The organism is Vibrio sp. Evd11 (assembly GCF_900382755.1).
Taxonomy (GTDB): domain Bacteria; phylum Pseudomonadota; class Gammaproteobacteria; order Enterobacterales; family Vibrionaceae; genus Vibrio; species Vibrio lentus.
Window position 1 is genome coordinate 1 of sequence record NZ_OSDX01000009.1, and the last position, 57671, is coordinate 57671.

The window sequence follows — 57671 nt, forward strand, 5'->3', positions numbered from 1 at the left end:
ACCACCCGCACCGACGGGGAAGTGCAGACGTACCAAGTGCGGGTGCTCGATTACGTGGGCAACGACACCGAGCTCAGTGACAGCCAAGATGTGACCTTTGACATTGACGGCAGTGGCGGCGGCACCGGTACGGGTACCGGCGGCACCAACTCGGGCGTGACGGCGGTGGCTATAGACAGCATCACCGACGACTCGGGTCTGGCGACGGACTTCATCACCAACGACGTGGATGGCATTACCGTGAGCGGTAGCCTGACCGGAACGGTCAACAACGACATTGTTCAGGTTAGTCTGGATAACGGCGCGACGTGGAACGACGCCACGGTCAGCGGCCTCTCTTGGAGTTACGCGGACGCCACCACCCGCACCGACGGGGAAGTGCAGACTTACCAAGTGCGCGTGCTTGATTACGTGGGCAACGACACCGAGCTCAGTGACAGCCAGGCCGTCACCTTTGATATTGACGGCAGCGGCGGCGGTACGGGCACGGGCACTGGGGGTANAGTGGCCTCTCTTGGAGTTACGCGGATACCACCACCCGCACCGACGGGGAAGTGCAGACTTACCAAGTGCGCGTGCTTGATTACGTGGGCAACGATACCGAGCTCAGTGACAGCCAGGCCGTCACCTTTGATATTGACGGCAGCGGCGGCGGCACGGGTACGGGTACTGGGGGTACCGACTCTGGCGTGACGGCGGTGGCGATAGACAGCATCACCGACGACTCGGGTCTGGCGACGGACTTCATCACCAACGACGTGGATGGCATTACCGTGAGCGGTAGCCTGACCGGAACAGTCAACAACGACATCGTCCAAGTGAGCCTGGATAGCGGCGCGACGTGGAACGACCGACGACTCGGCAGCATCACCGACGACTCGGGTCTGGCGACGGACTTCATCACCAACGACGTGGATGGCATTACCGTGAGCGGTAGCCTGACTGGAACAGTCAACAACGACATCGTCCAAGTGAGCCTCGATGGTGGCACAACGTGGAACGACGCCACGGTCAGTGGCCTATCTTGGAGTTACGCGGATGCCACCACCCGCACCGACGGGGAAGTGCAGACTTACCAAGTGCGCGTACTCGATTACGTCGGCAACGACACCGAGCTCAGTGACAGCCAAGATGTGAACTTTGACATTGACGGCAGTGGCGGCGGCACGGGTACGGGTACCGGTGGCACCAACTCAGGCGTGACAGCGGTCTCTATCGATACTATTACTGATGACTCAGGTGCGGCAGACTTTATCACCAACGACGTGGATGGCATTACCGTGAGCGGTAGCCTGACCGGGACGGTCAACAACGACATCGTCCAAGTGAGCCTGGATGGCGGCGCGACGTGGAACGACGCCACGGTCAGTGGCAGCAGCTGGAGTTACGTCGACGCCACCACCCGCAGCGACGGGGAAGTGCAGACTTACCAAGTACGGGTGCTTGATTACGTCGGCAACGACACCGAGCTCAGTGACAGCCAAGACGTGACCTTTGACATTGACGGCAGTGGCGGCGGCACCGGTACGGGTACCGGTGGCACCAGCTCGGGTATCACTGGTGTTGCGATAGACAGCATCACCGACGACTCAGGTCTAGCGACGGACTTCATTACCAATGATGTCGATGGCATCACCGTGAGCGGTAGCCTGACCGGAACAGTCAACAACGACATCGTCCAAGTGAGCCTGGATAGCGGCGCGACGTGGAATGACGCGACGGTCAGTGGCAGCAGTTGGAGTTACGTGGATGCGAATGCTCGCGCGGATGGCGATAATGTAACGTACCAAGTGCGCGTGCTCGATAATGTCGGCAATGACACCGAGCTCAGTGACAGTCAAGTTGTGCTGTTTGATACTGACGGCAGTGGCGGCGGCACGGGTACAGGAACCGGTGGCACCAACTCGGGTATCACTGGTGTTGCGATAGACAGCATCACCGACGACTCGGGTGTGGCAGACTTTATCACCAACGATGTGGATGGCATCACCGTGAGCGGTAGCCTGACCGGGACGGTCAACAACGACATTGTCCAAGTGAGCCTTGACGGCGGCGCGACGTGGAACGACGCGACAGTCAGCGGCCTATCTTGGAGTTACGTGGACGCGACCACCCGCACCGACGGGGAAGTGCAGACGTACCAAGTGCGGGTGCTCGATTACGTGGGCAACGACACCGAGCTCAGTGACAGCCAAGCCGTGACCTTTGATGTTGACGGCAGTGGTGGCGGCACCGGTACGGGTACCGGTGGCACCAACTCAGGCGTGACGGCAGTCTCTATCGATACTATTACTGATGACTCAGGTGCGGCAGACTTTATCACCAACGACGTGGATGGCATCACCGTGAGCGGTAGCCTGACCGGAACAGTCAATAACGACATCGTCCAAGTGAGCCTTGATGGCGGCACGACGTGGAATGACGCCACGGTCAGTGGCAGCAGCTGGAGTTACGTGGACGCGACCACCCGCACCGATGGGGAAGTGCAGACGTACCAAGTGCGGGTGCTCGATTATGTGGGCAACGACACCGAGTTAACCGCAAGCCAAGATGTCACATTTGATAGCTCTGTTCCGACAATTGATATTGTTGCTATTGATGACTTCGACGTTACGTGGACAGAAGCGAACAACGTTGTGATGTCTGGTACTACTACGGATGTCGAAGATGGGCAAGTGGTAACTCTCACTGTAACGGACAGTGTGGGCGCCTCAACTACCTTTAGTGCGACGGTGACAAGTAATGCATGGAGTGTGCCAACGGATCTCACTGGTAAAGGGTTAACTCAGGGTACAATGACCGTTGTTGCATCGGTGACCGATTTAGCAGGCAATTTGGCATCCAATTCCGAAACTGCTACGGTTGACTTGCCCGAAGCGCCTACCGATCTGGTGTGGGGCACCGCTGGTGAAGATTCGGTTGTGGTCAATACCACAACATCAGGTAATCAGAGTGCTTCGGTAACTACGTCTCTAGCCGATGGTCGTTACGTGGTGGCGTGGAACAACGCAGTGGGTGGGTGGTCATCCCGCTTACAAATGTACAACGCTGATGGCACCAAATCTGGTGGTGAGACGCTGTATTATGTGGCCGGGAATAACCCAGGGAATCCGATGGATATTCTCACTCTCTCCAATGGTGGGTTTGTGATCTCGACGATGATGGCACACCTTGGAACTTACTATGCCGGGATTTCTGTATTTGATTCTTTAGGGAACCCAGTGTCGAGTTACTATGTACAAGGGCTTGCATATAACTACAACATAGCGGAAACGCCAAGTGGCGACATTGCGATCGTTTATGAAGATCGCGGTGGCTCTCCGGATAAGCTTGTATTAGAAGTTCATACCACAGCAGGCGCGCAAGTTCTTGGGCCTATTACGGTCGATGCCAGCTTTGCTGGTTCTAGAACCGGGTTAACAGTGCTCGACAATGGTAACTTCGTGGTGGCGTTTCGGGATGGGAATACCAATCCACACACCTTAGCCATTTATAATTCCGAAGGTACGCTCATCAGTTCTTCTTTATTTGGTAGCGGGGGGAATTCAGGCGATAATGTTCAGTTGACAAACACGGTGGATGGGGGGGTTGCGGCCGCTTATGAAAATGCAGGTGACATTTACCTGCAAACATGGGATAGCAGTGGTGCAGTGACGTTGGCCGCCGTTCAAGTGACGACATCTGGTACCACTTCCCAGCCAGAGATCATAGCGTTGGCTTCGGGACGTTATTATCTTGTATGGAATGATTCCACCTCAGTGATGGGACAGTATCTTGAAGCGGATGGTACTGCGATAACACCAGCAGTAGTCATCGGAACAGCAGGTAGCCTTAACCCATCTCCTTCTATCGCAGAGTTGACGACCGGTGAGGTGATTGTGTCTTGGCAAACTAATGATGCTGTGATTGGTGACGGTAATGGCTCTAGTGTTGTAAAAAGACAAATTGGTTTCGGTCAGATCAATGAAACGGCGGTAACTGGCGATATTGTACTGGGTTCTTTGTCTTTTGTGGATCCAGACGTCGGCGATACCGTGACCTACTCGTTAGCTGATGACGCCAATGGGGCGTTTGCCATTGATGGTGCGACAGGTTTGGTGACGGTTAATGACGCCAGCCAAATTGATTACGAAGTCGCGGAAACGTTAAACATGACTGTTCGACTTACCGATAGTACTGGTTTGACCTACGATGAGGTGATTACGATTACCGTATCCGATGGCGCAGATGCTGCTATCTCGCCAACCGCTGGTGACGACGTATTGTCAGGTACTTCAGCTGCAGACACTATTAATGCATTAGCAGGAAATGATACTGTCTATGGTGGTCGAGGAGGTGATTCCCTTTCTGGGTCTGCAGGCAGTGATACTTTGGTGGGGTCTTTTGGTTCCGATATCTTAACCGGTGGTTCAGACGACGATATATTCGTCTTTGATACTAATTTCGTAGACGGCGAGTCGGATACGATTACGGACTTTGAAACAGATATAGATAAATTAGATTTTACTGATGTTCTCAACGACCCTGACCCATTAACCGTCGATGATTTACTCGGGTTGCTAACTGTTACGGAAAGCGGAGGAAGTATGGAGCTCACATATACCCATAATGGCAACACTCAGACTGTGGTTCTTCAAGGATATTCACAAGCTGATTTAGGGTTAAGTGGCGCTGATAGTGATGCAATTATTACAGAACTATTTAATCGAAATATGTTTGTTAACGATTAAATTATGGTGAAGCCAGCCCTTGTTGTGACGGCTTTAAAATGAAATAATGAAATAAGGTGTCCCCGTGCCCTTCGGTAACGGGGACCACTTAAATTTATCTCAACAAAGAGCTAAACGTTTGTAGATGAATATTTCGGAGAGTTGGCCATTGCGACTACGTTCTCGGCTCTGCATGATGGCTAGCTATACATTAATACCTCTGTCTTGTATAAATACATGGCAACGCGTCGCAAAAATCAGCTCAAAAGATAAACTGGCCCTAGTTTGTTTAGTCGTCCTTACATTTAGCTAGTTCGCTTTGTGATTGTCGTATCACGTTGAAACCTTTCTCTTCTAATAACTGTAAAAGGTTACTTGGTCCAATTAGGTGCAAGGCACCAACCACAATCAAATAGTTCCCTTTTGACTCTATCTTCCAGTCATTGGCAGCTAGTTTGTTTGCCCAGTCTACGTTGCGATCCGTTAGGAATACTTTCTCAAGCTCTGTTGGCATTTTAGACAGCTTCGCAAACTCTTCAAGCTTCGCTACATCACCCGCTTTCCAGCTCTCAATTAGGCAATGAACCACACGATCAGTTTGGTCAAATTCTTCAAGGCTACTGACTAGCCACTCTTTACCGGAATCTTTTTGTCCTGCGATGAGGTCTATTTGAAATTGTAGAGCCTCTAAACTGATGACGGGAACATCCGCAATTGTTGCTTTATAAGCGAGTGTGGCATCAACACCGCCAGCCGAACCGTAGCCAAGTTTCTTCAACTGCTGCATCTGTATCGATAGAGAGGTTGCCCAAGGCGGTGAGCTAAGTAGCTGCGGAGTTGGCATATCTAGAGACTTTGAGATGCTCGTTAATAATTGTTTTTGTTGTTTGTTTAATACATCACCCGTGGTCACTGTGGTCGTGGGATACACCACGCCTTCTGTCTTTCTTATATCCGTCTCGACAATTAATCCGTCGCTCTGTTTTAACGTGTCAGTGATCTGTGCGGGAAGTGGGTACATACTCTCATCCCCAACGTGCACAGAACCTAAGATAGTAAGCGTCAGATCATCCTTTTTGGCTTGCCAATAAAGAGGTTCGGCCGCAGCTTGTTTGGCTGAAAATGCGAGAACGAATAAAGTTACGTACCAAAATGTGCGCAAGGAAAGCTCCTATTAAAAGATATGAACTCGTTAAAATTGATTTTGACGGCGTTTTTTAACGGTTTTTTTTGAGAACGATGTCACGTTGTTTGTACGAAAAGTATAACAACACGAACAAACTCTTAAACCTTTCTCTCTATCAACAACACGATTTTATGAAATCCGTTAAAAAGATTGTGATTCATTTCTCAATTTTTACGTCAAAATAAAACTGACGGAAGTGCCGTTGATTCTAACTTAATGATTTTTATGTAATTAATTTTATCGCGAATTTTGAGATTTGAAGCTGATCACTTTATTAACTTGATTTAATTCACGGTAAAAAATAAGCCCATATAGTTTATCTAACTTTCGAAGCGCTCCACTTTGCTTCTGACTCAATTTTTTAATTTATGGGTGAATACGATGTTGAAGAGAAACTTACTATCTGTAGCGGTACTGGCTGGTTTGACGGGGTGTGCTGTAACGCAAGCACCTGAGCAACAGGTTGTTAATACACTGGCTGATAACCTTGATGTGCAATATGAAATTCTAACCAATCACGGTGCGAATGAAGGCATGGCTTGTCAGGAACTAGGTGCTGAGTGGGCGTCATGTAATAAAGTGAACATGACCCTGACCAATGACGGTGAAGCGATTGATTCGAAAGATTGGACTATCTACTTCCACAGTATTCGCCTTATTTTAGATGTTGATAACGAACAGTTTAAAATTACTCGTGTAACGGGGGACCTACACAAACTAGAACCTACAGATAAGTTCGATGGTTTTGCCGCTGGTGAAGAAGTGATTCTTCCACTAACAAGTGAGTACTGGCAACTGTTTGAAACTGACTTTATGCCGGGTGCATTTGTCACGGCGCCAAACGCTGAACCTAAGATGATTGCTTCATTGAATACGGAAGATGTCGCGTCGTTCGTAATCGGTTTGGAAGGAAACAACCTTAAGCGTACACCTGATGACAACAATGTCATGGCAACCGCGGTTACTCGCTTTGAAAAGAATGCTGACCTGGCAACGCAAGATGTATCAACCACTTTACTACCAACGCCAATGTTGGTACAAGCGGGCGTTGGTTCAGTGAGCATTGCTGGTGGTATTGCATTACCGAAAGAGGCATTTGATGCTGAGCAGTTCGTTGCAATTGAAGAACGTGCAGATGTGGTAAACGTAGATGTGAGTGGCGACCTACCTGTTAGTGTTGCCGTTGTTCCTACTCAGTTTACGGGTGATTTAGCAAAATCTGGCGCTTATGAACTAAGCATCTCGGAAGAGGGGATTGCGATTAAAGCGTTTGATAAAACAGGTGCTTTCTACGCAGTTCAGTCTATTTTTGGCCTAATAGACAGTCAGAACGTTGAATCATTACCACAGCTGTCGATCAAAGATGCGCCACGTTTCGATTACCGTGGTGTGATGGTGGATGTTGCTCGAAACTTCCACTCAAAAGATGCCATCCTAGCAACGCTGGATCAAATGGCGGCATACAAGATGAATAAATTGCACCTTCACTTAACAGATGATGAAGGCTGGCGTTTAGAAATCCCAGGTTTACCAGAGCTAACGGATGTAGGGTCTAATCGTTGTTTTGATTTGGAAGAGCAAAGCTGTTTACTGCCTCAGCTAGGTTCAGGTCCAACAACAGACAACTTTGGCTCTGGTTTCTTTAGTAAAGCGGATTACGTCGAGATCTTAAGCTACGCAAAAGCGCGCAGCATCGAAGTAATTCCAGAAATTGATATGCCAGCACACGCTCGTTCTGCTGTGGTATCAATGGAAGCGCGTTACACTCGCCTAATGGCGGAAGGCAAAGAAGCTGAAGCAAGTGAATATCGCTTGATGGATCCACAAGATACTTCAAACGTGACGACTATTCAGTTCTACGATAAGCACAGCTTCGTCAACCCATGTATGGAATCATCGACTCGCTTTGTTGATAAAGTGATTACTGAAATTGCAGCAATGCACAATGAGGCGGGTATGCCGCTAACGACTTGGCATTTTGGTGGTGATGAAGCGAAAAACATCAAGCTAGGCGCAGGCTTTCAAGATGTTGATGCTCAAGATAAAGTGGCATGGAAAGGTAACATTGAGCTAGACAAGCAAGACAAACCATTCCAACAGTCTCCACAATGTCAGTCTTTGATTGCTGATGGTTCGGTGAGTGATTTTGGTCACCTGCCTGGCTACTTTGCAAAAGAAGTATCAAAAATTGTTGCAGACAAAGGCATTCCACACTTCCAAGCTTGGCAAGATGGCTTGAAGTATGTGGAAGAGGGTGAATCTGGCTTCGCTACTGAAACGACTCGCGTTAACTTCTGGGACGTTCTTTACTGGGGCGGCACTTCATCAGTGTACGATTGGTCAGCGAAAGGTTATGACGTGATTGTCTCTAACCCAGATTACGTATACATGGATATGCCATACGAAGTAGACGCAGCAGAGCGCGGTTACTACTGGGCAACGCGTGCAACGGATACTCGTAAGATGTTCGGTTTCGCACCAGAAAACATGCCACAAAATGCGGAAACCTCATTAGACCGTGACGGCAATGGCTTCACTGGTAAAGGCGAGATTGAAGCAAAACCTTTCTACGGTTTGTCTGCACAGCTTTGGTCTGAAACAGTACGTACCGACGAGCAGTATGAATACATGGTGTTCCCTCGCGTACTTGCAGCAGCAGAGCGCGCATGGCACAGAGCGGATTGGGAAAATGACTACAAAGTGGGCGTTGAGTACTCTCAAGATACCGACCTAGTAAATAAGCAGTCTTTAAACAACGACTTTAATCGCTTCGCGAATATTGTTGGTCAACGTGAACTGGCTAAGCTTGAGAAAGCGGGTATTGATTACCGACTACCAGTTCCGGGGGCAAAAGTTGTTGATGGCAAGCTAGCGATGAACGTTCAATTCCCAGGCGTAGAGCTGCAATACTCAGCGGATGGTGAAAACTGGCTAACGTATGATGAGCAGCAACGTCCTTCGGTTTCTGGCGAAACTTACATCCGCTCTATCTCTGAAAGTGGCGAGAAAGTAAGTCGAGTGACTTCGGTGAAATAATCGATAAGCAACATTAATAGATGAGCTCCCTAACTATTATCTTACTCAGATAAAAGTGGGAGCTTTTTTTTCGTCCAAACTAAGTTCGGTACATTCCTTAAACTGAAACATATAGAAATAGCCTTTGTTTATAACGTCAACAATGCACATAAGGTGAGCTTCATCGCAAAAGTGACGCACTTCTCATTCTTCTCTTCAAAAAATAAGTCCCCCATAAAAAACTATAAATCAGGTGTGATTGAAACAACTGAATCTAATTTTATGCCGTGAAATAACGTGATCTTGATCCGTTTTGATTATTGGGTTTCTTTTTTTATCTATTTTTATATTTTTAACTTATTGATTTATTTGATTTAAATAACTTTCCTTTTTTTGATGGTGAGAGAGATCACTCTGTTTGCCCTTTTATTTTGAAACGTAAATTAATTCGAGCAAGATAGATTTCATGCCAGGGAGGCTACCAATTACTCAAGCGGCGAAGGTGAATGATATACCGAAGATATGTCGCTGAAAAATTTAAACTAAGGCAGTTAATTATGAAAAAAGTATTTGCATTAAGCGCTCTTGCAGTCGCATTCTCTTCAAACGTTCTAGCGGACTCTTCTTACGTTACTGGTAACCTTCAAGCGCATACTGACGATCTTCACGGTTCGAAAATGACGTCTACTTTAGAGGCTGGCCATACCTTTGATTTCGATTTTGGTGGTTTTACTGTTTACACCGAGATTGATGGCATCCAGTTAGGTGAGTTGACGACTGAACGTACAACCGCGAATCCAGCGGGCTCTTCTGCAAGTCCTGGTTGGACTATTGGTGGTGAGCAAGCGTTCAACATCAATGACAACCTTTGGGTTGCAGCGGGTTACCAACATTTAGTTGTTGAAGGTGATACTGTTCAGTACCGACCACTGATTAAAGTTGGCTACAACTTTGACAATGGAATCGCAATCAGTAACCGTACACGTGCCCACATCAGCGAAGATAGCAACCGCAGCACAGACGTTCGCATGGACAACCGTATCGCTTACTCTGTAAATAACGAGCTAACACTAAGCTACAACAACGTGTATGTTTTTGCTGGCAATGAGTCAGATAAAGGCAACGGCGTAATGAAGAAGCAAGATTCTATGGATCACGAGCTTCGTGCTACGTGGACTCGCAACGGAGTTCAACCTTACTTTGAGTACCGTAGCCAAGCAAACGGCGTAAAAGATTCAACTGGTTCAAACATTGACAACCATGCATTTGTATTCGGTGCTTCTTACGGCTTCTAAGCTGATTCACTTGGCTGCTTAATCGATTAGATTATTAGCCAAGTGAGTTTCTTCGCTAATTAGCTTTTTTGTTAAATAGAGTTTTTGCTAACTAGCGACGAAAACATAGCGGTACTAACAGCCCGGTTGGTGCCGCGACAAGATTTGCTTTACTGTCCAAAAGCAAAGAGCCTAGCAAGTAAACCATAGTCTTGGGTTTACTCATGCTAGGCTCTATTTTTATGACTTCTTTTTATTGCTTTGCGTTGGTCTAGTTAAGCTTTATTTTCCGTTGTAGTGACGGTATTCAAACACCTGACCTTTCTCGTTAAACGCATAAACAGAATACTCGTCTTTCTTATCGCCATACTCCATGCCCGGCGAGCCCATAGGCATACCTGGAACCGCCAAGCCAATCGCATTGCGTGGTGGGTTTTCTAAAAAGGCTTTCACGTCCTCTGCTGGAATGTGCCCTTCAAATACGTAACCGTCGATCTCTGCCGTATGGCAAGAAGCCAGCTCTGGCGTTACTCCTAACTTCTGCTTGATAGGATTCATGTCATCATGAAGTTTCTCTGTGACATCGAAACCTGCGTCTTGCATGTGTTCTGTCCATTCTGTGCAGCAGCCACAGTATGGAGACTTATGGTTGAGAACATCAGTAGCGAGAGCTTGTCCTGAAATTGCAGCGAGTGCAGTAAGAGTCATAACTTTACGAATCATGGTTAACCTCATGAATATGGTTTTTGTTGATATTAGAATGAGTGGGTTTGAACAGTCTTAATCTGTTGGCATTGCTGACTACGGTGATTGATGACATCGCCATCGCAGCGCCTGCAACGACAGGGCTAAGTAAAAATCCAAAGAATGGGTAGAGCACACCAGCCGCAATTGGAATACCAAGTGAATTATAGATAAAGGCACCAAAGAGGTTTTGCTTCATGTTTCTCACGGTTGCTTGAGACAGCTCGATCGCATTGCTCACGGATAGTGGTGATGAGTTGAGCAGCGTCATTTGCGCACTTTCAATCGCCACATCGCTGCCGCTACCCATAGCTATGCCTATATCTGCTTGAGCAAGTGCAGGCGCGTCGTTAATACCGTCTCCGACCATGGCAACACTCTTATATTGCTGTTGCAGCTGAACAATGTGTTGAGCTTTCTGCTCTGGAAGCACTTCTGAAATCACTTCGTCGATGCCGACGCTTTTACCTATTGCTTGAGCAACAGAGTCGTTGTCGCCCGTTAATAGAACGGTGTGGATTCCGGCGGATTTTAGTTGAGCAATAGCTTGTTTGCTATCTATTTTTAATGCATCTGAAATGCCAAATATGCCTTCCAGTTTTTGATCGATTACAACGAAGATGGGTGTCCATGCTTGTGTACGACAAAGCTCGATAAAGTCGGCGCCAATGTCTGTATTGATGCTGAGTCGGGTGAGGTACTTAAGAGAGCCTACTTGAACCTTCTTGCCGTTAATTATTGCTTGTACTCCAAGCCCACGTTGGTTTTCGAACTCGCTATGGGGTAGCGCTGAAACTTGTAAGTTCTCTGCATATTGGCAAACGGCTTTCGCTAGCGGGTGTTCTGACCCTATCTCTACCGAATAGGCATAAGCCAGCAGCTCTTGCTCTGAAAAATCGCCATAAAATGCCTGCTGAACGGTTGGCTTACCTTGGGTTAGGGTGCCGGTTTTATCAAACACAACAGCATCGATCTTGCTGGCAGACTGCAATACATCCGCATCTTTAATAAGAACGCCAAACTCAGCCGCTTTACCTACGCCAACAGTAATCGAAAGCGGTGTGGCTAGGCCTAATGCACATGGACAAGCGATGATCAGCACTGTGGTTGATACCACGAGCATGTAACTTGCACTAGGTTGAGGTCCAACAAAAAACCAAACTAGGGCGGCAATGGCTGCGATCGCGACCACAACAGGTACGAAAACGGCAGAGATCGAATCAGCGAGCTTAGCAATCGCAGGCTTGCTGCTTTGTGCTTGGCGAACCATCTGAATGATTCGAGCCAACATGGTGCTTGAGCCAATTCCCGTGGCTTCAATGATTAAGCTGCCATCACCATTGATGGTACCTGCTGAAACGCCATCATTAATCGATTTAACGTTGGGAAGCGGTTCGCCAGTCAGCATCGATTCATCGATATAAGATTCGCCATATACCACGACACCATCGACAGGGACTTTTTCTCCTGGCTTTACTCGAACTTGCATACTGACTTGAATAGCTTCGACGGCGATGGTTTGTTCTTTACCATCGGCGATAACCACCGCTTTTTGAGGCTGTAAGTTAATCAGTGCCTGCAAAGACTTAGTGGTGCGTGCTTTGGCTTTGGCTTCAATGTAGTGACCCAAAGAAATAAGGCCAACAATCATGGCGCTCGCTTCAAAATAGACATGGCGCGACGGCTCTGGGAACCATGATGGAATAAGCACAACCAGCATTGAGTAGAACCATGCAGCGCCAGTGCCCAAAGCAACTAACGTATCCATGGTCGCACGCTTGTGCATCAGTGATTGCCAAGCGTTAGTGAAGAAGCTGCGTCCTGAAGTGGCTAGCAGTATTAAACAGACGACACCGATTAAGCCCCAAGCCAATTGGTCGTTAAATGTAGTAATAGTCATGCTGCCACCAAACAGACCCCACGCCATCAGCGGAGCACCGATAAGCAGTGCACTTACTGAGTTCTTTAGGAAAGCTTTTTGGGTACGAAGTTGTTGCTCTTGCTGTTTTTGTTGTTGAGTCGCCGCGTCATCAACGAACTCTGCACCATAACCTGCGGTTTTTACCGATTCTATTAGCGCGCTTTCGATGACATCTCGTGTTTTAGATGTGAAAACCAAGGCTGTTTGTTCTGCAAGATTGATCTGAGCTTGGTCGACGAACTCATTCTTTTTCAGCGCTTTCTCTATCGAAGAAACACAACTCGCACACGTCATTCCCTCAAGAACAAGATGATAGGTATATTGGCTAGCAGCAGGTTTATTTTGTGTCGGTTCCACTGGCGCTGTTTTTTTATCGTCTTCTGAATTAGATAAAGGCTTATTAACTTCAGTGTAGGGAGCCGCGTGATAACCCACGCTTTCGATCAACTCAATAAGCTCGGGTTCTGAAAGCAGAGTAACCAACGACAATTCATGTTTGCTGATTTCTAGGTCTGAGATTTGCTCGGTTTGTTCAAGTGCTTGAGTCAGCTTGTTCACGCACTTACCGCAGCTAAGACCGGATAACGAAAGGTGCAGTTTATTGCCCATGCTATAACCAAGCGTCGCCAATTGTTCGTTGAGTTTAACGTAATTAATTGGAGTCGAAATATCGATGTATGTCGGCGATATATCATTGATCGTCGTATTGTCGAGTTCACCAAACAGGGTGCGAACTTTCTTCGCACAACCCATGCAATTTAGGCCGTTGAGCGCGGTTGTGTAATGGTTCATATCGATACTCCAATTCTCATCTACGCCTAACATAAACCTTCCCGTAAGGGTAAGGTCAAACATAAATTCAAGAATTTGATCTTAGTGGTATATGAATGGGTGAGTTACGTTGGTGAAATAAGCGGGAGTTAAAGAAAAGCGTGGCTATAATTTATTGGCTCAGGCTATAGATTTGCGACATCGAAGCTGAATTTTGCCTTTCTACAATGGCTTTCGCACAAGATCCGCGCATTAATCATTCACTACTGATTGTAGATTTAAGCGGTGGTGATAAAATAGCGCCCAAAATTTAGTGATATTTGGCTATTACAGACTTTGTATTAGACCCCACTAAAAGAATCACCTACATAATCAAGGTATTTAAATGACGGTTAAAACTCGTTTTGCTCCTAGCCCAACTGGCTATCTTCACGTTGGTGGTGCACGTACTGCACTTTACTCTTGGCTATTCGCTAAGAACCAAGGTGGTGAATTCGTTCTACGTATCGAAGACACGGACCTTGAGCGTAACTCTCAAGAAGCGGTTGATGCAATTCTAGAAGGCATGCAATGGATGGGTATGGAATGGGATGAAGGTCCTTACTACCAATCTAAGCGTTTTGACCGTTACAACGAAATGGTTGATAAGCTACTTGCTGAAGACAAAGCATTCAAATGCTACGCGTCTAAAGAGCTGCTTGACGAAATTCGTACAGAGCAAGAAGAAAACAAGGAAATGGCTCGTTACGATGCGAACCACCCGAAAATTGTTGCAGCAAACGAAGCAGCAAAAGAAGGTGATGCGTGCGTTATCCGTTTCCGTAACCCAAAAGAAGGCAGCGTAGTATTTGATGACCAAATTCGTGGTCGAATTGAAATTTCTAACAGCCAACTTGATGACCTAATCATTCGTCGTACAGATGGTGCTCCAACTTACAACTTCGTGGTTGTAGTGGATGACTGGGATATGGGTATCACACACGTTGTTCGTGGTGAAGACCACATCAACAACACACCTCGTCAAATCAACATCTACGAAGCACTAGGCGCGCCAGTTCCAACTTTCGCTCACTGTGCAATGATTCTTGGTGATGACGGTGCGAAACTTTCTAAGCGTCACGGTGCTGTTTCTGTAATGCAATACCGCGACGAAGGTTACCTACCAAATGCACTGAACAACTACCTAGTTCGTTTAGGTTGGTCTCACGGTGACCAAGAGATCTTCTCTCAAGAAGAGATGATTGAGTTCTTCAGCCTTAAAGCAATCAGCAAGTCTGCATCTGCATTCAACACTGAAAAGCTACTTTGGTTGAACAACCACTACATCAAGACTTCTGAGCCTGAGTACGTTGCAAAATACCTGCAATGGCACCTAGACGCACAGAAGATCGATACAACAAACGGCCCAGCGATCACTGAAGTGATCACGCTAGTTGGCGAGCGTTGTAACACGCTTATCGAACTTGCTGAGCAGTCTCGTTACTTCTACGAAGACTTCTCTGAGTTTGAAGCTGGCGCGGCTAAGAAGCACCTACGTGGTGTTGCTAAAGGCCCACTAGAACTTGCTCTTGCTAAGGTTGAAGCGCTTGAAGACTTCACTACTGTAAACATCAAAGATGGTGTGATTGCAGCGGTATGTGAAGAGCTAGAGATCGGCATGGGTAAAATCGGTATGCCACTTCGTGTAGCAGTAACAGGCGGTGGTCAGTCTCCTTCTGTTGATGCTGTGATGGAGCTTGTTGGTAAAGAGCGCGTAATCGCTCGTATCAAGATGGCTCTTGAGTTCATCGCTGAGCGTGAAGCTAACGCTTAATTGAGCGAATGCTAGATTCAAAAAAGGGTCAGTAACTTGGTTACTGACCCTTTTTATTTGTTTTGAGTTTTATGATCTAAACAACTCGCTATAGCTGGTCATCGGCAATCATTTGAGTCGCTTGCGCGGGTGTTTTCTTATCGAACAAGATATCCATCATTGCTTTGATGCGCTCCATATCGTCACCAAACTTAGAAAAGTTTCCGCTGTTTGGCGCTTTAAATTCGACATTGCCTACGCGTTGTTGCTCTTGATAAGCCGAGATCTTAGCGTCTGCCACAAAGGTTCTGAAATCCCAGCTCCAACGAGAGACATAATCGAGCGTAATATCTTCTGGGTTATGTTCTGAACCGTCCGCAACGACTTTACATTTAACTTGATTAGTCAGACACCAATCGAGCATTGAATCAAGGAAGATGCTGCGAGTTTTCACGTCTTCCACGATAGTAATATTTTCAACGTTGTTTGCATCTGGAAGTGCATTGCCCGAGTATTTCGGAGCACTACAACCTGCCAGTAATACGACAACAGCAACAGCTAGCCAGTTTTTCATTCTCTATCCTAGATTTTTTTGAATATGATGGAGGTGTTGATCCCGCCAAAAGCAAAGTTGTTGCTCATCAGATATTCAACATCCAATTCGCGACCTGAGCCTGTGATGTAATCGAGCTTGCCGCACTGTTCGTCGATATTCTCAAGATTCAATGTTGGGCTGAACCAACCTGAATGCATCATCTCTAGGCTTAACCAAGCTTCAATCGCACCACATGCGCCAAGCGTATGACCAAAGTAGCTTTTCAATGAACTGATTGGCACTTCGCCAAAGATATTCGCGGTTGCGTTACTTTCTGCAATATCACCTTTTTCAGTCGCGGTACCGTGCGCAGAAACATAGCCAATTTTTTCAGCCGGAAGTTGCGCATCTTTTAACGCTTTTTCCATACAGATTTGCATGGTTTCCATCTGAGGTTGGGTCACATGGGCAGCATCGCAGTTGCTAGCAAAACCAATGATCTCAGCGTAGATCTTTGCGCCACGAGCGACGGCATGTTCATACTCTTCAAGAACAAGCGTACCAGCGCCTTCACCGATGACTAGACCATCGCGTTCACTGTCGTATGGGCTAGGGGATTTTTCTGGTGTGTCGTTTTTTAAACTGGTAGCAAAAAGGGTATCGAAAACGGCAGACTCAGTTGGGCATAGTTCTTCACCGCCACCGGCAACCATCACGGTTTGGTAGCCGTGTTTAATTGCTTCATAGGCGTAACCAATAGCTTGGCTTCCTGAAGTACAGGCACTGCTGGTGGGAATCACGCGACCGCGTAGGCCAAAGAACAATCCTACGTTGACCGCAGCGGTGTGTGGCATCATTTGAACGTAAGTGGTTGCTGTGATTGCTCGTGTCGATTTCTCGTTAAGCATCACGCCAAACGCGCCTACGGCATCAGTACTGCCAGTTGAAGAGCCGTAGGCAATGCCCGTTTCTCCGTTAGTTAGCACATCATGTCCAATCAACCCGGCTTGTGTTAAAGCATCTTCAGTCGCGACAGTGGCTAAGCGAGAAACCCGACCCATGCCTCGAACCTGTTTTCGTTTGTAGTGTTTTGGTAACTGGAAGTCATCAATAGGCGCAGCTAGCTTAGTGTTGAGGCCATCGTATTGCTCAAAGCTTGGCATATATTGAGTGGCATTTTCACACGCTTTCAGTTTTGGTTCGATGTGTTGCCAGTCGTTACCAAAGGCAGTAACACCAGACATGCCAGTTACAACAACGCGGCGGGTCATACTAAGCCTCCATTGACTGAAATTACTTGGCGAGTGACGTAGCCTGCAATATCGGACATTAGATAACTGACTAGGCCAGCGACTTCTTCTGGCTCGCCCATTCGGCGCAGTGGCACTTGAGGGATTGCATGATCTTTCACGTGTTCGTCAACCATACCGGTATCAATTAAACCTGGAGCGACACAGTTTACCGTGATCTTGCGTTTTGCGAGCTCTAAAGCTAGAGACTTAGTTGCGCCAATTACGCCCGCTTTTGCTGCAGCATAGTTGGTTTGACCACGGTTACCCATGATGCCAGATACCGACGCCAGAGTAACAATTCGACCGCCTTTACGCTTTTGAACCATTGGCATTACACAAGGGTGAAGTACGTTGTAGAAGCTGTCGAGATTGGTATGAATCACGCCATCCCACTCTTCTTCAGTCATGGCAGGGAAGGCCGTATCACGAGTAATGCCCGCGTTGTTTACTACACCATAGTAAGCGCCATGTTCAGCTATATCTGATTCAAGCGTTTCACGGCATTCACTGCGATTGCTGATATCGAATTGGATCAAACGCCCAGCGCCACCCAATTCAGTGATCGACTTTAGGGTATCTTCGGCACCTTGCTTGTCACCCATGTAATGAACGGCGATTTCAAATCCGTCTTTTGCGAGTTGAATAGCGATCGCTTTGCCAATGCCTTTACTGGCACCAGTGACTAAAACCTGACGGGTCATGATGGGCTCCTAGTTTTCATTTCTTGTAATTTTTCTTCAGTTGGCACATAGACATTGAGTTGGCATTGAGCGACCAACTCGCCTTGGTCTTCGACTCTGGCGGTAAACACGGCCATCCCACTGTCTTCCATCAATTGCTCGGCGTAGATATCAAGGGTCTGACCTTGAGTAAACTCATCACACAGTGACTTGTAACGGCGAGAACCCAGCAAGAAGCCGATCGGGGGAGTAGTGCCGCTTTTTAATGCGTGGTATCCAGACCACGCAGCAACAGATTGCGCCATAAACTCGATACCTACATAAGCCGGTACAGTTTGAGATTCGGCGTCAAAGAATAGGTTGTGTGCACCAATATTGACCTGACAGTGAATCGACAACGCCTCTACGTTGATAGCACGATCGATTAATATCATCGGATCATCATGTGGGAGGAGTTGGTCTACAGAAGGGATATCAGTCATTTACTACACCAAAAATCAGGCTAATGTTGTTGCCACCAAAAGCAAACGAGTTGCTTAAGATGTTCTTTACTTTAAGTTTCTGAGCACAGTTTACCAAATCAATCTCAATATCTTCAGCTTTATACTGACATTTTTGTAAGGGAAGCGGTAAGTCATATTTTAAAATATGCCATGCTATTGCTGCTTCTATCGCACTTGCGGCTCCAAGAGTATGCCCGGTGAGCGGCTTGGTGGAACTGACGGGAACCTTGTTTGCAAAAATACGATGAATGGCTTTGCTTTCCATTGAGTCATTGAGCGGCGTTGCGGTGCCATGAGCATTGATGTAACCGATATCTTCAGCTTGTAACTGTGCAGACTTTAACGCCTTTCTCATGGCTTGTTCGGCGCCGTTTCCATCTGGATGGGGCGCTGAAATATGGTGTGCGTCAGAGCTATCGCCACAGCCTAATAAGGCAATGTTCGACGTGTCTTGCGTTGTATTAACACCGGTTAACTTTGTTTTGCAGAGCAACATAAATGCGGCAGCTTCTCCGATGTTGATACCATCTCGAGAGGCGCTAAACGGCTTACAATGTTTGGTCGAAAGTGCTTCAAGGCCATGGAAGCCATTGAGTGTAAGCTTACATAAGGTATCGATACCTCCAACCAAAACAGCATCGGCCATGCCGGAATCTAACAGTCGTTGAGCGGTGAGAAATACACGACCACTTGATGAGCAAGCCGTCGAGATTGCATAACTTGGCCCCATTATCGCGCAGTATTGGCTGACGAACTCAGAAGTATTACCAAGCTCTTGTTTGGAATAATGGTAATCTTCGGGGAAAGAACCATGGTCAAGTTTGTGCTTAAAAGCCGCTTCGCCATCAGAAATCCCCGATGTGCTTGTGCCGATAACCACAGCAATTCTATCTGCGCCAAATTGTAATTTTGCTTGGTCGATAGAATCTTTGATTTGATCAAGAGCTGATAAAGCTAACTGATTATTGCGAGTAGCGTATTCAGCAAGGTACTGAGGAATTTCAGGCAGTTCTCCAACTACCTTACCAACGACAGTCGACTTGCCATCGTTCAGCATATCGTTCACTTCAACCATATTTGACTCGCGCACATCTTTTAGGCAGCTATGAATGTCAGCAACGCTTGAGCCTAATGCGGAGTGGAAACCACAGTCTTGGATATAAATAGGCATAATGTTCAGCTCTTACTTGGGTTATCGACAATCGTTGAATTCAACGTTTGAATGGTGATGGTGTAGCCTTGAATCAAATGCTTGAAAACAATATTGCCCGTGGTTTTTTGTGCTCCGGGCTCTGCTTGGTAATCAATTTCAATGATTGCCTGTTGGTTTTCATCAAACACCATGCGGCTGTTGTCTGTATCGACCAAATGCCAACCGATGCCTTGCAGAGGCTGAGCCCATGCTTCAATTGGCCATAGAGTCAGCATTAAATTAAATAACACCTGCTCAGGTTGCGGCAGGGTTGCGCCAAGACCGGATAGAACTTGAGTCTCAATGGCTTGATTCTGATATTGCAGCGATAAGATGCGCGTTCCCCAAGAGGAAAAGCCCGCTAACACGACTTTATCTGGTGTGACTTCGACTTGAACAGGCAGTTGCTGCGTATCATCTTGCCATGTTGCGCTGATCAGCTGGCTCGCCGTAAATGAGTATCCCAGTTCAGCAGGCAGCGGCAAGGCTAGCTCGGTGTCTTTGTCGATTGCGACACTTGCGCCTGTAGGCTGTTGAGACACCATCGAACAAGCGCTGAGTAATAAGCTCAATCCAACGGCGAGCGCTACCTTGATTGTTTTGTTCATCTAAAAGCCTCTCGAGAGTTTGATTTTTCCGCTGCTTGTTCGTTGTTGATTGCAAGTGGCGAAAGCAACCATGCGACGAAAATACCAGTCAGGACGGTAATACCGAAGCTATGAATGGCATGAGTTTGACTCAGTGACAGAAGACCAAATGAAAGCAATGTCGTGAGACCCGATAGGGTAATCGCCAATAGGGTACTCAGGGATTTCTTCTGCTCAGCAAAGAACAGGGTGTAGTCGATGCCAATCCCTAAAATTAGAATCAGGCCCAGCAGATTAAATAGGTTTAACGTTGAGCCTAAAATGCCCGTGATCGCTAAACCAGCGATTCCGGCAATTAACGATGGCAACAGCATTAACAGGCTTTGCTTTGCACCGTAGCGCCAACCTAACACCATCCCAATAGCGGCCAAAGCAATCAATAATAGCTCGGTGATCTTGACTCTGTATTCCGCAAAGAGAGCGGAGATTTCATCGGCTTTATTAAGGTATTTAACACCTTGTTGCTGAGCAAAGCTTGAATCGAGCCATTGAGAGAACTGTTCTGAATCTGTGACGTCTTTGATCAAAATGACCGACGCCGCTTGTCCATCGATCGGCTTTAACCAAAGTGGTCGAACAGGTTCTGACACAGGTGATTCTAAAAATCCAGATACCGTGATTGTCTCGAACTTAGGTAGCTCTGGAAAGCTAGGCCAACCAAGAGTGTTCTGTAAGATATGGCTTTGCTGGCTATAGAGTTGTTCAACCAATTGATAGTTATCACGTTGTTCTTGTTTGCTTAACAATTGTTGATTGATGCTGCGATATCCGGAGATACCTTGGCTATCGACCAAAGAATCTAAGCTTGTGGTGATCTCTGCCAGTTTTTTTAGCAGTTTTTGGTCGCTCTTGGCCGTCACCAGCAGCATATTTTGACCACTGCCTAATCCTGATATCTCAGTAATGGCTTGTTCTTGCTGTTTGAGTTTATCTGGCATCGCTTGAAGTTGACGAATATCGTCGTCGTAGCGAATTTGGCTGAGTGATATCAAACTAACGACAGTCACTATTAATGGTAAGCCAATTCTAAATTTTTGGTTGCTCCAGAGGCTTAACCAAGTATGCCAAAGCTTCGATAAGGGAAGAGGTCGTTCTTGGCTTGGTTTTGCCGCTAAAACCGGATACCAACACACCACACTGGCGTAAGCTGCGATCAGTCCAATCGACGAAAACAGAGCAAGTTGCTGCAATCCCGGGAAAGGTGCCACCAACAGACCTAGGTAGCCAATCAAGCTGGTGATCAGACCCAAGGTGATCGCAACGATAATATGTTTCAACCCTTTGTCGCTTTGCCATTGATTACCAGCCGCCAAACGATCGGTTAGGTAATGGAAAGAGTAGTCGATGGATACGCCAATCAAGCTGGCGCCAAACACCAAACTAAACAGGTGAACCTTGCCGAAGATAGCGACGGTGCTTGCCAGCGCGACCAATAAGCCGGTACTGATTGAAAGCAAAGACAAGGCAAGTGGGAGGGCGCTACGAAATGTCAGCCACACCAATAAAATTACACCGGCCAATGAGCCCAAACCAATGGTACTGATTTCTGATTTCGCGCTTTCGGTACCGTAATTGGCGTAGAACACCACACCGGTATGCTGCACTTTGACACCAAACTGCTTTTCGATCTGACGCTCAATTGAATCAAGATCAGGAAGTTGTTCTTGAATCACCAAACTATAAGGTGAGCCTGCCAGAGTCGCCGTCACCAAAATATGAACTCGGCCATTAGATTGAGCGGTGAGGTATCCCTCTTTCAGAACAAAGTTACTTGATTGAACGCCAACTGCACTGATGTAGTCGCGAAATAGCAGAAATGGGTCGAGAGATAGCTCTGCGGCAGTGACGCCTGAGAACGGATTGTACAGAGACTGAATGACATATTGAGCTCGTGAATCCGGCGAGTGTGTCAGCGTCTCTTTTTGTTGTTGGGTTAGAAGTTGAGCTCGGTGACGAAAATAGAAATCGCTCCACTGGCTTTGAGTACTGGCGTTGATTTTGCCTTGAACTTGCTTAAATAGAGTTGGCTGATTTGAGAAAGCTCTTTGGTTAAGTTTTTTTTCAAAAGCGTCAGTCGCTGTCATGGCTTGTTCGACGTCGGAGGCACTTATGATAAACACCACTTGCTCGCTCATCGAGCTGGATATCTGCTGAAAGGCTTGCTCTACCATGGGGTCTTGCTGGTTTTCTGGCAGCAATTTCATGATGTTGCTTTCAATGGGTACTGACGAAGAAAAAGCGAATTGTTTGATCAACAATCCGCTAAATAGCATTACGACAACAAGCCAAGCGAGGGCTAGGCTAGAATTGGAATTGTTGCGCTTCAGCATCTGATAATACTTCCGGTAGATGGCTTAACTGGCTAAATTCGATCACTGTGCTGTCCCCACGAACTTCTCTAAGTTCGATGCGTTCAATGTCACCTTGTCCTTGCAGTGTGATGGCTTCAAACACCGCGTTCATTGGTGCATTCTTTGGCTTTAGAGTGAGTGTCCATCGTGTGTCTTCTGAACTTGAGTTTGCACTTTCATCAGAATTTTTCGCAGTCGCTGGTTCAAATGACAGTGAGAATTGCTCTTGAAGTTTTTGCGTGTCTCCGTGAAACACTGACAAGAAGATATGACTGAAATAAAACGCCATTGGGTTTTCTTTATCAGTGATGATTTTAGCGGGTTGATCAGCAAACCTTTGGCTCAGTTTGTTATCGGTTAATACCAAATTCACAGGGAACGGCGTTGTTTGTGTCCATAGTAAGCCACTTGATTTGTCTAACAGGAACGTACCTTGTGATGTTAGAGGTTGGGCGAACATTTCCATGTTACGTGTTTGAGTAAACTCACCACGGACAATGCTATTTGCGCTTAATACTGTTTGCAGATCTGAAATAGAGCCAACCGTAGCTGTACTTTCATTAGCAATAGCAAAGCTACTCGCCATTATTGAGGCAAGCCCTAGTAGTGCGATGCTGATGTGCTTAAACAGACTCATGCTTCACCTGTTGCTGTGTGTTAGATACTTGAGATTGGTCTGATTGTTGGTCGCTTGGTTGCTTCTCAGTTGTTTGGGGTAAGTCGCCAAACTGGTGCCAGTGCTCGACTTTATCTGTAAACACTTTCGGTGAAGCGAAGCACATCTCTTGTTCTTCAATGGTCACCGCAACCTGCATTGTGTGGGCGCGTGTCATACGAGCGCCCGTGTTGGCATCGTGAATTTCGTAGTCAACACGCAGGCGGTTTTCCCACTCAGTTAACTTAGCCGATACCTTGATCTGATGATTGAACGGTATCGCCTTAATGTACTTTACACGCGTGTCGATGATCGGCCACATGTAGCCAGAATCCTTCATCTCATGATAGTTGTACTCAATCTTATCCATCATGATGCGCCTAACTTCTTCAAAAAATCGGAAGTAGTTGCCGTGATAGATGACGCCCATTGGGTCGGCATCTTGGAATGAGGTGATAAGCGTCACCTCTGATTGTAATGGATGAAGGATTTCAGACATAAATCGTTCTCAACAATATTGCGTAAAGGGTTGGCTACTTTATGAAGTTAGCTACTCTATGAGTAAAGTGACCAGTGCTTACTTTGAATACGAGCAATGAAGTGGCGTAGATCGCCTTCAAGTGGTCGATCTTCTACGATAAATTCAAACTCTTTGAGTACTTCGTCGCGAATGTGCTTTAGGTTTTCACTCATGTGGTGCTCATCAAGCTCATTGTGGCGTTTACGAAGCTCAAGCGCTTGTGTACCCGCCAGAAGTGACGCTGCTGCTACTTGTTCAGTCAGTTCAAGAACGCGTAAGCAGTCACGAGCCGCAATGGTGCCCATGCTGACTTTGTCTTGGTTGTGACACTCGGTTGAACGAGAGAACACGCTTGCTGGCATGGTGTGTTTCAATGCTTCTGCTGTCCAAGCTGAAACGCCAATCTGTACCGCTTTGAAACCGTGGTTGATTGGTTTACGTTCGCCTTCAGCACCCGTTAGGTTAAATGGCAAGCCGTTGTTGAACTTGTAATCCATCAACTGCGCCATTTGTCGATCAAGTAGGTCTGCAAGGTTGGCTACCGCTGTTTTTAGTGTATCCATTGCCATTGCGATATGGCCACCGTAGAAGTGTCCACCGTGCAGTACGCGCTCATTGTCGCCATCGATAATTGGGTTATCGTTAGCGCTGTTTAATTCGTTCTCAATCATTTGGCGTAGCCAAGGTAGAGAGTCTTGAACGACACCGATAACGTGCGGTGCACAACGGAGTGAGTAACGATCTTGTAAGCGATCACTGTTACGTGGCGGGCGATCCGCTTGTAAGTCATCACGTAGCCATGCAGCAACTTGCTGTTGGCCCGGATGAGGCTTCACTGCAAACAGTGCTTCATCGAAATGGAAATCGTTGCCTTGCATACCTACAGATACCATTGCCGTGATCTTAGTCGACAGCTGAGCTAGATATTCTGCACGTTTGTAGGCGATACAAGCCAGAGCCGTCATTACTGACGTGCCATTCATCAATGCTAAGCCTTCTTTTGGCTTAAGCTTGATAGGGTTAATTCCTAGCTCTTTGTAGACGTCACTAGTAGGGCGAACTTCGCCTTTGTAGATAACATCGCGCTCACCAATCAGTGCAGCCGCTAAGTAAGACAGCGGCGTTAAATCGCCACTGGCGCCAACCGATCCTTCTTGAGGAATACGCGGTGAGATATCTTGGTTGATCAGAGTAACGATCTGGTTGAGCAAATCGTGAGTCACACCAGATACACCTTGTGACAATGAACAAAGGCGCGTTGCTAATACTGCACGAGATTGTTCGTGAGACAGTATTTCGCCTAAACCACAGCCGTGAAAGCGCGTTAGATGCAATGGTAATTCATCAACAAGGTTTGGCGGAATCGCAACGGTACATGAGTCACCGTAGCCCGTTGTCACACCATAGATCACGCCTTCTTCTTTCAATAGGCGTTCTAAAAAAGCGACACCACGGTCGATTTTCGATGTGAAGGCTTCACTTGAGTTCATCGAGGCTTTTGCGCCTTGTGAGATAGCGACAACATCCTCAATCGTGAGGCGTTCGGCACCAAAGGTGATGCTATTTGGATTCTTTTTCGTCATGGTGCTTGCTCAATGTCCAAAAATTAAAAAAGTTGTACCACTGAAGCGGTGCTTTCAGTGTGTAGTGCTCAAGTCGATTTACGTATTTTTGCACGACTTGCTGTAAAGATTGTTCGCGAGTCTTTCTTGGTAGTTCTATCTTGTCGCTAAAATGCTCGAAATAGACATTAAAATGCGGCTTAGATTGTGAGTCGTCACGTAGCCCAAATAATAGGAATACTGGCGCTTTGAGAACCGAGGCTAACATAAATGGACCTTGAGGGAAGGGTGCTTCCTTACCTAAGAACTCAGCCCATACGGAACGGCTCTCTTTGCTGGTGGAGGTTCTATCGCCAACAATCACAATCCACTCGCCTTGCTCCAACTTCTGTTGCAACAAGATAGCGGTGTCTGGCCCCATTGAAGTTACTTGAATCAGGTTTAAATCAGACTGCGGGTTGACCGCTTTCATCACTGAATTAAAACGTTCAGCGTGCTCTGTGAACACCAGCGCATTGATTTTGATGTTCGAGTGTCTGCGGCCTAAAGCGCGGCATAATTCTATATTGCCAAGGTGAGATCCTAGAATCAGCACACCTTGTTGGTTTTCCACCATGCTTTCAAATTGGTCTTGGCCATGAATCGTCAAGTTATCTACCGAGAAATCGCCTTTCCATGCCGCTAACTTGTCTAGCATGGTATGGCCAAACGAGAGCAGGTGGTTATAGCTGGTTAGCTCAGCGGGTAACTCTATGTTCTGTTGTTCAGCGTATGCCTTAAGCTGAAATAGGTACTGTTCAGATGCGTTTCGCGCGCGCTTACCCGTTAGATGGTAGTAACGCATCACACCACGCAAAATAAGATTAAATACGCCTCGGCCTAGCAAGGTATAAACAGCCAATAATAGTTTGATGCCTAATACTGTGCCGCGCTCTTGAGTGCGAGACCAATGGGGCTGTTCTGACTCGTTTTTGTTTGATTCAGCCAAGGAATCTTGGTTTGGCCCATTTTTAGCAGAATCGGATTTGAATTGGCGAGCAATCAATTTTGGTGCTCTCGGCAGCATGCCAAAGAACAGTCTCGTGTGCATCCAGCTGATTTTTACGTTATCCCACAGCGCATCGAAATGAGATATGCCGTTTTCTGGGTATATAACGCGTGTTTCAACGAAATCAATATCGCAGCCTTCCCAATACAAGCGAACCAGAATCTCGATATCGAAGTCCATTCGAGACCCAACATCGTATTTATTCAATACGGTTTGCGTCTTATCGATTGGATACGCTCTGAAGCCACACATGCTGTCTTTAATCGATAGAGATAGAGTTTCTATCCATACCCAGATGTGCGTCGCGTAGCGCCCGTAGAGCCTTGCTTTAGGCACGCTCTCGTCGTAGACAGGCTGGCCTGATATCAGACGTTGTGGCTTAGCTTGTGAGGCCTCAACTAATGCTGGCAAGGCTTCAAGGTCGTGTTGCCCGTCAGCATCAATTTGAATGGCATGACTAAAGCCGAGCTCTTGTGCTCGCTTGATGCCAGCCTTTACTGCGCCGCCTTTGCCTTGGTTCTGTTCAAGTGTCACCAAGGTTACGTTTGAGTTCTCTGCAAGGGGAGCCAGAAACTGTTTTGTGGTGAGTTCACTGCCATCGTCGACGATGATGATCGGCAACTCAAAGTGATGGAGTGACGACACCACAGCAGGCATGGTTGCGCCGTGGTTAAAGCACGGGATTAGGAAGCAAGCTTTGTAGTTGCTTTCTTTTAGAGTTTGTTGAGAAACAGCCTCGATGGGAGCGCTATTCACTTTTCTCTCCCAGCTTCATTTTGCCTGAAGAGTGGGTCTGATCACCGTTGTTTGAGGTGTAATTAAAGCTCAGTTTGTCTTTGTCAGCGTCCCACTTTAATGACAACTGAATAGTCGAGTCTGGCAGGATCGGTTCTTGGAATTTGATGACTTCCATGCCTTTAAAGAAACCAGGGACACTCAGTTCTTGGACTGCGTAGTGAAGTGCCCAATCAATCTGTGTAACACCCGGAAGAATAGGGAAGCTCTTGAAATGCCCCTTAAAATCGGTGATGTCTCCAGTAATATGGAGTGTCAGGGTCGATTCTTTCTCTGCAGTGTCAACAGCAATGACGTTTGGTTTTCTCTTATCCATAGCGTGTGCTTAGAATCCTTGGGCTGAAAATGGGTGTTCTGACAAAAATATAAAAAGATAATCTCAGTGTAAAATACGATCAGCGGTTTCTATGATTTTATTAGCTGTTCGATATGAGAGGTTAGTCGCTTGCCTTGGCTGTTGAGTGGAATCTCATCAACAATGCGATACTTTCTTGGGATAGCAATCGGTTCTAACCACTTTCTAAGTTCTGACCGTAGCATCAACCAGAACTTACCTTTACTCATGGTGGCGAGTTTCGCTTGGCCTTCCTCTGATAATACCAAAACCGACGCCAAGATTAAGCGCTCCGGCTCTTCAAATGGAATGACGACACATTCGCTTATCCAAGGTAGTTGCTCAAGTCGCTTTTCGACTTCAACCAGTGATACTCGTTTTTCTTCTATCTTGATCACTCGGTCGGTTCGGCCTTTCAATATAAATTGATTCTCCGAGACCATTTCGCACTCATCGGCGGTTTGATACCAGTTATTGTTATCGATGTAGGGCGACAATAACTTAATGCAATTCTCACTGTTGAGACTTGCCTCAATACAGTCAAAAAGTTGCCAAGGTGTTTGAGCGCTTTCTTGCTGGCGAAATGCGATGCCACCAGTTTCTGTGCTGCCAAAAACCTCAATAGGTAAATGACCAAGCAGATTCTGTGATTGGTGAGCCGATTCAGTGGGTAACGGTCCACCTGAAGAGAACACACCAGCAAGCTGCGCGGTATTGGTCTCATGCTTTAATCGTTTGAGTAGAGCAGGGCTGCTGATCAGCACACAGTTTTTATTGGCGTGAGAAAGGATCTGCTCAGGGTACTCAAGGTTGCTTCGAGCAAATGGAACACCAGAGCATAGTGGCCATAAGATTCTAAACAGCAAACCATAGATATGTTGATGCGAAACCGTGCTGTGAACTCGATTACCTTTGATCAACTCTCCCCAGTTCTTATCTAGCTGAGCCGTTTCAATATCTAGGTGTTCTAGTGTTTTATTGATTGCCTTCGGCGTACCGCTTGAACCTGAAGTAAATAGGGTCAATTGGATTACTGCTAAATCAATGGCGGGAAGATTATCGGTTAGAGGCTCTCGTGTTTCGGTGTCTAATAAGGTTTGGATATTGCGAACTTCACTTACTTCCACTGCACCAATCGCATCATCGACCAACAGACAGTCAAAATGTTCACTCAGCTCGGCAAGCGCACAAGGTTGATAGTTACCTGGCAAAATGATGTGTTTGCGGCTGACTGCGCACGCTAAAAAGGCCACCGAAAATAGGTAGCTGTCTTGGGTACAAATCGCGACTCGTTGAAAAGGGGGTGAAGATAAAAGGTGTACGAGTCGAGATAAGTCGTCGTTAAATGTTTGCCACGTAATCTCGCTATTGTCGTCAAAGCAGACAATAGAATCAGGCGATCTGTTCTGACTGAGAAGTTCAGACAAGGAAGTGTAAGAGACGGTTTGGGTCATAACAATTTAACTCTGACGAATGCGCTGTCTTACTACCCACTCTCCTGCAAAAAGTAACCCGGCGAATACATAGCTGAGTAAGCCATTGTATAGGGTCCATATTTCAAGAGGTTGGAAGCAGGTGTAAAGAGCGATAGAGCCATTGATAACAAAGAACAGGCACCAAACTTTGGTAACTTTTCGCGTGTAATCAACGCCACTTTGCGGAAGTTCAGGCTCTTGGAGACGAGCAAGACGCTCGATAATTGTTTGAGGTTGCCATAGGCTTGAAGCGAATACAGCCAACATACAAACATTAACGATGACGGGATAATAGGTTAACCAGCCATGCTGCTTGAAGGTTAATCCTAGTGCCAGCAGAACAATTCCGGCACTTCCACTGATCCAAGCTAAGTGTTTTAGCTCTTTGATTTTAGCCTGACCGCCAGTGAAAATGCGGACAGCAAAGATAGCGGCTAAGACGATACCAACGGTTTGTAGGCCAAACTTGTTGAGTCCAAAGTAAACCGCTATTGGATAAGTGAAAAGTATGATTGCCGACAGTAAAGTCAGCAGAGGACGCATTATGCGTCCTTCAATAGTTCAACCACAGACTCCACAACGTCATTAACGGTGCGTACTGCTTTGAACTCTTCAGGTTTGATCTTCTTACCTGTGACGTTCTGTAAGTGAACGACCAAATCAACAGCATCAATGCTGTCTAGGTCTAGATCGAGATAAAGGTGTGCTTCAGGAGTGATATCTTCAGCATCAAGCTCAAACAGCTCAATAAGCGCATCTTTAACCTGGTTGTATACTTCTTGTTGGTTAGCTTGTGTCATAAAGATCTGTCTAGTTGTTCGTTTGAGAAGAGATGTAATTCGCTAGATTTTCAACCGACGAGAAGTGCTGTCGAGTGTTTGAATCATCGGCATCGATAACAATGTTGTACTTTTTCTTGATAGCAAGGCCAAGCTCAAGTGCATCAATAGAATCTAGTCCAAGTCCATCACCAAATAGTGGAGCTTCTGTTTCAATTTCATCAATGCTCATGTCTTCAAGGTTCAATGCGTCGATGATCAGTTGTTTCAGTTCGTTGTGTAATGTTTCCACTTTGGCCTACTTAATGCTTTATCTAAATGCTGCTTTAAGGGGGCGATTCTACATTATGCGATGTATTTTCGAAATGCTGATATCGCCTGTTGTTTATTGATTTGCTAAATGTTTTCTTCGGAAGGGAAAATAGTATGTGCAAGATGATGATTAAGGCGTCTTGCTGCCGAAGTTAAGTTATTTGCATTCTCAATAAATGGTGCGACTTCTATTTTACCTTTCACCGCGATATGAAAAAAGGGTTTCGTAGCAGGAACTTGATACCATTTTTTCTCTTTCGTTAAGAATGTCGGAGAAACCGTAATATGAATCACGCGTAAATCGGTTTGTGTTCGAGTGGCAATTTGTGCCGCACCACGTTGTAAGGATGGTTCAATTCCCGGCGTTGTGCGAGTGCCTTCTGGAAAAACCAGTAGTACATTGCCACGTGAAAAGCGTTCATCACAACGTTCTAAAAGATCGTCAGGTGCTTGATTGGGTATGTAACCCGCCGCTTTAACAATCCTTTTCATAAACGGGTTTTCCCATATTGCCGCTTTGACGAGGCAATCACATTGAGGAAGTTGAGAGGCGATCAGGACATAGTCGATTAAGCTCGGATGGTTGGCAACGATGATGCAATTACGATCTTCACGTAGCCGTTCGGCACCATCAATTCGATAATCAATCGCACCAGTGAACTTCATGATCTGGCAAAACGCATTGAATGAGAAGCGAATCAGTCGTTGAGCCTTAAGCTCTCTTTGAATGGTGTTTGATGTGGTGAACGCGATCGACGGCAAGATCAAAAAGCTGAGAACTAAGCCACCTAAACCGAATATGGTGAAGCAAAGCCCTGTCGCGAATACTCGCCAATATTGGTCGACCTTACTCATTCTTGAGTTCCAGGTTTCGCGTTGTTTACCCACGCCCAAGCTTGGTGTTTGCCTGTAATCGCCCAACGCTGCGTACCCAGTAGAATATGTTGTAGTGTTTGTAGACCTTGTGGCAAATCAGTCGTTGACCTGTCGTTAGCTATGGGGCTACTAGCTATTGAGTTGCTAGTGGTTGTTCTCGACATTGAGTATTCATTACCTGCTGTGATCACTAAACCCAGAGCATAATCGGCATAGTGCTGAGTTTCGTATTCTTGATAAAGCTCAGGCAGCGGTTGGTCAAAGTCGATAACTAACACACGATGCGATGGGTATTGGTGAAGGTAAAGATAAGCTTCAATCAGCGCGTTATGGAAAGTATCTTGCCCTGCGGCGATTGAGGTCAGTGGAATCGGTGCTTTCGCGGCAATGGTGGTTAGGCCCGCTGCGGTATTATGTACCGACTGCGAGAACGCCATTGGAGAGGCATCGTCACCTTCGAGTATCGACTGAATCAATGTGGCGGTTCGGTGTAGCTCACCATGTCGGCTGGCAAAAACCAGATAATCAATCGAGGTGTCTTTTAATAAGGTTAACGCGGTTTGGACGGCAAGCTTACTTTGCAGGCTCATTCGGCGGCGCATCATCGGCGGGATAGCTTTAAATTCAGTTGAGCCATCTTGTGGCCAATCTAAATTCTTGCTCCATGTTTGCCATTCGGCATCAGAATTGAGCCCCGCAGAATTTGCAGACCATTTCTCAATATTAAACGACATTAATTGGGATTGATTTGACATAGAGTATTGATTTGCTTTGGGTCTAACTAAATACTACGCGTGCTTATAAATAAACACAGATAAGGAATTTAAATGAAATTACTAAAAATAGCCGTTTCAATGTTATTCATATTCGTTCTTGCAGGGTGTGGACGTGTCCAACCTGTAATGAATGTTGAGGATACTCCAGTTGCACTTAATCTTCAAAGCAAACAGGTGAAATCAGCTATTTATGAGTCAGCTGAGAATCGAGGCTGGTTGGTTTCAGAAATAAAGCCTGGCTTGATTCGTGCGGAACTGTATGTTCGTTCACACCATGCGGTGGTTGAAATTCCTTATAGTGACAAGTTTTACTCTATTCTTTACGTTGAATCAGAGAATTTGAAGTATGACGATGGTGAAATACACCGTAATTACAACCGTTGGGTTAATAACTTAAACGTTGATATTAAACGTAAGCTTGCACAAATGGCTGCTGAGTAACCCTCTATTATTTTAAAGTTAGGTTTTTCGTGTCGGAATATAAATTAGATCCATTCAATGCATTAGAAGCAAAAACAGAAGCGCAAAAGTTGTCTTTTGCTCCAATTGTTTTTCACACTGCTCGTACACTTCGTGATTTAGGTATTTTAAAGGCCTTAGATGGTGCGGGTAACGATGGTTTACCAGCTGAGTCTATCTCTGAATTAACCGGCGTATCTGAGTACGGCGTGAAAGTGTTACTCGATATGGCGTTGAGTGCTCATATTGTTACGTGGGAAAAGCCTAACTACAAAATGGCTAACCTTGGCTTCTATCTTTTGCATGATGGCATGACTAACGCAAACATGGATTTTACTGCCGATGTTTGTTACGCCGCGATGATGCATCTAACTGAAGCGATTGAAGAAGGTACACCTGCGGGTTTGAAAGAGCTGGGTGACTGGGAAACTATTTACCAAGGCTTGTCTCAATTGCCAGAAAAAGCAAAAGAGAGCTGGTTCAAGTTTGATCACTTCTATTCAGATCGTTCGCTCCCTGTTTTGCTTGAGAAAGTCTTCAGTAAGAAACCTAAATCGCTGGTGGATATTGGCGGTAACACGGGTAAGTGGGCGATGCAGTGCTGCAATCACGACTCAGATGTTGAGATAACGATTGTCGACTTGCCACAACAACTCGAAATGGCAATGGCAAATGCAACGCAACATGGCCATCAAGGCCGAGTGACGCCATTTCCAGCCAACATGCTCGATAAACAACAAGCGTTGCCGACAGGCGCGGATGTGTGGTGGATGAGCCAGTTCCTTGATTGCTTCTCGCCAATGGAAATTCTGAGCATATTAAAGCGTGTTCGCTCTCATATGTCAGAAGAGGCGACGGTCTATATCCTTGAACTGTTTTGGGATGCACAGAAATACGATGCGGCTTCTTATAGCTTAAACGCGACCTCTCTTTACTTCACTTGCTTGGCCAACGGCAACAGCCGTTTTTACCGCAGTGAAGATTTCTTAGAGATCGTTGAAGAAGCTGGCTTTGAAGTGGTGACCCGTACCGACGATATCGGCCTTGGTCATACGCTTCTTGAATTGAAAGCTGGCGCGCAATAAAAAATAACAAACATGGCTTAAATTAATGAAAAAACTGTCAACTCAAGTAGTGATCATCGGAGCTGGGCCATCAGGGTCTATTGCCGCGTCTTTGCTTCATAAAAAAGGCATCGATGTTCGAGTGATTGAAAAGAGCCTTTTCCCGCGCTTTTCTATTGGTGAAAGCCTATTACCTGCTTGCATGGAAGTGATTGAACAAGCTGGGATGAGCGAAGCGGTGGCTGACGCTAATTTCCAATTTAAAGATGGTGCTGCTTTTCGTAAAAATGGTGTGTACACCGCGTTTAATTTTGAAGATAAGTTCTCTGCTGGGCCGGGAACCACGTTTCAGGTTCAACGAGGCGCCTTTGATAAGGTGTTAGCAGACACTGCCGAGGCGCAAGGTGTTGCCATTGATTATCAACATGAGTTGATGGGCATTAACTTCACTGAAGACAGTACCATTTTAGACGTACAAGTGCTTGATGGAGAACGCTATCAGCTAGAAGCGCAATATGTGCTGGATGGTAGTGGCTTTGGTCGCGTGTTACCGAAGATGCTTGATTTAGAAGAGCCATCATCGCTTCCTCCACGCAAAGCTATTTTTACGCACATTAACGATCATATTTCAGCGACGGAGACAGACCTTGAATATGACCGCAACAAAATTTTAATCTCGGTGCACCCAACCAACCCTGATGTTTGGTATTGGTTGATCCCGTTTAGTAACGGTGTGTCTTCGTTTGGTATTGTCGGAGAGCCTAAGTTCTTTGAATCATACCCAGAAGACAAGATTGCCGCGATTAAGCAACTGGCAACAGAAGAGCCGGGTTTGGCTGAGATACTGGCCAATGCTGAGTATCCGAACCCTGCGGGCGAGATCGGTGGTTATTCTGCCAACGTAAAACACCTTGCAACAGACAAATACGCGCTATTAGGCAATGCCGGTGAGTTCCTTGATCCTGTATTTTCATCAGGCGTGACGATTGCGATGAAGTCGGCTCAGTTTGCGGTTGAGTGCGTTGAAAAGCAGCTCAATGGTGAGAAGGTTGATTGGGACCGTGATTATGCGGATCCGCTGATGGTTGGTGTAAACACCTTTAGAACGTATGTTGAAGGGTGGTACTCAGGTACCTTACAGGATGTGATTGTTTATCAAGATCCCAACCCTAAGATTAAGCAGATGGTGTGCTCAATTTTGGCTGGCTACGCATGGGATCAAACCAATCCTTATGTGAAAGAGTCGAAGCGTCGATTGACGACACTGGCAGAGATATGCCGAAGCTAGGTGGTCGATTTAGGGTGTAGCCACATGATGAAGTACCACGATGACTAGTCTATAAATCAAAACAGCCGCAATGCGGCTGTTTTTGTATCTGATAAATAGGGCAAGCTGATTCTCAGCTCACTCGCTTTACTGAGGTCGATACTATTTCAGGTCGATGCTGTTCAGTCGTCCCATAAAGATAAGCAGCTCAATCACGTCTTTGTGGGCCTCAAGGAGCGCTCGTTTGGTTTGGCTGTAGGCGGCGAGTCGCCCGTGCTTCCTTATAGAACATACTTTGGTTTTGTATTTGTATTCACCACTTTCAGAGAATACGCGCCACTTAGCGATGTAGCATTCGTCTCTATGTTCAGGATCTGTCTGAGTAGGGTTTGGTTTGAATACTATTTTAGGCTCTAAACTGTGCGGTAAACGTGTCATCAGATAGGGCTCTCTAAGGACTTTTGGCCAAAACTTTCCCCAGAGCTTTCTGCCAAGCTCATCTCTTAACTTGATGGTTTTCTTTAGTGCTTTGTCTTCACCCATACGAACAAAACCGACAGAACGATGTAAGACCGTATCTTCAGGAGTATGGATGTGGATTTTAAAAGCGGTTTGGCCTTTCGATATAAATCGATAACCGGTCGCACCAATTAGATTATTCTGGCTCATAGTTTGCTAAATGATGATTATGTTATTAATAAGGTTACGACAAATACGTTAAAACCGAAACTAATCATCATGAAAAAAATAAAGCCTTAACAAAAGTGCTAAGGCTTTATTAGAAACTATGAAGCGAGGGTGACGCTAACTACATGATTTTCTGCATCACATCACCAATTTGAATGCTTCCAGCTAGGCTAGGTTGATCAATCGTGAGTTCGGCTTCATTTTCATAAACACGAGAAACCGTCAGCGTGATATCACTTTGAGATACCTTGTTACGCGGTAAACCTCTTTGGTCGATAAACGAACCTGTGTGCCACAGTTGCAGTTTGTCACCTTTCTGCACGCCATGCATTCGCCCTAAGTCAATGGTCACCGTATTGCCAAATACCGCGGCAACCTCTGGAAGGGTGATCTTACAAGATACTTCAGATTCTAAGTCCAACATAATATTACGACTGACGCGCAGCATCATACTGCCGTAGGTCGATGCCCAGAAGCGAGCGCTGCGGGTGTCGACTTCACTGGTCTTAGCAAATGGCCACTTAGCTACTTCACGATAGCTGCGGTTGTAAACCTGATGACCCGTCTTACCGTCAAAGACTTGCATCTCTAACGCAAATTGTCGGTTGATAACATCGTCCTTTAACAGCTTAGATTCAATCGTTGCGGTTAAGTCGGTAATGTCGCCACCAATGATGTATTGCGCCCCCGTATCTTGAGCAATCATTTTGATCACTTCTGGTTGGCGCTTATCAATGTCGAAGTCGGTCGTGCCCACTGAAACAAAACTGCGAGACTCTTGCGCTAATTGTCGGTCTACAACATGGCTGAAGTCATCACCAATGTTATAGATTCGCCCCATAACGGCTTGCTGCGGGGAGGTAACATCAATATTACCGACGAGAAATGTCTTTTTGTATTGGCTCTCATGGCAAGCATTTGCCGAAGGATAGATGTCGATCCTTGCGGTGATCATTAAATTGCCACCGCGAGTTTTCTCTTTCTGAACCAAGATGTAGCGAACTTCATGGTTAGTAAATTGAAATTCTTTTTTATTCGAATCTAGATAGGGCGTGAGGTTGGAGATACTACCAATATCAGCACCTGAGAACTGCACCGCTTTATATACAGCGTCTTCCAGCGCGTGAATGCGTGCGCTTTCTTCCGACGATACGATGGCTGCTGTACCGGTAACTTCATACCAAGAGGCATGGGCACTGAAGCTTATGGTTATCAGTGAACTTATTGAAAATAAGTAAGATATTATTTTTTTCATCTATTCGTTACCAGTTGGGTATAAATATTGCTTAACAAATAACTATAAGCTTGAAGCTGACTTAAGTGCGTTTTTCTTAATCTGAACCATTAATGAAAAGCAAAGACTGTTCCAACATTGTAATCCATTGAAAAGAATAATGGTGAGAACATATTGGAACAGGTAGCACTAAATATATCTGGAGATAAGAGAATGAAAAACTGGCTCGTAGTAATGAGTGTCATGTTGATGACATCATGTGCTTATTCGCCCATCTATAACGGCAAGTCTGAATATTCAGGCAGTCAGTTTATGTTGATGGACAGCCCTCGTCATACCATGGATTTTTTCGTGGAAAGTATGACTGAAGATCTGATCATTTCGAATACGAGCATTTCAGCGAGAACGCCAATTGCTATCACTTCGTTCGTTGACCTGCAGCATATGGACACAACAAACTGGCTAGGTAATTCAGTTTCAGAAGGCTTCATTCACCAATTTCAGCGTCGTGGCTTTAAGGTCGTCGATTTCAAAACAACAGGCTCTATTCAAGTGACTCACCAAGGTGACTTCGCGTTAAGCCGTGATTGGAAAGACCTCGCACAAGAACAAGACGTGCAATACGTACTAACAGGTACGATGCTACGCCAAGAGGGCGGTGTGCTTGTGAATGCTCGTGTGGTGGGTATGCAAACCCGCATTGTGGTGGCTTCTGCGCAAGGCTTCTTACCTGCAGACCGTATCGGTCGCGACCTAGATACTCTGAACAGTATTCGAACTCAAGATGGCGTTATCATTCGTTCTGATCCAACGATGACTCAGCCATACACTGTTATTCTTCGCCCTTAGGAGTTCGTGATGAAGAAGTTAATATTTGTTGTTGCTGCCTTACTGCTTGTTGGCTGCCAGCCATTGCAAAGTATGCGACCAGACGACTTCTTGGTTGCTGTTGGTTACGCAAGTATCAGTGAGCAATCAGGCCGTAACGACGAAGAAAAACGTATCCGTGCTATGCGAGCATCTAAAATTGATGCTTACCGTGAACTTGCTGAGCAAGTGTATGGCATGCGAGTGAGTGGCCGAGCTGAATTGTCAGATCAGCGCTTGGGTACCGAGCGAACGACAGGCGCTGTCGACGGCGTTATTCGTGGTGCAGAAGTGGTACGCAGTTACCCTGTCGGTGATAGTTACGTGACGGAGCTTCAGTTAGACATCCGTAAGATGGAACAACTGCGTAATTACGGTGAAGTTCAGGCTGTACCTGAGAAGAGACAACAAACGCTGTTCTAGTCTTTATGACCATTTAAGTTATATGACCGACGAGTTGTATAAGTGGCCCTTGCTTTCCAGATGGCAGGGCGGCAATAAATAACGACAGTGAATGTAAAAGCGGCAAGTATGAAAATACTTGCCGCTTTTTTGTATTTACAGGTTGGGTGCGGGATCTAGGCTTGGTATGAAAGATAAGTCGAGTAGGAAGTTAAGAATTGGTGTTGCGAAAGACGCAGGGTGAATTACGGTACTGGCTAGAGAATAGAGAATAGAGAATAGAGAATAGAGAATAGAGAATAGAGAAGTAGCTGGTGGCTTGGTTAGGCTTTAACGTTGGTACCAAGTGTAGAAATCGTATGCGTTTGACCACCGGCATTGTAGGTCATGCCGATCTTTCCGTGGCTTTGCTGCATCATATTGCTGAGTTTTTTAAAGCTGAGGTGTGCTCGATTCAAGGCTTCACCATTAACCAGGTTCGCTTGATGGCAATCGTACACAACAGATTTGATGGTTTTAACTAACTGAGCCAGATCTGGATTCTCGGTCAGTTCGGAGATATTGCTATGCGCTTCGATTCGTTGATCGGTTGTTCTTAATTGTTCAACTAGGACAACTTTCTCTTTAGCGATGCGTTCAATGTCGGTCGATTTTCGGCTAGTAATAGCGGTTTTCTCTGAATCTAATAGATCAGATAGGGCTTTGGCATTTTGAAGTTGAAAATTAACTAAATCTGCTAGTGCCGCCATAACGTTATCCTACTAAAACCTTAGTGCTCTTTAAGTGGAGATAGCTTGAACTAAGAATCTATCGCTTAAAGATCTTTTAATTCATTTTCGAACTTGATCATGTTGTCAGCCAGTTTCTCTGGGTCGACAGTGTATGAACCGTTCGCAATCGCTTCTTTGATCGCTGCGACTTTTACCGTGTCAAAGCTTGGTTGTGCTGCCATATCTTGTTGGAGCTGACCAATTGCTTTGCTTTGTTGACTCAGTGAAACCGCGTCTTTGCTTGTCGGTGATTTAGCTGCAACATCAGAACGTGATGCCTGAGAGCTAGAATCAGAGCGCGCTGCTGATCGGTTTGTGGTCGTTAGGGTTTGCCCTGAACGAATATTATCGATGCCTGCCATAGTTAAGCCTTTTTCTTCAAAAATGGGAACCTGTACAGTCAATATCGACCAAGGGTTCGATTACTTTAGCAATTTTTAGCCCAATAGTCGAAAAGGGGCAAAACACCGCAGCCGTCATATTCAGCGTTAGAATTGAGAGTAAAATCACTAACGATTACCACCCATTTAGAAGTAAAGCGTTAAAAGTAAACCGTGACTTCAGACATGTTGGTAACAATACCTTCGATTATACGCTGAGATTTGTCATTTTTCACTCTTACTTGATCGCCCATCGAGCCATCAGTTAACGCAGTACCTTTGGTGGTAATGGTCATGCCACCTTTTACTGCCTGTATGATAACCTTCTCATTTCGGCACACGACACAGATATCACCTCGTTCAACAACATCACCGGGTCGCATGTTCTTTTTCACTTTTGCACCAATCACTTGTTGTGGAGCGGTGAAACCTTGACGACGAAACTTGTTAAGCGAAATCATGGCGGTGGTGACATCGTATTGACCGACGATCTCGCCTCTGGCTAAAGAACGGGTGGTGGTAACGAGTGGTACCGACATTGAAAGTCGAACAGGCACGTAAATCCGCCACTCATCCGGTATACATTGCACTAAAACCGTAATGCTACTGCGGGTATTCGTGGTAGTTGAAGCACTGGTTTCAAGAGGGATTGGGCAATCTGTTGCTTTTACTCTTGAGTCGATATTTGCTGCATTAACAAGGAGTTCGCCACCTTGAGGCTGCTCAATGGTCTCAAAGATGTGTTGTTCCGCCGCAGACTGAATCATTTCAATTTGTTCTGGAGTCGCAGCTTGTATAAAAAAACTAAACAATATTGACAAAATGCCGATAAACTTAGCGACAGTTTTAAAAGTAGCTCTACACATTGCTATAGAAAAAGGAGGCAGATTTGTTTTACGATGCGTCATTCTGTTTCTCTGGTAGTTCGTAGCCTGCAGTAGACTAACACTTTTTATCCAAAAAAGTTTGATATGGAGATGAGCTCATGACGGGTATTCTTGATTCAGTGAATCAGCGTACGCAACTCGTCGGTCAAAACCGATTAGAATTACTAACCTTTCGCCTAATGGGGCGTCAGCGTTACGGCATAAATGTCTTTAAAGTAAAAGAAGTGCTTCAATGCCCTAAGCTGACAAAGATGCCAAACTTGAACCCACTAGTTAAAGGTGTAGCACACATTCGTGGCCAAACGATCTCAGTGATCGATTTGAGCTTAGCGATTGGTGGCCGTCCTACAACGGATGTTGAAAAGTGTTTTGTGGTTATCTCTGAGTTTAACCGAACCATTCAAGGTTTCTTGGTCAGTTCAGTAGAGCGCATTATTAACATGCACTGGGAATCGATCCTTCCGCCGCCAGATGGTGCAGGTAGAGCGAACTACCTGACAGCGGTAACCAACATTGACAATGAATTGGTAGAGATTCTTGATGTTGAAAAGATCCTTGCCGAAATTTCGCCTGTTGATGAAACAATGGACAGCAAGATTGCTGAAGACATTGCGAAAGTTGAACAAGAGAAACCATTAGTTCGCCGCATCTTGATTGCTGATGACTCTACGGTTGCTCGTAAGCAGGTTCAGCGTGCAATTGAGTCGATCGGTTTTGAAGTGATCTCAGTGAAAGATGGTAAAGAAGCCTATGAAAAGCTGGTGCAGATGTCATCAGAAGGCAGTATTTACGATCAAATTTCATTGGTGATCTCGGATATCGAAATGCCTGAAATGGACGGCTATACGCTGACTGCAGAGATTCGCCGTCATGCAGAGCTAAAAGACTTATACGTAATTTTACACTCATCATTGAGTGGTGTATTTAACCAAGCCATGGTTGAGCGTGTAGGAGCTAACTCCTTCATCGCGAAATTCAACCCTGATGAGCTTGGTGCAGCGGTTAAAGCTGCGTTAACTAACTAAAAGAGACATTAATGACTGCTATAACAATAAGTGATCAAGAGTATCGCGATTTCAGCCGTTTCTTAGAATCTCAATGTGGCATTGTATTAGGTGATAGCAAGCAGTACTTAGTGCGCAGCCGCCTAAGCCCATTAGTAACGAAGTTTAATTTAGCGTCGTTATCTGATTTGTTGAGAGATGTAGTAACAGGTCGAAACCGTGAGTTGAGAGTGGCAGCAGTCGATGCTATGACGACGAACGAGACACTTTGGTTCCGAGATACTTACCCGTTTGCTGTACTTGCGGATAAGCTTCTACCGGAAATAGCGGCAAATAAACGTCCTATTAAGATTTGGTCTGCGGCAAGCTCTTCAGGCCAAGAAGCATACTCAATGGCAATGACGATTCTTGAAACTCAAGCACGCAAGCCGGGTATGTTGCCAAACGTGTCGATCACGGGAACAGATATCTCAGCGAGTATGTTGGATATGTGTCGTAAAGGCGCTTATGACAATCTAGCGCTGGGTCGAGGCCTTTCTCCTGAACGTCGCCGTACCTTCTTTGAAGATGCGGGTGATGGCCGCATGAAAGTTAAAGATAATGTGAAGCGTATGGTCAATTTCCGTCCGCAGAACTTGATGGACAGCTATGCCTTACTCGGTAAGTTCGACATCATTTTTTGTCGTAACGTATTGATTTACTTCTCGCCTGACATGAAGGCGAAGGTACTGAACCAAATGGCAAACAGCCTAAACCCTGGTGGCTATCTGCTATTGGGTGCTTCAGAATCGTTAACAGGTTTAACCGACCGTTTTGAAATGGTTCGTTGTAACCCTGGCATTATCTACAAATTAAAGTAATTGCTGGCACTACATAAGGTGTAACGTTACTGTTTAATTTCAAAACCCAGCCTAGTGCTGGGTTTTCTTTTTTCCGCTAAAGCTATATCTTTAAGTCAGAGTGACATTCCAATTTACTCTGTTTTTTGGCTTGTATATTGCAAGTTTACCCACGAGTAACCTGTAAAAGTATTGATAGCCCGCTTTGTTTTAAAAGTTGGTATACATATTGCTTTGGTTATCTCATAACAGTCAGTTCTTGAGTTGAGGTTTACATGGCTATTTCTTTTGGCAATGCTTTGGGCATTCACCAACACACGGTTGGTGTACGTGAGCGTAACGCTGAGGTGCTTTCCACCAATATCGCGCAAGCCAACACGCCTGGGTATAAAGCAAAAGGATTAGACTTTAAGAAATCACTGCAAGCGGCAAGTTCTGGGGCAAGCATTGGTCTTAGTCGTACAGATGGTCGGCACATTTCTGCCTCAACAACGGTGAACGGGGAAACGAAGTATCGAATTCCTACCCAACCTGATACAGGAGATGGCAACACGGTTGATTTGGATTTGGAAAGAAACCTTTTCATGCAAAACCAAATTAGGCATCAAGCCTCTCTCGACTTCTTAGGAAGTAAGTTCAAGAATTTAACTAAAGCGATTAAAGGGGAATAATTAGATGAGTTTATTCAATGTATTCAATGTGACTGGTTCTGCGATGAGTGCTGAATCTGTTCGTCTAAATACGACCTCGAGCAACCTTGCGAACGCGGACAGTGTAAGTAGTTCTGCTGAAGAAACTTACAAGGCTCGTCACGCAGTGTTCGGCGCTGAGTTAAATAAAGCACGCAACAGTGGTCACACTGTGCCTGTGAAAGTATTAGGTATTGTGGAAAGCGATAAGCCGCTGAGCGCGGAGTACAACCCGGATCACCCATTAGCGAATAACGAAGGCTATATCTACAAGCCTAACGTGAACGTTATGGAAGAAATGGCAAACATGATTTCGGCATCACGTGCGTACCAAACAAACGTGCAGGTTGCTGACTCGAGTAAACAAATGCTGCTGCGTACGCTGCAGATGGGTCAATAAGGATAAGGAGGTAGCACATGGCTGGAATCAACAACAATGTTGGTCAAAGCGGCTTGTCCTATGTTGACCAGCTGAAGAGTCTTCAAGATGGCGCTAAAAAGCCCGACGAAACAACAGGTAAGCAGGATCTTAAACAAGAAGACTTCTTATCTTTGTTGACTAAGCAATTAGCACAACAAGACCCTTTTAAGCCGGTTAGCAATGACCAGATGATTGCGCAAATGGCTTCATTTGCGACCGTAGATGGCATTGGCAAAATGAATACACAGTTTGAAAGCTTGAATTCATCAATGACTTCTAACCAAGCATTACAGGCTTCCTCTTTGGTTGGCCGCGATGTATTGGTTCCTGGTGCGGCAGGTGTGAAACCCGGTGATGGCGGTATGGCGTCCATGGTTAAGCTTCCTCAAGCAATGGACAATGTAATTGTTCGTGTTGAGAACGAAGTTGGCCAATTGGTTCGCACTTTTGATATCGGCTCTAAACCATCAGGCGACACACGTGTTGAATGGGACGGAAAAGACGAAGACGGTAACCCATTGCCGGCTGGTAAATACAACGTGAAAGCGTCGGGTTTACTGGATGGCGAGAACACAGAGTTCCAAGTGTCGAGTTATGCGAACGTGAACAGTGTGCTTCTTGGTAAGGGTGATGGCAACGTACTACTCAATCTGGCTGGTTTCACATCGCCAGTACGACTTGCTGAAGTACTAGAAGTTGGTAAAGCGTAACGCTTTAAAAGAGTGATTATGCTAGCTAGAGAGATTAGGAGAATATTGGAATGTCATATGTAGCTTTAAGCGGTCTATCCGCTGCACAACTAGACCTGAATACAACCAGTAACAACATTGCGAACGCAAACACATTCGGCTTTAAAGAGTCGCGTGCGGAGTTTGGCGATGTTTACTCAAGTTCGTTATTCACTAACGCAAAAACGACGGCAGGTGGCGGTGCGCAAGCTAGCCAAGTGGCGCAACAGTTCCATGAAGGTTCAAGTATTTATACTAACAACCCGATGGACTTACGTGTAAGTGGTACAGGTTTCTTTGCAGTATCGAAAGACCGTATGGTACCGGAGATCAATGAACTAACGCGTAATGGTGCATTTCACCTAAACAAAGACAACTACATGGTTACTGCTAACGATGAGTTTCTTTTAGGTTACGATGTTGATCCAAACTCGGGTGAAGTTCTTTCTTACGCGCCAAAGCCACTCGACATTCCTGCTGAGTTTGGTAAGCCAAAACAGACAGAAAACATTGAAGTAGGGGTTAACCTTCCTGCAAACGGTGATCTTAAAGACCCGGCTGCATTTAACTTCAAAGATGCAGATACCTATAACCGTGCAACGTCTTCGACGGTATACGATTCTATGGGTCAGTCTTACAAGTTAACGACTTACTACCTCAAAGATCAGACTCAACCAAACACTTGGCAGACGTACTACACCATGTCAGATGAGAACGGTGAAAAGCCGGTCAACATTACTGGTGGTGATGCGACAAATGCACAAGGTCATGTTGGTCACACCATGAAGTTCAACAATGACGGTACGTTGGCGAGCCTTAACAATGGCCAGCCAATTAACTCTGAAGCACTAGGTGCTGGAGCGAACCCAATTGATCTGAACGGTGCTGATCCAACGCAAGTGCTTAAGTTTGGTCTAGATTCGTCAACTCAGTTTGCTGCTCCATTTGAACTGACTAAGTTCGATGAAGATGGCGCTACAACAGGTTTCTTAACCAAAATCGATTTCGATGAGTACGGCAGTGTTTTAGGTACTTACTCAAATGGTGAAAACGTGATGCTTGGCCGTGTAGGCTTGGTTCGTGTACCCAATGAGCAAGGTCTAGATAAGAAAGGCGGCACTCAGTGGGATTCTACTAATGACTCAGGTTCTAAAATCTGGGGTGAATCGAACAAAGGTTCATTTGGTAGTATCAACAACGGCTCACTAGAGCAGTCGAACATCGATATGACTCAAGAACTGGTTGATTTGATTTCTGCTCAACGCAACTTCCAAGCGAACTCGCGTTCTCTAGAAGTACACAACCAACTGCAACAGAATATTCTTCAGATTCGTTAATCGTTTCGAGCGTTTGAATCATCTGCGAATACCCAATTCAATGTTATTGAGTTGGGTATTGTTGGTGAATCTGATATGGCAGTTTACTTTTCTATTTGCCGCCCTTATTGCCGCACGGTAATGCCACTGGCAACAATTCTTCCTCAATGATCCTTTTGTGATCCCTCTTCTTAGTCGTTTTTCTATTTAAATTATTGATAAATAACAGTTAAAAATATTGGCACAGTGTTTGCTTTATTAGCCCCAGAAGATGATTTTTGGAGCAAAATTATGGATCGCGCACTGTTTCTTGCCATGAGTGGCGCTAAGCAAAATATGCAAGCTTTGCAGCTACGTGCAAACAACCTTGCCAACGTAAGTACAACGGGTTTCCGTGCTGATTTAGCACAAGCACGTTCAATGCAAGCGTACGGTGAAGGCATGCCTACTCGTGTTTTCAGCATGACAGAACGTCCGGGTCATAATTTCGCACAAGGTAGTGTGGTCACCACTGGCCGCGATCTTGATGTCACGATACAAGGTGATGGCTGGATTTCGGTAATGGACAACACTGGCCGTGAAGGTTTAACACGTAACGGTAACCTAAAGGTTGATCAAAACGGTTTGCTAACCAACGCAAGCGGTCATTTGGTGTTAGGCGAGAACGACGCACCTATCACACTACCTATTCCTATCAGTAAAGTAGAAATCGGCACAGACGGTACCATTTCGGTGATTCCTCAAGGCGCTCCAGCTGAAGAATTAGCGATTGTCGACCGTATCAAACTTGTGCGTCCAGATAATCAAAGCTTATTTAAAGACACGAATGGTCTATTCCGTTCGAAAAACCCAGATCAGGCATACGAAGCAGATGCAGCGGTAACGTTGCTAAAAGGTGCCATCGAAGGCAGTAACGTAAATGCTGTCGGTGAAATGACCAGCCTAATTGACTTACAACGTCAATTCGAAATGCAGGTCAAGATGATGAGCACAGCAGAGGAAATGGACAAGTCGTCTGATTCACTGCTTCGTATGAGCTAATAGAATTTAAAGGAATTTGCTATGCATCCAGCATTATGGGTAAGTAAAACAGGTTTAGACGCCCAACAAACCAATATCTCAACAATTTCAAACAACCTTGCCAACGCCTCAACCATTGGCTTTAAAAAGAGCCGTGCGGTATTTGAAGATCTGTTCTATCAGAACATCAATCAGCCGGGTGGCCAATCTTCTCAGAATACTGAGCTGCCAAGTGGTTTGATGTTGGGTGCTGGTTCTAAAGTTGTGGCAACTCAAAAAGTTCACACTCACGGTAACGCACAAACGACATCGAACAGCTTAGATATGATGATCGAAGGTGATGGCTTCTTCCAAGTGGAAATGCCAGACGGTGAAACAGGCTACAGCCGAAATGGTCAGTTCACACTGAACGGTGATGGCGCGATCGTAACTTCGGGCCAAGGTTATGCTCTGCAACCAGAAATCGTTATTCCTGAAGATGCGATTTCGGTGACGGTTGGTAACGATGGTGAAGTGTCGGTTCGTCTACGTGGTGAGCAAAACAACGTCGTGGTTGGCCAAATCACCATTACTGACTTCGTAAACCCAGGTGGTTTAGAGCCAGTAGGTCAAAACCTTTACTTACCAACGGGCGCAAGTGGCGATCCGCAAGAGGGTGTTCCGGGCTTTGATGGCTTGGGTAACATCCGTCAGTCGATGCTAGAAACATCGAACGTAAACGTAACCGAAGAGCTGGTTAACATGATTGAAGCTCAACGTGTTTACGAAATGAACTCAAAAGTTATCTCGTCAGTAGACAAGATGATGAGCTTTGTTAACCAACAGCTGTAATTGGTTTATTTGCCGTTTACTGACTTATTTACAATTAATAGATCTGTTTTTAATGAATAGACGAGTTTCTACTCATTGATCTATTTACCATCGCCTGCTGAGAGTATATCGCCATGAAACGTATTTTTTGTTTAGCTCTGTTTCTGTCTATGACAGGCTGTTCTGTACTGGATCCCATCGAAACTCCAGCACAAGAAAACGCGACTACAGTGGTTGATGCAGTAGAAGGTGATAAGTCGGCTGAAGAGAGCTCTGGTATTATTGACACACTTCGTGGCAGAACCGATCCAATCGCGGGCGACCCTGCATGGGCACCAATCAACCCAAAGAAGAAACCTGAACACTATGCCGCAGCGACAGGTTCGCTGTTCAATGTGAGCCATATTGGCAGCATGTATGACGACTCAAAACCTCGCGGTATTGGTGACATCATTACAGTTGCACTCGATGAAAATACTCGAGCAACAAAAAAAGCCAACGCAGACATGTCTAAGTCGAACGACGCATCAATGGAACCATTGGCTGTTGGCGGCCAAGAGCTAACCATAGACAAGTACAATTTCTCTTACGACCTGAGCAACACCAACACCTTTGCTGGTGATACCTCAGCCAACCAAAGTAACAGCATCAGCGGCTACATCACCGTAGAAGTGATCGAAGTGTTAGCCAATGGCAACCTCGTGGTTCGTGGTGAAAAGTGGATGACACTGAACACAGGCGATGAGTATATCCGCCTAAGTGGCACCATCCGCCCTGACGATATTGATTTCGAGAATACCATTGCTTCGAACCGAGTTTCTAACGCGCGAATTCAGTACTCAGGTACTGGTGTTCAGAAAGATATGCAAGAGCCAGGATTCTTGGCACGATTCTTTAATGTATCTTTGTAGAGTTTGAGACAGTGTCGACATACTGACACTCCCAGAATTATTTGATTTCAAGCTAACTCATTATAAATTAAAGCAATACAGACAGGTTACTCAATGAAAAAACTGACACTCGTACTATTCGGCATGCTATTTCTTGCCACCAGTGCCCATGCTGCGCGTATTAAAGACGTGGCAAAAGTGGCGGGTGTTCGTAGTAACCAACTTGTCGGCTATGGTCTGGTCACAGGTTTGCCGGGTACCGGTGAGACAACTCCCTTTACCGATCAAACGTTTAACGCAATGCTGCAAAATTTTGGCATTCAATTGCCGCCTGGCACCAAGCCAAAAACAAAAAACGTAGCGGCCGTTATCGTTACCGCTGAACTTCCGGCATTCTCTAAGCAAGGTCAGGAAGTTGACGTAACAGTATCTTCTATCGGTTCAGCAAAAAGCCTTCGTGGTGGTACCTTGCTACAGACCTTCCTAAAAGGTTTAGATGGTCAAGTATACGCGGTAGCACAAGGTAACTTGGTGGTAAGTGGTTTTAGTGCTCAAGGTAATGACGGCTCTAAAATCGTCGGTAACAACCCTAATGTCGGCATCATCTCTAGCGGTGCGACGGTTGAACAAGAGATCCCAACCCCATTCGGTCGTGGCGATTACATCACTTTCAACTTAATCCAATCAGATTTCACAACCGCTCAACGTTTGGCTGATGCGGTGAATAATTTCCTAGGCCCACAAATGGCTTCAGCGGTTGACGCGACGTCAGTAAAAGTTCGCGCTCCTCGAGAAATCAGCCAACGCGTGGCTTTCTTATCGGCAATCGAAAACATCGAATTTGATCCTGCAGAGGGTTCTGCAAAAATCATTGTTAACTCTCGTACCGGTACTATTGTGGTTGGTAAGCACGTTCGCCTAAGAGCGGCGGCGGTAACCCACGGTGGTATGACGGTTGCAATCAAAGAAAACCTCAACGTAAGCCAACCGAATGCATTCTCTGGTGGCCAAACGGTAGTAGTTCCTGATTCTGATATCGAAATCACCGAAGCTGATGGCAAGATGTTCAAATTTGAACCGGGCCTAACGCTGGACGATTTGGTACGCGCAGTCAATGAAGTAGGCGCTGCACCTTCTGATTTAATGGCAATCCTTCAAGCACTGAAACAAGCGGGTGCAATTGAAGGCCAATTGATCATTATCTAAGGAATAAAGCATGATTAAGAATAACAATGACATCGGCTTTATTCACGACATCGGCAGTTTAGACCGTCTTCGTCAACAAGCGGTAAACGGTGAGGAAGGCAGCGAGAAAGAAGCATTAACCGCTGCGGCAAAACAGTTTGAATCCATTTTTACGTCGATGTTGTTTAAGTCGATGCGTGATGCGAACTCTAGCTTTAAATCAGATATGCTAAACAGCCAGAACGAGCAGTTTTATCGTCAGATGCAAGATGACCAAATGGCGAGCGAACTCAGTGCTTCAGGTTCATTAGGCCTTGCGGATATGATCGTAGCTCAATTAAGCGCGGGTCAAGCAAGTGATGCGACAGAAGACAAGGTTCGCAGTGAAGGTTTTGATACCTCACTGGAAAGACCTCAGTATTCAGGTCGTTCAGAAGAGAGAGCATCTGAAATTCAATCTGCTTCCGCTGTTAAACAACCCGCATCTTTCGATTCTCCAGAATCGTTTGTTGCCTCAATGAAGCCTTACGCTGAAAAAGCGGCGAGCGCACTCGGTGTTGATTCGTCACTGCTATTAGCACAAGCGGCACTTGAAACAGGTTGGGGTTCTAAGATGATTAAGAACTCTTTGGGCAACAGCAACAACCTATTCAACATCAAAGCAGATAGAAGTTGGAAGGGTGATAAGGTCGCGACTCAAACACTTGAGTTCCATGGTAAAACAGCCGTTAAAGAGTCAGCTTCTTTCCGTTCTTACTCTAATTTCGAAGATAGCTTTAATGATTACGTGAAGTTCTTGAACGAAAACCCAAGATACGAAACAGCGCTACAGCATCAAGGCAATTCAGAGAATTTCATCAAAGGCATTCATCAGGCAGGTTACGCAACCGACCCTAACTATGCAGACAAGGTTTTACGAGTTAAAGCCAAGATCGATGAGATGAACTAGCGTCGTCAATCAACATAGAGAGCTTCCTACTGGCAGGCTCTTTTCTTATCCGCCCCTTTCGAATTTGCCACTCCTTTCATCGTTATCTCCTTACACTTCAATAAATTATTGTCTTTTAACTCTCCGTTATTTCTATTGGCACATATATTGCTAAATATCTTAATAATAAGCTGTAGTAGTTAATCAGTTCATGCTGATTTTGTTAAGTTTTTTGGGGGCATTATGGCGTCGGATCTTCTGAATGTAGGGGCACAAAGTGTTCTTACGGCTCAGAGACAGCTCAACACCACAGGTCATAACATTTCTAACGCCAACACAGAGGGCTATAGCCGCCAGTCTGTGATTCAAGGTGTGAATGACCCGCGCCAGTACGGTGGGCAATCCTACGGTATGGGTGTGCATGTGGAAAATGTTCGCCGCTCTTGGGATCAGTTTGCCGTCAAAGAACTTAACTTATCGACAACCAATGCCGCCAACAAAGGCGATACCGAAGCCAACCTCGATATGCTGTCGAGCATGTTGTCGTCGGTCGCTTCAAAGAAGATTCCAGAAAACCTCAACGAATGGTTTGATTCTGTTAAGACTCTCGCCGATACCCCGAATGATGTGGGTGCGCGTAAAGTCGTTTTAGAAAAAGCAGGACTTGTAACTAAAACCTTGAATGAATTTCATGAAACGGTACGTCAACAGTCTGATTCTACGAACAAAAAATTAGAAGTCGGCATTGAACGAGTAAACCAAATTGCGGTTGAGATTCGTGACGTTCAGCGTCTGATGATGCGAACACCAGGGCCTCACAATGATTTACGAGATCAGCACGAAAAGTTGATCAATGAGCTATCTGGCTACACCAAAGTGACGGTAACGCCGCGCTCTAATGCGGAAGGATTTAACGTCCATATTGGTAATGGTCATACCTTGGTTTCTGGTAGTGAAGCAAGTCAACTGAAGCTGGTTGATGGTTTGCCTGATACGCATCAGCGTCGATTAGCGATAGTTGAAGGCAAGTCTTTGAAGCCGATTACCAGTAATGATATCGATGGGAAAATCGGTGCCATGCTCGATATGCGAGACGAACATATTCCTGGCATCATGGACGAACTTGGACGTTTGGCGACGGCTTTCTCTGAGAGAGTAAACTCACTTCAATCACAAGGTTTGGATCTCAATGGTAACGTTGGCCAAAATATTTTCACCGATGTGAACTCTGAGCGCGTGGCGAAATCACGCGTGACGGCTGGCAGCCAATCAAAGGCTGATGTTGCCGTTTATATTGATGACACCTCGGCTTTAAAAGGCGGCGAGTACGGTCTTAAATATGACGGTAGCGACTATGTCGTGACCAAGCCTGACGGTGAAACGGTCAAAGTCAGCACGAATGCAGCGGGCAATGCTTTTTATCTAGATGGTATGCGAGTCGAAGTTCGAAACCCGCCTGAATTGGGTGAGAAGCTGTTACTGCGTCCAACTCGTAACTTTGCTGCTCAGATTCAGATGGAAACCAAAGACCCAAGAGATATTGCCGCACAAAGTTATGAGGCATCGACTACGTTTGCGAAAGGTTCGGCGGGGTTCAAGATCCTAGCGGCCGGTCAATTGCGTGAGTTTGAAGTGATTGTTTCACCAAAAGGTGAGCAGTTTGCCGTGACTGACCCGAAAGGTAATATTTTAATGCAGCCGCAGCCGTACCCACCTGAAGGTCCGGTTACGATTAATGGCACGACTTTCGAGTTGACCGCTGGGGCTGTGGCAAACGATAAATTTACGGCAAACATTGTCCCATCAGAGGGTGATAACGGTAACTTGCGTAAACTGCAAGATCTCCAAACTGGAAAGATCTTGAATGATGGTGAGTCTACGATTTTAGACCTTTACCACAACTTGAATACCAATACGGGCCTGAAAGCGTCGACGGCAAATCGCTTAAGCGACATTGCCACCTTAGAAAAGGAATCCGCTCAGGAACGTATTGCTTCAGTGTCGGGGGTTAACCTCGATGAAGAAGCTGCAAATATGATGAAATTTCAGCAAGCGTATATGGCTTCTTCACGCATCATGCAAGCAGCCAATGATACGTTCAATACTATTTTGGCTCTGAGGTAGGAATATAAATGTTGAATCGTATCTCTAGCTTCCACAACTACCAATCTGTTCAGAACGATTTGCGCCGTCAAGAGAACAAGATACATCACAACCAAGCACAACTTGCTTCCGGTAAGAAGTTGCAGTCTCCAAGTGATGACCCTCTTGCGACCCACTATTTACAAAATATTGGTCAGCAATCAGAACAGCTTAAACAATATAGTGACGCGATCGTCTTGGTTCGTAATCGATTGGAACATCATGAGGTATTGGTCTCCAACACCGAGGGCTTTGCTGATGAAGCAAAACGAACCGTGATGGAAATGATTAACGGTGCGCTCTCTCCAGAGGACCGTTTAGCGAAGAAGCGCGAGATCCAAGAACTATCGAATAACTTTCTGCATCTAGCTAACTCTCAAGATGAGTCGGGTAACTATACGTTTGCGGGTACTAAGCCGAAGAATCAACCCTTTTTTAGAGATAACCAAGGCAACGTCAGTTATCAGGGCGATGACTATCAGCGAAAGATGCGTGTAGCGAGTAGCTTCGAGATGGCGATGAATGATCCGGGCAGCAAGTTATTTATGGAAATAGATAACCCGTTTGGTGATTACGAACCGCAGTATGAGCTTGAACCCGCTTCTGAGTTACTTTTGGAACGTGCGACGAACTCAGCTGAAGATGGGTCAACGTATAAAGTGACGTTCGTTGATATGCAGACAGGAAATTATGCTTATCAACTTGAAAAAGATGGCGCAGTGGTAGCCGCAGAAGATTTTGATCCTTCGACTGGCATTGTCTATGAAGGGCTGAATATCCAAATCAAAGGCCAAATTACTAAAGGCGATTCGATCACCTTAGAGCCGAGAGAGACCTTCTCTATCTTTGATACGTTCAAAGAAGCGGCTGAGCAGGCTGAAAACCCGGTATCGGATGCATCAGCAACAGCGAAATTGCACCAAGTAACTGAAGAGTTCCACGCTGCGTTTATCCATTTGACCAAGGCAAGAACCGATGTTGGTGCGCGTTTAAGTACGCTGGATATTCAAGAGCAGCAACATGAAGATTTTAAGTTGTCTTTAGCGAAAGCAAAAAGCACCTTTGAAGACTTGGATTACTCGAAGGCCATCATTGAGTTCAATGAAAACTCTCGAGCATTGCAAGCTTCTCAACAAGCGTTTGGTAAAACCAAAGACCTGACCTTGTTTAATTATATTTGATAATTAATCGGTATTTAGTGGTGAACTAACACTCACCATTGAAGTTAGATTCTTTGCCATATGTGCTATGCCGTATGCGCGAATCACTTCAACCTTTGCCGGTTTTTTATACAGGATATCATCTGTTTGAGAATAGCGGCAAAAAGCGGCAATGGGCGAATGAAGATACTTTTTGTTCCCCAAGCTAGTAAAACCAAATCGAGTTAAGTTTTAATTTAAGTGATTGATTTTATGTATATTAAAAATTAATCAAAACAGTATTAAACTTGGCATATAACTTGTATATGTGTTGGTCATAAAATGATTTATACAGATCTTAAACCCTGCATAGGGTTTAGCGAGTAATACACGGTCAGTGCTTATCCATATGAGAGTAAAGCTGGCCGCTTCGCAGAAAGTTTGCGAACTCATAAGGAGAGCAAAATGGCTATTAATGTAAGCACTAACGTTTCTGCTATGACAGCACAGCGTTACCTAAATAAAGCGTCTAATGATTTAGCGACCTCTATGGAGCGTTTGTCATCAGGGCATAAAATCAACAGCGCGAAAGACGATGCAGCCGGTCTGCAAATCTCGAACCGTTTAACGGCGCAATCACGTGGTTTAGACGTGGCAATGCGTAATGCCAACGATGGTATTTCAATTGCACAAACCGCTGAAGGCGCGATGAACGAATCAACCAACGTACTACAACGTATGCGTGATCTGGCGATTCAATCATCAAACGGTACGAACTCGGCAGCGGAACGTACAGCGCTTAATGAAGAGTCTTCGGCACTTCAAGATGAGCTAAACCGTATCGCGGAAACGACCTCATTTGGTGGCCGTCGTCTGTTGAATGGTTCATTTGGTGAGGCCTCTTTCCAGATAGGTTCTAGTTCTGGTGAAGCAATGATTATGGGACTCACTAGTGTTCGTGCTGATGACTTCCGTATGGGTGGTACAACGTTTGATTCTGAAAACGGTAAAGACAAAAGTTGGGAAGTACCAGCACAAGCTCGCGATCTTAAGTTTGAATTTAGAACCAAAGCAGGTGAAGACATCGTTTTAGATATCAATACCAAAGCGGGTGATGATATCGAAGAGCTTGCTACTTACATTAATGGTCAATCTGATCTTGTGAACGCATCGGTGACCGATGATGGTCGCATACAACTATTCGTTGCTGAACCTGACCTTGACGGTGCAATGTCGATCTCTGGTGGCCTAGCATCTGAGCTAGGTATTAAGAGTGAAGGCCGTGCAACATCGGTTCAAGATATCAGCCTGACTAGCGTTGCAGGTTCACAAAACGCAATCAGCGTAATTGATTCTGCAATGAAGTATGTAGATTCACAGCGTGCTGATTTGGGTGCTAAACAGAACCGTCTAAGCCACAGTATTAATAACTTGGCGAACGTTCAAGAGAACGTAGACGCTTCTAACAGCCGAATCAAAGATACGGACTTTGCGAAAGAGACGACGCAAATGACCAAATCACAAATTCTGCAACAAGCAGGTACTTCGATACTTGCTCAAGCAAAACAGTTGCCTAACTCTGCAATGACACTATTGCAATAGTTATTGGTTGAACTTGCTGTTTGTGTTCAGACGTGAGCCATACAGCAAGGGATACTGGCAAGCATACTTACTATGAGTGTTTAGCTCTCTCATCTCTCACCTGCTATTCATTTTTACGGTAAGAATGCAACGGCGAGTCAGAAATGTGTTCATTTCTCGATGATCTCCACACAGGCTCTGACCTGCCAACTAGCCCCGGTTCTCTCAAAGGAAAAGGGGCTTTTTCCTTTCTGTTTTTTATTTCTCTGTTTCCTATCTTTCTTATTTCTATCTTTTTGTTTTCCTGTCTTTTGCGTTTCCCGCTGGCTTCTAACTTTAGATTTCTGATCCTTCTGTTTCAATTCAACCCATTTTCTTGGTTACAAACGCTCTCCTTGGCTAGATAAATTGCACAATCTTTATGCCCATCTGCGATCTTTGGTGATTGATCATTTCTGAGCTTTGACTAATTTGAACGACAGTTAGCGTGTTTTTTGAACAAGTTAGGATCTTTAGCCCATTAAATCCGATAGCTGTTTTAGAAAAGTGATAAACTTAAATTGCTGATAAATAAAGAGTTAATATTTTATTTGTGGTTTTTTAAAAGTTTTTCTAAAGCTTCGGGATTTTGAGCCGTTATTAAAAGTAACTTTGAGAGAACTACTTGGTTTTCCGAGACGTCGGAAACCGCTATACCGGAAAATCAATTGGAGAAATCACCATGGCAGTGAATGTAAATACAAACGTTTCAGCGATGACTGCGCAACGTTACCTAAACAACGCAAACAGCGCACAACAAACATCAATGGAGCGCCTAGCTTCAGGTTCTAAAATCAACAGCGCGAAAGATGACGCTGCGGGCCTACAAATCTCTAACCGTTTGAACGTTCAGAGCCGCGGCCTTGATGTTGCTGTTCGTAACGCGAACGACGGTATCTCTATTGCACAAACTGCTGAAGGTGCAATGAACGAGACAACCAACATCCTGCAACGTATGCGTGACTTGTCTCTACAATCTTCAAACGGCTCAAACTCAAAATCTGAGCGTGTAGCGATTCAAGAAGAAGTAACAGCACTAAACGACGAACTGAACCGTATTGCGGAAACCACGTCTTTTGGTGGCAACAAGCTGCTTAACGGTACTCACGGTACTAAATCATTCCAAATCGGTGCGGATAACGGTGAAGCGGTAATGCTTCAACTGAAAGATATGCGCTCTGATAACGCTCAGATGGGTGGTAAGAGCTACCAAACTGAGAACGCGAAAGACAAAGACTGGAACGTTCAAGCTGGCGCAAACGACCTAAAAATGTCGTTCACCGATAACTTCGGCCAAGCACAAGAAATCGATGTGTCTGCGAAAGCGGGCGACGACATCGAAGAGCTAGCAACGTACATCAACGGTCAACAAGACTCTGTTAAAGCGTCTGTAACTGAAGACGGTAAGCTACAAATGTTTACTGGTAACAACAAAGTTGAAGGCGAAGTGGCATTTTCTGGCAGCCTTGCTGGTGAACTAGGCATGCAGCCTGGCAAAGATGTAACGGTTGATACTATCGACGTGACATCAGTTGGTGGCGCACAAGAGTCTGTAGCAGTCATCGATGCGGCACTTAAGTACGTAGACAGCCACCGTGCTGAACTGGGTGCTTTCCAAAACCGTTTCGACCACGCTATCAGCAACTTAGACAACATTAACGAGAACGTTAACGCATCTAAGAGCCGTATTAAAGATACCGATTTCGCGAAAGAAACGACTCAGATGACTAAATCTCAGATCCTTTCTCAAGCTTCAAGCTCGATCCTTGCTCAAGCGAAGCAAGCACCGAACTCGGCACTTAGCCTACTAGGTTAATCGATTGAAAGGCCACGTTGCCATGTTGGTTATAAGCGCTGTTGATCATAAGCGTTGTTGATCATAAACGTTAACGTTAGGCTTCCACAAATTAGCTCGTGGTGAGAGATGAGCGCTAAACAGACCCAGCTTCGGCTGGGTTTTTTATTACCCGTTATTTGGTAAACGAAGGACTTGGGAAATAGTAGAGTTGATGATCAGGAGCAAAAGCGAGATTCCCTATCACGCTCGTCCCTCACTGTTGGGAATGAAGGGGATTAGAGTGATGATGACTTCACAGTATCGCGAGATGAGCACTGTTGGCCTGAGTGAATAATGTTTCAGTTTGAACAAAGGTATTTGTCGTCATTCCAGAACCGAGTAGAACGAGGTATCAGGAATCTGTTTTTTAATAGAAGCGTTGTTCAATATCTCACTTACCACAGTGACCAATGACGAGTGGTTCATAAATTAATGAGACATCTGCCGTCATCGCAGAATCGAGTAGAACGAGATATCAGGGATCTTTTTTGGTTTTTATATTCAACACCACGCTCATTAATCCAAGTTGAATGGAAACTTTAGCTAATGTTGCTCTATTAATTGAATCCCGATCACACTTTTCTTTGTTGTTGAAAAGAATACGAAAAAAAGCACATTTTTTATTAAAGCTTCTACTTAAGGGGCCGTTAAAGGGATTGAGAGAAATGATATGTACCAATGTAAGGTGAGAGAGACACTGGTGCATAAACAAAATTGACATGTATTTGTGTGAGGTGAGAGTTACATAAGTACATTAAAAATGCCTAAAGGAGATCAACTATGGCGATTAATGTAAGCACTAATGTGTCTGCAATGACGGCTCAGCGCTACCTAAATAGCGCGGCTGAAGGTACTCAAAAATCAATGGAGCGTTTGTCTTCTGGCTATAAAATCAATAGCGCAAAAGATGATGCTGCGGGCCTACAAATCTCTAACCGCTTAACGTCGCAAAGCCGTGGCCTAGATATGGCTGTGAAAAACGCGAATGACGGTATCTCTATTGCACAGACAGCTGAAGGTGCAATGAATGAGTCAACCAACATACTGCAACGTATGCGTGACCTTTCTCTTCAATCTTCAAATGGTTCAAACAGCAAATCTGAACGTGTTGCGATCCAAGAAGAAGTCTCCGCACTAAACACTGAGCTTAACCGTATCGCTGAAACGACCTCTTTTGGTGGTAACAAGCTTCTTAACGGTACTTACGGTAGCCAATCTTTCCAAATCGGTGCTGATTCTGGTGAAGCAGTAATGCTTACGATGAACAACATGCGTACTGATACTCAAGACATGGGCGGCAAAAGCTACGGCGTAGAAGAAGGCAAAGATGCTTCTTGGCGTG

Annotated in this window: 51 protein-coding genes (1 of these 51 running past the window's edge); 25 read left to right on the forward strand and 26 right to left on the reverse strand. The window is 45.5% G+C overall.

All coding sequences use genetic code 11. The features are described 5' to 3' along the window. The first annotated feature begins 698 nt into the window (after positions 1-698). The gene (locus ED652_RS05630; protein WP_162929919.1) at positions 699-4730 is read left to right on the forward strand and encodes a hypothetical protein; all 4032 of its coding nucleotides are present in this window, start codon (positions 699-701) and stop codon (positions 4728-4730) included. Between the two features lie 268 nt (positions 4731-4998). Here ED652_RS05630 and ED652_RS05635 read toward each other — a convergent pair whose 3' ends face one another. Then, positions 4999-5871 (reverse strand): TraB/GumN family protein, encoded by an 873-nt coding sequence (locus tag ED652_RS05635; protein ID WP_122053799.1) that lies wholly within the window; start codon positions 5869-5871, stop codon positions 4999-5001. A gap of 405 nt (positions 5872-6276) precedes the next feature. Between ED652_RS05635 and ED652_RS05640 the strand changes: the two genes are divergently transcribed. Further along, a complete protein-coding gene (locus ED652_RS05640) occupies positions 6277-8931 on the forward strand; it encodes a beta-N-acetylhexosaminidase (RefSeq protein ID WP_122053800.1) in 2655 nt (884 codons plus the stop codon). Between the two features lie 536 nt (positions 8932-9467). Continuing rightward, the gene (locus tag ED652_RS05645) at positions 9468-10205 is read left to right on the forward strand and encodes an oligogalacturonate-specific porin KdgM family protein (RefSeq protein WP_122053801.1); all 738 of its coding nucleotides are present in this window, start codon (positions 9468-9470) and stop codon (positions 10203-10205) included. Positions 10206-10466: 261 nt separating this feature from the next. On the opposite strand, the gene ED652_RS05650 is transcribed toward ED652_RS05645, so the two are convergent. Together ED652_RS05650 and ED652_RS05655 are read right to left on the reverse strand one after the other, a co-directional pair. Next, on the reverse strand, positions 10467-10907 hold the full coding sequence (locus tag ED652_RS05650; protein ID WP_041472752.1) for a DUF411 domain-containing protein: 441 nt from the start codon (positions 10905-10907) through the stop codon (positions 10467-10469). Then, positions 10897-13674, reverse strand: a complete 2778-nt coding sequence (locus ED652_RS05655) for a copper-translocating P-type ATPase (RefSeq protein ID WP_122053802.1) — start codon at positions 13672-13674, stop codon at positions 10897-10899. The genes ED652_RS05650 and ED652_RS05655 overlap by 11 nt, the downstream gene beginning before the upstream one ends. A 331-nt stretch (positions 13675-14005) precedes the next feature. On the opposite strand from ED652_RS05655, the gene gltX reads away from it, so the two are divergent. Then, on the forward strand, positions 14006-15433 hold the full coding sequence (gene gltX, locus ED652_RS05660) for a glutamate--tRNA ligase (protein ID WP_017110162.1): 1428 nt from the start codon (positions 14006-14008) through the stop codon (positions 15431-15433). An 88-nt stretch (positions 15434-15521) separates the two neighbouring features. Here the strand turns inward: gltX and ED652_RS05665 are convergent, their stop codons facing one another. From ED652_RS05665 to ED652_RS05750, 18 genes are all read right to left on the reverse strand, one after another. Continuing rightward, positions 15522-15986 carry an Sbal_3080 family lipoprotein gene (locus ED652_RS05665; RefSeq protein WP_122053803.1) on the reverse strand — a complete coding sequence of 155 codons (465 nt, stop codon included), beginning with the start codon at positions 15984-15986 and terminating at the stop codon, positions 15522-15524. 8 nt (positions 15987-15994) lie between these two features. Next, on the reverse strand, positions 15995-17218 hold the full coding sequence (locus tag ED652_RS05670) for a beta-ketoacyl-ACP synthase (RefSeq protein WP_122053804.1): 1224 nt from the start codon (positions 17216-17218) through the stop codon (positions 15995-15997). Then, entirely contained in the window at positions 17215-17940 is a 726-nt protein-coding gene (locus ED652_RS05675; RefSeq protein ID WP_122053805.1) for a 3-ketoacyl-ACP reductase FabG2, read from the reverse strand. The genes ED652_RS05670 and ED652_RS05675 overlap by 4 nt, the downstream gene beginning before the upstream one ends. Next, positions 17937-18401, reverse strand: coding sequence for a hotdog family protein (locus ED652_RS05680; RefSeq protein ID WP_122053806.1), 465 nt, complete (start codon positions 18399-18401; stop codon positions 17937-17939). The genes ED652_RS05675 and ED652_RS05680 overlap by 4 nt, the downstream gene beginning before the upstream one ends. Further along, the gene (locus ED652_RS05685; RefSeq protein WP_122053807.1) at positions 18394-19593 is read right to left on the reverse strand and encodes a beta-ketoacyl-[acyl-carrier-protein] synthase family protein; all 1200 of its coding nucleotides are present in this window, start codon (positions 19591-19593) and stop codon (positions 18394-18396) included. The genes ED652_RS05680 and ED652_RS05685 overlap by 8 nt, the downstream gene beginning before the upstream one ends. Before the next feature lie 5 nt (positions 19594-19598). Then, positions 19599-20222 carry a DUF3261 domain-containing protein gene (locus ED652_RS05690; RefSeq protein WP_122053808.1) on the reverse strand — a complete coding sequence of 208 codons (624 nt, stop codon included), beginning with the start codon at positions 20220-20222 and terminating at the stop codon, positions 19599-19601. Then, on the reverse strand, positions 20219-22591 hold the full coding sequence (locus ED652_RS05695) for an MMPL family transporter (protein ID WP_122053809.1): 2373 nt from the start codon (positions 22589-22591) through the stop codon (positions 20219-20221). Before ED652_RS05695 ends, ED652_RS05690 begins: the two co-directional genes overlap by 4 nt. After that, positions 22563-23249, reverse strand: a complete 687-nt coding sequence (locus ED652_RS05700; protein WP_122053810.1) for an outer membrane lipoprotein carrier protein LolA — start codon at positions 23247-23249, stop codon at positions 22563-22565. Before ED652_RS05700 ends, ED652_RS05695 begins: the two co-directional genes overlap by 29 nt. Then, positions 23236-23766 carry a thioesterase family protein gene (locus ED652_RS05705; protein WP_102327902.1) on the reverse strand — a complete coding sequence of 177 codons (531 nt, stop codon included), beginning with the start codon at positions 23764-23766 and terminating at the stop codon, positions 23236-23238. The genes ED652_RS05700 and ED652_RS05705 overlap by 14 nt, the downstream gene beginning before the upstream one ends. Positions 23767-23822: 56 nt before the next feature. After that, positions 23823-25370, reverse strand: coding sequence for a histidine ammonia-lyase (gene hutH, locus ED652_RS05710; RefSeq protein ID WP_122053811.1), 1548 nt, complete (start codon positions 25368-25370; stop codon positions 23823-23825). Next, on the reverse strand, positions 25348-27153 hold the full coding sequence (locus tag ED652_RS05715; RefSeq protein ID WP_122053812.1) for a glycosyltransferase: 1806 nt from the start codon (positions 27151-27153) through the stop codon (positions 25348-25350). The genes hutH and ED652_RS05715 overlap by 23 nt, the downstream gene beginning before the upstream one ends. Continuing rightward, positions 27146-27508, reverse strand: a complete 363-nt coding sequence (locus ED652_RS05720; protein ID WP_122053813.1) for a 3-hydroxyacyl-ACP dehydratase — start codon at positions 27506-27508, stop codon at positions 27146-27148. Before ED652_RS05720 ends, ED652_RS05715 begins: the two co-directional genes overlap by 8 nt. A gap of 89 nt (positions 27509-27597) precedes the next feature. After that, on the reverse strand, positions 27598-28980 hold the full coding sequence (locus ED652_RS05725) for an AMP-binding protein (RefSeq protein ID WP_122053814.1): 1383 nt from the start codon (positions 28978-28980) through the stop codon (positions 27598-27600). 6 nt (positions 28981-28986) lie between these two features. Beyond that, positions 28987-29544 (reverse strand): septation protein IspZ, encoded by a 558-nt coding sequence (locus ED652_RS05730; RefSeq protein ID WP_017110150.1) that lies wholly within the window; start codon positions 29542-29544, stop codon positions 28987-28989. Further along, complete coding sequence (locus tag ED652_RS05735) at positions 29544-29801, reverse strand: acyl carrier protein (protein ID WP_004739745.1); 258 nt, start codon at positions 29799-29801, stop codon at positions 29544-29546. Before ED652_RS05735 ends, ED652_RS05730 begins: the two co-directional genes overlap by 1 nt. Before the next feature lie 10 nt (positions 29802-29811). After that, the gene (locus ED652_RS05740) at positions 29812-30072 is read right to left on the reverse strand and encodes a phosphopantetheine-binding protein (RefSeq protein WP_017106334.1); all 261 of its coding nucleotides are present in this window, start codon (positions 30070-30072) and stop codon (positions 29812-29814) included. 104 nt (positions 30073-30176) lie between these two features. Then, the gene (locus tag ED652_RS05745; RefSeq protein ID WP_122053815.1) at positions 30177-30947 is read right to left on the reverse strand and encodes a 1-acyl-sn-glycerol-3-phosphate acyltransferase; all 771 of its coding nucleotides are present in this window, start codon (positions 30945-30947) and stop codon (positions 30177-30179) included. Continuing rightward, positions 30944-31723 carry a beta-ketoacyl synthase chain length factor gene (locus ED652_RS05750; RefSeq protein WP_174214616.1) on the reverse strand — a complete coding sequence of 260 codons (780 nt, stop codon included), beginning with the start codon at positions 31721-31723 and terminating at the stop codon, positions 30944-30946. Before ED652_RS05750 ends, ED652_RS05745 begins: the two co-directional genes overlap by 4 nt. A gap of 72 nt (positions 31724-31795) precedes the next feature. On the opposite strand from ED652_RS05750, the gene ED652_RS05755 reads away from it, so the two are divergent. Genes ED652_RS05755 through ED652_RS05765 form a run of 3 tightly spaced genes read left to right on the forward strand, consistent with a single transcriptional unit; the run spans position 31796 to position 34555 of the window. After that, positions 31796-32185, forward strand: coding sequence for a hypothetical protein (locus ED652_RS05755; protein WP_019824137.1), 390 nt, complete (start codon positions 31796-31798; stop codon positions 32183-32185). Positions 32186-32214: 29 nt separating this feature from the next. Continuing rightward, positions 32215-33288, forward strand: coding sequence for a methyltransferase (locus tag ED652_RS05760; RefSeq protein ID WP_122053816.1), 1074 nt, complete (start codon positions 32215-32217; stop codon positions 33286-33288). 25 nt (positions 33289-33313) lie between these two features. Continuing rightward, the gene (locus ED652_RS05765) at positions 33314-34555 is read left to right on the forward strand and encodes an NAD(P)/FAD-dependent oxidoreductase (protein ID WP_102485992.1); all 1242 of its coding nucleotides are present in this window, start codon (positions 33314-33316) and stop codon (positions 34553-34555) included. A 141-nt stretch (positions 34556-34696) separates the two neighbouring features. Here the strand turns inward: ED652_RS05765 and ED652_RS05770 are convergent, their stop codons facing one another. Then, entirely contained in the window at positions 34697-35203 is a 507-nt protein-coding gene (locus ED652_RS05770) for a hypothetical protein (RefSeq protein ID WP_004736164.1), read from the reverse strand. 139 nt (positions 35204-35342) lie between these two features. Continuing rightward, on the reverse strand, positions 35343-36476 hold the full coding sequence (locus tag ED652_RS05775) for a flagellar assembly protein FlgT (RefSeq protein ID WP_017106340.1): 1134 nt from the start codon (positions 36474-36476) through the stop codon (positions 35343-35345). Between the two features lie 192 nt (positions 36477-36668). On the opposite strand from ED652_RS05775, the gene ED652_RS05780 reads away from it, so the two are divergent. Further along, positions 36669-37304: a FlgO family outer membrane protein gene (locus ED652_RS05780; RefSeq protein WP_017106341.1), complete on the forward strand. Its 636-nt coding sequence runs from the start codon at positions 36669-36671 to the stop codon at positions 37302-37304. A gap of 9 nt (positions 37305-37313) precedes the next feature. Next, a complete protein-coding gene (flgP, locus tag ED652_RS05785; protein WP_017106342.1) occupies positions 37314-37745 on the forward strand; it encodes a flagellar assembly lipoprotein FlgP in 432 nt (143 codons plus the stop codon). A gap of 302 nt (positions 37746-38047) precedes the next feature. On the opposite strand, the gene flgN is transcribed toward flgP, so the two are convergent. The 3 genes from flgN to flgA all read right to left on the reverse strand — a co-directional run bounded on the left by flgN (position 38048) and on the right by flgA (position 39782). Then, positions 38048-38473, reverse strand: coding sequence for a flagella synthesis protein FlgN (flgN, locus tag ED652_RS05790; protein WP_017106343.1), 426 nt, complete (start codon positions 38471-38473; stop codon positions 38048-38050). A gap of 65 nt (positions 38474-38538) precedes the next feature. Continuing rightward, entirely contained in the window at positions 38539-38856 is a 318-nt protein-coding gene (gene flgM, locus ED652_RS05795) for a flagellar biosynthesis anti-sigma factor FlgM (RefSeq protein ID WP_162929920.1), read from the reverse strand. 179 nt (positions 38857-39035) lie between these two features. Then, positions 39036-39782, reverse strand: coding sequence for a flagellar basal body P-ring formation chaperone FlgA (gene flgA / locus ED652_RS05800; RefSeq protein WP_065104909.1), 747 nt, complete (start codon positions 39780-39782; stop codon positions 39036-39038). A gap of 77 nt (positions 39783-39859) precedes the next feature. Between flgA and ED652_RS05805 the strand changes: the two genes are divergently transcribed. From ED652_RS05805 to ED652_RS05885, 16 genes are all read left to right on the forward strand, one after another. Beyond that, the gene (locus tag ED652_RS05805; protein ID WP_017106345.1) at positions 39860-40786 is read left to right on the forward strand and encodes a chemotaxis protein CheV; all 927 of its coding nucleotides are present in this window, start codon (positions 39860-39862) and stop codon (positions 40784-40786) included. 11 nt (positions 40787-40797) lie between these two features. Further along, positions 40798-41625, forward strand: coding sequence for a protein-glutamate O-methyltransferase (locus tag ED652_RS05810; RefSeq protein ID WP_017110142.1), 828 nt, complete (start codon positions 40798-40800; stop codon positions 41623-41625). 254 nt (positions 41626-41879) lie between these two features. After that, positions 41880-42275 (forward strand): flagellar basal body rod protein FlgB, encoded by a 396-nt coding sequence (gene flgB / locus ED652_RS05815; protein ID WP_122053818.1) that lies wholly within the window; start codon positions 41880-41882, stop codon positions 42273-42275. 4 nt (positions 42276-42279) lie between these two features. Beyond that, positions 42280-42693 carry a flagellar basal body rod protein FlgC gene (gene flgC, locus ED652_RS05820; protein WP_004736176.1) on the forward strand — a complete coding sequence of 138 codons (414 nt, stop codon included), beginning with the start codon at positions 42280-42282 and terminating at the stop codon, positions 42691-42693. 17 nt (positions 42694-42710) lie between these two features. Then, positions 42711-43424, forward strand: a complete 714-nt coding sequence (flgD, locus tag ED652_RS05825; RefSeq protein WP_004736177.1) for a flagellar hook assembly protein FlgD — start codon at positions 42711-42713, stop codon at positions 43422-43424. A 50-nt stretch (positions 43425-43474) separates the two neighbouring features. Next, positions 43475-44779: a flagellar hook protein FlgE gene (flgE, locus tag ED652_RS05830; RefSeq protein ID WP_017076830.1), complete on the forward strand. Its 1305-nt coding sequence runs from the start codon at positions 43475-43477 to the stop codon at positions 44777-44779. A 270-nt stretch (positions 44780-45049) separates the two neighbouring features. Beyond that, positions 45050-45799 carry a flagellar basal body rod protein FlgF gene (locus ED652_RS05835; protein ID WP_004736179.1) on the forward strand — a complete coding sequence of 250 codons (750 nt, stop codon included), beginning with the start codon at positions 45050-45052 and terminating at the stop codon, positions 45797-45799. Between the two features lie 21 nt (positions 45800-45820). Further along, a complete protein-coding gene (flgG, locus tag ED652_RS05840) occupies positions 45821-46609 on the forward strand; it encodes a flagellar basal-body rod protein FlgG (RefSeq protein WP_004736180.1) in 789 nt (262 codons plus the stop codon). 113 nt (positions 46610-46722) lie between these two features. Next, positions 46723-47499, forward strand: coding sequence for a flagellar basal body L-ring protein FlgH (gene flgH / locus ED652_RS05845; RefSeq protein ID WP_017106349.1), 777 nt, complete (start codon positions 46723-46725; stop codon positions 47497-47499). 93 nt (positions 47500-47592) lie between these two features. Beyond that, positions 47593-48684, forward strand: coding sequence for a flagellar basal body P-ring protein FlgI (locus ED652_RS05850; RefSeq protein WP_122053819.1), 1092 nt, complete (start codon positions 47593-47595; stop codon positions 48682-48684). 10 nt (positions 48685-48694) lie between these two features. Further along, complete coding sequence (gene flgJ / locus ED652_RS05855; protein WP_122053820.1) at positions 48695-49612, forward strand: flagellar assembly peptidoglycan hydrolase FlgJ; 918 nt, start codon at positions 48695-48697, stop codon at positions 49610-49612. Positions 49613-49834: 222 nt separating this feature from the next. Continuing rightward, positions 49835-51715: a flagellar hook-associated protein FlgK gene (flgK, locus tag ED652_RS05860; protein ID WP_122053821.1), complete on the forward strand. Its 1881-nt coding sequence runs from the start codon at positions 49835-49837 to the stop codon at positions 51713-51715. An 8-nt stretch (positions 51716-51723) separates the two neighbouring features. Further along, positions 51724-52914: a flagellar hook-associated protein FlgL gene (flgL, locus tag ED652_RS05865; RefSeq protein WP_122053822.1), complete on the forward strand. Its 1191-nt coding sequence runs from the start codon at positions 51724-51726 to the stop codon at positions 52912-52914. Between the two features lie 423 nt (positions 52915-53337). Then, a complete protein-coding gene (locus ED652_RS05870; RefSeq protein ID WP_122053823.1) occupies positions 53338-54474 on the forward strand; it encodes a flagellin in 1137 nt (378 codons plus the stop codon). Between the two features lie 700 nt (positions 54475-55174). Continuing rightward, the gene (locus ED652_RS05880; RefSeq protein WP_004736189.1) at positions 55175-56308 is read left to right on the forward strand and encodes a flagellin; all 1134 of its coding nucleotides are present in this window, start codon (positions 55175-55177) and stop codon (positions 56306-56308) included. Positions 56309-57109: 801 nt separating this feature from the next. Next, on the forward strand, positions 57110-57671 hold the beginning of the coding sequence (locus ED652_RS05885; RefSeq protein ID WP_122053824.1) for a flagellin. It continues 569 nt past the right edge of the window; the window shows 562 of its 1131 coding nt (coding positions 1-562); the start codon lies at positions 57110-57112; the stop codon falls past the right edge of the window.

Excerpts from the sequence above, each read along its gene's own strand:
- ED652_RS05655 (WP_122053802.1), bottom strand. The coding sequence starts at position 13,674 with ATGTTAGGCGTAGATGAGAATTGGAGTATCGATATGAACCATTACACA.
- ED652_RS05695 (WP_122053809.1), bottom strand. The coding sequence starts at position 22,591 with ATGCTGAAGCGCAACAATTCCAATTCTAGCCTAGCCCTCGCTTGGCTT.
- ED652_RS05775 (WP_017106340.1), bottom strand. The coding sequence starts at position 36,476 with ATGAAAAAAATAATATCTTACTTATTTTCAATAAGTTCACTGATAACC.
- ED652_RS05730 (WP_017110150.1), bottom strand. The coding sequence starts at position 29,544 with ATGCGTCCTCTGCTGACTTTACTGTCGGCAATCATACTTTTCACTTAT.
- ED652_RS05685 (WP_122053807.1), bottom strand. The coding sequence starts at position 19,593 with ATGCCTATTTATATCCAAGACTGTGGTTTCCACTCCGCATTAGGCTCA.
- ED652_RS05675 (WP_122053805.1), bottom strand. The coding sequence starts at position 17,940 with ATGACCCGTCAGGTTTTAGTCACTGGTGCCAGTAAAGGCATTGGCAAA.
- flgH (WP_017106349.1), top strand. The coding sequence starts at position 46,723 with ATGAAACGTATTTTTTGTTTAGCTCTGTTTCTGTCTATGACAGGCTGT.
- ED652_RS05810 (WP_017110142.1), top strand. The coding sequence starts at position 40,798 with ATGACTGCTATAACAATAAGTGATCAAGAGTATCGCGATTTCAGCCGT.
- flgL (WP_122053822.1), top strand. The coding sequence starts at position 51,724 with ATGTTGAATCGTATCTCTAGCTTCCACAACTACCAATCTGTTCAGAAC.
- flgG (WP_004736180.1), top strand. The coding sequence starts at position 45,821 with ATGCATCCAGCATTATGGGTAAGTAAAACAGGTTTAGACGCCCAACAA.
- ED652_RS05665 (WP_122053803.1), bottom strand. The coding sequence starts at position 15,986 with ATGAAAAACTGGCTAGCTGTTGCTGTTGTCGTATTACTGGCAGGTTGT.
- ED652_RS05765 (WP_102485992.1), top strand. The coding sequence starts at position 33,314 with ATGAAAAAACTGTCAACTCAAGTAGTGATCATCGGAGCTGGGCCATCA.
- ED652_RS05700 (WP_122053810.1), bottom strand. The coding sequence starts at position 23,249 with ATGAGTCTGTTTAAGCACATCAGCATCGCACTACTAGGGCTTGCCTCA.
- ED652_RS05670 (WP_122053804.1), bottom strand. The coding sequence starts at position 17,218 with ATGACCCGCCGCGTTGTTGTAACTGGCATGTCTGGTGTTACTGCCTTT.
- flgC (WP_004736176.1), top strand. The coding sequence starts at position 42,280 with ATGAGTTTATTCAATGTATTCAATGTGACTGGTTCTGCGATGAGTGCT.
- flgP (WP_017106342.1), top strand. The coding sequence starts at position 37,314 with ATGAAGAAGTTAATATTTGTTGTTGCTGCCTTACTGCTTGTTGGCTGC.
- ED652_RS05735 (WP_004739745.1), bottom strand. The coding sequence starts at position 29,801 with ATGACACAAGCTAACCAACAAGAAGTATACAACCAGGTTAAAGATGCG.
- ED652_RS05680 (WP_122053806.1), bottom strand. The coding sequence starts at position 18,401 with ATGACTGATATCCCTTCTGTAGACCAACTCCTCCCACATGATGATCCG.
- ED652_RS05705 (WP_102327902.1), bottom strand. The coding sequence starts at position 23,766 with ATGTCTGAAATCCTTCATCCATTACAATCAGAGGTGACGCTTATCACC.
- flgE (WP_017076830.1), top strand. The coding sequence starts at position 43,475 with ATGTCATATGTAGCTTTAAGCGGTCTATCCGCTGCACAACTAGACCTG.
- hutH (WP_122053811.1), bottom strand. The coding sequence starts at position 25,370 with ATGACGAAAAAGAATCCAAATAGCATCACCTTTGGTGCCGAACGCCTC.
- ED652_RS05880 (WP_004736189.1), top strand. The coding sequence starts at position 55,175 with ATGGCAGTGAATGTAAATACAAACGTTTCAGCGATGACTGCGCAACGT.
- ED652_RS05640 (WP_122053800.1), top strand. The coding sequence starts at position 6,277 with ATGTTGAAGAGAAACTTACTATCTGTAGCGGTACTGGCTGGTTTGACG.
- flgJ (WP_122053820.1), top strand. The coding sequence starts at position 48,695 with ATGATTAAGAATAACAATGACATCGGCTTTATTCACGACATCGGCAGT.
- ED652_RS05650 (WP_041472752.1), bottom strand. The coding sequence starts at position 10,907 with ATGATTCGTAAAGTTATGACTCTTACTGCACTCGCTGCAATTTCAGGA.
- ED652_RS05645 (WP_122053801.1), top strand. The coding sequence starts at position 9,468 with ATGAAAAAAGTATTTGCATTAAGCGCTCTTGCAGTCGCATTCTCTTCA.
- ED652_RS05805 (WP_017106345.1), top strand. The coding sequence starts at position 39,860 with ATGACGGGTATTCTTGATTCAGTGAATCAGCGTACGCAACTCGTCGGT.
- flgB (WP_122053818.1), top strand. The coding sequence starts at position 41,880 with ATGGCTATTTCTTTTGGCAATGCTTTGGGCATTCACCAACACACGGTT.
- ED652_RS05780 (WP_017106341.1), top strand. The coding sequence starts at position 36,669 with ATGAAAAACTGGCTCGTAGTAATGAGTGTCATGTTGATGACATCATGT.
- flgA (WP_065104909.1), bottom strand. The coding sequence starts at position 39,782 with ATGACGCATCGTAAAACAAATCTGCCTCCTTTTTCTATAGCAATGTGT.
- ED652_RS05690 (WP_122053808.1), bottom strand. The coding sequence starts at position 20,222 with ATGAACAAAACAATCAAGGTAGCGCTCGCCGTTGGATTGAGCTTATTA.
- ED652_RS05835 (WP_004736179.1), top strand. The coding sequence starts at position 45,050 with ATGGATCGCGCACTGTTTCTTGCCATGAGTGGCGCTAAGCAAAATATG.
- flgM (WP_162929920.1), bottom strand. The coding sequence starts at position 38,856 with ATGGCAGGCATCGATAATATTCGTTCAGGGCAAACCCTAACGACCACA.
- flgK (WP_122053821.1), top strand. The coding sequence starts at position 49,835 with ATGGCGTCGGATCTTCTGAATGTAGGGGCACAAAGTGTTCTTACGGCT.
- ED652_RS05850 (WP_122053819.1), top strand. The coding sequence starts at position 47,593 with ATGAAAAAACTGACACTCGTACTATTCGGCATGCTATTTCTTGCCACC.
- flgD (WP_004736177.1), top strand. The coding sequence starts at position 42,711 with ATGGCTGGAATCAACAACAATGTTGGTCAAAGCGGCTTGTCCTATGTT.
- gltX (WP_017110162.1), top strand. The coding sequence starts at position 14,006 with ATGACGGTTAAAACTCGTTTTGCTCCTAGCCCAACTGGCTATCTTCAC.
- ED652_RS05745 (WP_122053815.1), bottom strand. The coding sequence starts at position 30,947 with ATGAGTAAGGTCGACCAATATTGGCGAGTATTCGCGACAGGGCTTTGC.
- ED652_RS05750 (WP_174214616.1), bottom strand. The coding sequence starts at position 31,723 with ATGTCAAATCAATCCCAATTAATGTCGTTTAATATTGAGAAATGGTCT.
- ED652_RS05870 (WP_122053823.1), top strand. The coding sequence starts at position 53,338 with ATGGCTATTAATGTAAGCACTAACGTTTCTGCTATGACAGCACAGCGT.
- ED652_RS05725 (WP_122053814.1), bottom strand. The coding sequence starts at position 28,980 with ATGACCCAAACCGTCTCTTACACTTCCTTGTCTGAACTTCTCAGTCAG.
- ED652_RS05720 (WP_122053813.1), bottom strand. The coding sequence starts at position 27,508 with ATGGATAAGAGAAAACCAAACGTCATTGCTGTTGACACTGCAGAGAAA.
- ED652_RS05770 (WP_004736164.1), bottom strand. The coding sequence starts at position 35,203 with ATGAGCCAGAATAATCTAATTGGTGCGACCGGTTATCGATTTATATCG.
- ED652_RS05755 (WP_019824137.1), top strand. The coding sequence starts at position 31,796 with ATGAAATTACTAAAAATAGCCGTTTCAATGTTATTCATATTCGTTCTT.
- flgN (WP_017106343.1), bottom strand. The coding sequence starts at position 38,473 with ATGGCGGCACTAGCAGATTTAGTTAATTTTCAACTTCAAAATGCCAAA.